The 57,671-nt window shown below is 39.2% G+C and carries 50 protein-coding genes (2 of these 50 running past the window's edge); 30 read left to right on the top strand and 20 right to left on the bottom strand.

What is annotated here, in order from left to right; genetic code table 11:
- A protein-coding gene (locus WAO84_RS00745) for a class I SAM-dependent methyltransferase (protein WP_340063102.1) crosses the window boundary here: on the top strand, positions 1-156 show its end. It extends 696 nt beyond the left edge of the window; 156 of the gene's 852 nt are visible here — the last part of the coding sequence; its start codon lies off the left edge, out of view; the stop codon is at positions 154-156.
- Between the two features lie 42 nt (positions 157-198).
- Here WAO84_RS00745 and WAO84_RS00740 read toward each other — a convergent pair whose 3' ends face one another.
- The 4 genes from WAO84_RS00740 to WAO84_RS00725 form a co-directional block, all read right to left on the bottom strand.
- Positions 199-2,835 carry a DNA gyrase/topoisomerase IV subunit A gene (locus WAO84_RS00740; protein ID WP_340063101.1) on the bottom strand — a complete coding sequence of 879 codons (2,637 nt, stop codon included), beginning with the start codon at positions 2,833-2,835 and terminating at the stop codon, positions 199-201.
- A 9-nt stretch (positions 2,836-2,844) separates the two neighbouring features.
- Positions 2,845-4,707, bottom strand: a complete 1,863-nt coding sequence (locus WAO84_RS00735) for a DNA topoisomerase IV subunit B (protein WP_340063100.1) — start codon at positions 4,705-4,707, stop codon at positions 2,845-2,847.
- 209 nt (positions 4,708-4,916) lie between these two features.
- Positions 4,917-6,008, bottom strand: a complete 1,092-nt coding sequence (ychF, locus tag WAO84_RS00730) for a redox-regulated ATPase YchF (protein WP_340063099.1) — start codon at positions 6,006-6,008, stop codon at positions 4,917-4,919.
- A gap of 123 nt (positions 6,009-6,131) precedes the next feature.
- Complete coding sequence (locus tag WAO84_RS00725) at positions 6,132-6,482, bottom strand: 4Fe-4S dicluster domain-containing protein (protein WP_340063098.1); 351 nt, start codon at positions 6,480-6,482, stop codon at positions 6,132-6,134.
- Positions 6,483-6,544: 62 nt separating this feature from the next.
- On the opposite strand from WAO84_RS00725, the gene WAO84_RS00720 reads away from it, so the two are divergent.
- The 9 genes from WAO84_RS00720 to WAO84_RS00680 all read left to right on the top strand — a co-directional run bounded on the left by WAO84_RS00720 (position 6,545) and on the right by WAO84_RS00680 (position 15,007).
- Positions 6,545-7,609 carry an acyl-CoA reductase gene (locus tag WAO84_RS00720; protein WP_340063097.1) on the top strand — a complete coding sequence of 355 codons (1,065 nt, stop codon included), beginning with the start codon at positions 6,545-6,547 and terminating at the stop codon, positions 7,607-7,609.
- Positions 7,610-7,691: 82 nt separating this feature from the next.
- Positions 7,692-8,756, top strand: a complete 1,065-nt coding sequence (serC, locus tag WAO84_RS00715) for a 3-phosphoserine/phosphohydroxythreonine transaminase (RefSeq protein ID WP_340063096.1) — start codon at positions 7,692-7,694, stop codon at positions 8,754-8,756.
- Positions 8,757-8,797: 41 nt separating this feature from the next.
- Entirely contained in the window at positions 8,798-9,760 is a 963-nt protein-coding gene (locus WAO84_RS00710) for a D-2-hydroxyacid dehydrogenase (RefSeq protein ID WP_340063095.1), read from the top strand.
- Between the two features lie 81 nt (positions 9,761-9,841).
- Positions 9,842-10,474 carry a DUF937 domain-containing protein gene (locus WAO84_RS00705; RefSeq protein ID WP_340063094.1) on the top strand — a complete coding sequence of 211 codons (633 nt, stop codon included), beginning with the start codon at positions 9,842-9,844 and terminating at the stop codon, positions 10,472-10,474.
- A 92-nt stretch (positions 10,475-10,566) separates the two neighbouring features.
- Positions 10,567-11,010: a DUF6146 family protein gene (locus WAO84_RS00700; RefSeq protein WP_340063093.1), complete on the top strand. Its 444-nt coding sequence runs from the start codon at positions 10,567-10,569 to the stop codon at positions 11,008-11,010.
- A 31-nt stretch (positions 11,011-11,041) separates the two neighbouring features.
- Positions 11,042-11,575, top strand: a complete 534-nt coding sequence (locus WAO84_RS00695; RefSeq protein WP_340063092.1) for a DUF6787 family protein — start codon at positions 11,042-11,044, stop codon at positions 11,573-11,575.
- A 65-nt stretch (positions 11,576-11,640) separates the two neighbouring features.
- The gene (locus WAO84_RS00690) at positions 11,641-11,946 is read left to right on the top strand and encodes a hypothetical protein (RefSeq protein ID WP_340063091.1); all 306 of its coding nucleotides are present in this window, start codon (positions 11,641-11,643) and stop codon (positions 11,944-11,946) included.
- A gap of 70 nt (positions 11,947-12,016) precedes the next feature.
- Positions 12,017-14,422 carry a TonB-dependent receptor gene (locus WAO84_RS00685; RefSeq protein WP_340063090.1) on the top strand — a complete coding sequence of 802 codons (2,406 nt, stop codon included), beginning with the start codon at positions 12,017-12,019 and terminating at the stop codon, positions 14,420-14,422.
- Between the two features lie 21 nt (positions 14,423-14,443).
- Positions 14,444-15,007, top strand: coding sequence for a type 1 periplasmic binding fold superfamily protein (locus WAO84_RS00680; protein ID WP_340063089.1), 564 nt, complete (start codon positions 14,444-14,446; stop codon positions 15,005-15,007).
- A gap of 175 nt (positions 15,008-15,182) precedes the next feature.
- On the opposite strand, the gene WAO84_RS00675 is transcribed toward WAO84_RS00680, so the two are convergent.
- The 3 genes from WAO84_RS00675 to msrA are packed head-to-tail and all read right to left on the bottom strand — an operon-like array spanning position 15,183 to position 16,669.
- Positions 15,183-15,470, bottom strand: a complete 288-nt coding sequence (locus tag WAO84_RS00675; protein WP_340063088.1) for a hypothetical protein — start codon at positions 15,468-15,470, stop codon at positions 15,183-15,185.
- 48 nt (positions 15,471-15,518) lie between these two features.
- Positions 15,519-16,118, bottom strand: a complete 600-nt coding sequence (gene folE, locus WAO84_RS00670) for a GTP cyclohydrolase I FolE (protein WP_340063087.1) — start codon at positions 16,116-16,118, stop codon at positions 15,519-15,521.
- Positions 16,118-16,669 carry a peptide-methionine (S)-S-oxide reductase MsrA gene (gene msrA / locus WAO84_RS00665; RefSeq protein ID WP_340063086.1) on the bottom strand — a complete coding sequence of 184 codons (552 nt, stop codon included), beginning with the start codon at positions 16,667-16,669 and terminating at the stop codon, positions 16,118-16,120. The genes folE and msrA overlap by 1 nt, the downstream gene beginning before the upstream one ends.
- 170 nt (positions 16,670-16,839) lie before the next feature.
- Between msrA and WAO84_RS00660 the strand changes: the two genes are divergently transcribed.
- The 10 genes from WAO84_RS00660 (at position 16,840) to WAO84_RS00615 (ending at position 30,017) form a co-directional block, all read left to right on the top strand.
- Positions 16,840-19,263: a DUF5916 domain-containing protein gene (locus tag WAO84_RS00660; RefSeq protein ID WP_340063085.1), complete on the top strand. Its 2,424-nt coding sequence runs from the start codon at positions 16,840-16,842 to the stop codon at positions 19,261-19,263.
- A gap of 56 nt (positions 19,264-19,319) precedes the next feature.
- Positions 19,320-20,000 (top strand): ABC transporter ATP-binding protein, encoded by a 681-nt coding sequence (locus WAO84_RS00655; protein WP_340063084.1) that lies wholly within the window; start codon positions 19,320-19,322, stop codon positions 19,998-20,000.
- Positions 20,001-20,010: 10 nt separating this feature from the next.
- Positions 20,011-20,787 carry a TIGR02757 family protein gene (locus WAO84_RS00650; RefSeq protein WP_340063083.1) on the top strand — a complete coding sequence of 259 codons (777 nt, stop codon included), beginning with the start codon at positions 20,011-20,013 and terminating at the stop codon, positions 20,785-20,787.
- Between the two features lie 142 nt (positions 20,788-20,929).
- Entirely contained in the window at positions 20,930-22,378 is a 1,449-nt protein-coding gene (locus tag WAO84_RS00645) for an alkaline phosphatase PhoX (RefSeq protein WP_340063082.1), read from the top strand.
- A gap of 3 nt (positions 22,379-22,381) precedes the next feature.
- Positions 22,382-24,190 carry a cytochrome-c peroxidase gene (locus WAO84_RS00640; protein ID WP_340063081.1) on the top strand — a complete coding sequence of 603 codons (1,809 nt, stop codon included), beginning with the start codon at positions 22,382-22,384 and terminating at the stop codon, positions 24,188-24,190.
- An 86-nt stretch (positions 24,191-24,276) separates the two neighbouring features.
- The gene (locus WAO84_RS00635; protein ID WP_340063080.1) at positions 24,277-25,761 is read left to right on the top strand and encodes a S10 family peptidase; all 1,485 of its coding nucleotides are present in this window, start codon (positions 24,277-24,279) and stop codon (positions 25,759-25,761) included.
- Between the two features lie 74 nt (positions 25,762-25,835).
- Positions 25,836-27,764, top strand: a complete 1,929-nt coding sequence (locus WAO84_RS00630) for a BatA domain-containing protein (protein ID WP_340063079.1) — start codon at positions 25,836-25,838, stop codon at positions 27,762-27,764.
- Positions 27,761-29,023, top strand: coding sequence for a dihydroorotase (locus WAO84_RS00625; protein ID WP_340063078.1), 1,263 nt, complete (start codon positions 27,761-27,763; stop codon positions 29,021-29,023). The genes WAO84_RS00630 and WAO84_RS00625 overlap by 4 nt, the downstream gene beginning before the upstream one ends.
- Positions 29,024-29,028: 5 nt before the next feature.
- Positions 29,029-29,358: a DUF4870 domain-containing protein gene (locus WAO84_RS00620; RefSeq protein WP_340063077.1), complete on the top strand. Its 330-nt coding sequence runs from the start codon at positions 29,029-29,031 to the stop codon at positions 29,356-29,358.
- Positions 29,358-30,017 (top strand): alpha/beta hydrolase, encoded by a 660-nt coding sequence (locus tag WAO84_RS00615; protein WP_340063076.1) that lies wholly within the window; start codon positions 29,358-29,360, stop codon positions 30,015-30,017. The genes WAO84_RS00620 and WAO84_RS00615 overlap by 1 nt, the downstream gene beginning before the upstream one ends.
- Positions 30,018-30,056: 39 nt before the next feature.
- Here the strand turns inward: WAO84_RS00615 and WAO84_RS00610 are convergent, their stop codons facing one another.
- Together WAO84_RS00610 and WAO84_RS00605 are read right to left on the bottom strand one after the other, a co-directional pair.
- Positions 30,057-30,554, bottom strand: a complete 498-nt coding sequence (locus tag WAO84_RS00610) for a hydrolase (protein WP_340063075.1) — start codon at positions 30,552-30,554, stop codon at positions 30,057-30,059.
- 11 nt (positions 30,555-30,565) lie between these two features.
- The gene (locus WAO84_RS00605) at positions 30,566-31,330 is read right to left on the bottom strand and encodes an MBL fold metallo-hydrolase (RefSeq protein ID WP_340063074.1); all 765 of its coding nucleotides are present in this window, start codon (positions 31,328-31,330) and stop codon (positions 30,566-30,568) included.
- Between the two features lie 88 nt (positions 31,331-31,418).
- Between WAO84_RS00605 and WAO84_RS00600 the strand changes: the two genes are divergently transcribed.
- The gene (locus WAO84_RS00600; protein ID WP_340063073.1) at positions 31,419-32,894 is read left to right on the top strand and encodes a TonB-dependent receptor; all 1,476 of its coding nucleotides are present in this window, start codon (positions 31,419-31,421) and stop codon (positions 32,892-32,894) included.
- Between the two features lie 14 nt (positions 32,895-32,908).
- Here WAO84_RS00600 and bcp read toward each other — a convergent pair whose 3' ends face one another.
- Positions 32,909-33,367 carry a thioredoxin-dependent thiol peroxidase gene (bcp, locus tag WAO84_RS00595; protein ID WP_340063072.1) on the bottom strand — a complete coding sequence of 153 codons (459 nt, stop codon included), beginning with the start codon at positions 33,365-33,367 and terminating at the stop codon, positions 32,909-32,911.
- A 44-nt stretch (positions 33,368-33,411) separates the two neighbouring features.
- Here bcp and WAO84_RS00590 point away from each other — a divergent pair, with 44 nt between their 5' ends.
- Positions 33,412-34,074: an endonuclease III domain-containing protein gene (locus tag WAO84_RS00590; RefSeq protein WP_340063071.1), complete on the top strand. Its 663-nt coding sequence runs from the start codon at positions 33,412-33,414 to the stop codon at positions 34,072-34,074.
- Between the two features lie 226 nt (positions 34,075-34,300).
- Here the strand turns inward: WAO84_RS00590 and WAO84_RS00585 are convergent, their stop codons facing one another.
- Positions 34,301-34,882, bottom strand: coding sequence for an RNA polymerase sigma factor (locus WAO84_RS00585; protein ID WP_340063070.1), 582 nt, complete (start codon positions 34,880-34,882; stop codon positions 34,301-34,303).
- Positions 34,883-35,128: 246 nt separating this feature from the next.
- Here WAO84_RS00585 and uvrA point away from each other — a divergent pair, with 246 nt between their 5' ends.
- Entirely contained in the window at positions 35,129-37,909 is a 2,781-nt protein-coding gene (gene uvrA / locus WAO84_RS00580; protein WP_340063069.1) for an excinuclease ABC subunit UvrA, read from the top strand.
- Between the two features lie 129 nt (positions 37,910-38,038).
- Positions 38,039-39,325 carry a hypothetical protein gene (locus WAO84_RS00575; protein WP_340063068.1) on the top strand — a complete coding sequence of 429 codons (1,287 nt, stop codon included), beginning with the start codon at positions 38,039-38,041 and terminating at the stop codon, positions 39,323-39,325.
- Positions 39,326-39,408: 83 nt separating this feature from the next.
- Here the strand turns inward: WAO84_RS00575 and WAO84_RS00570 are convergent, their stop codons facing one another.
- From WAO84_RS00570 to WAO84_RS00555, 4 genes are read right to left on the bottom strand one after another with little or no spacing between them, the layout of a single operon-like run.
- On the bottom strand, positions 39,409-40,860 hold the full coding sequence (locus WAO84_RS00570; protein ID WP_340063067.1) for a polysaccharide biosynthesis C-terminal domain-containing protein: 1,452 nt from the start codon (positions 40,858-40,860) through the stop codon (positions 39,409-39,411).
- Entirely contained in the window at positions 40,857-42,143 is a 1,287-nt protein-coding gene (locus tag WAO84_RS00565; RefSeq protein ID WP_340063066.1) for a glycosyltransferase family 4 protein, read from the bottom strand. Before WAO84_RS00565 ends, WAO84_RS00570 begins: the two co-directional genes overlap by 4 nt.
- An 11-nt stretch (positions 42,144-42,154) precedes the next feature.
- Positions 42,155-44,596, bottom strand: a complete 2,442-nt coding sequence (locus tag WAO84_RS00560) for a YfhO family protein (protein WP_340063065.1) — start codon at positions 44,594-44,596, stop codon at positions 42,155-42,157.
- Positions 44,593-44,871: a DUF4834 family protein gene (locus WAO84_RS00555; RefSeq protein WP_340063064.1), complete on the bottom strand. Its 279-nt coding sequence runs from the start codon at positions 44,869-44,871 to the stop codon at positions 44,593-44,595. Before WAO84_RS00555 ends, WAO84_RS00560 begins: the two co-directional genes overlap by 4 nt.
- Before the next feature lie 110 nt (positions 44,872-44,981).
- Here WAO84_RS00555 and WAO84_RS00550 point away from each other — a divergent pair, with 110 nt between their 5' ends.
- Positions 44,982-45,983 (top strand): transporter, encoded by a 1,002-nt coding sequence (locus WAO84_RS00550; protein WP_340063063.1) that lies wholly within the window; start codon positions 44,982-44,984, stop codon positions 45,981-45,983.
- Positions 45,984-45,989: 6 nt separating this feature from the next.
- Positions 45,990-47,108, top strand: coding sequence for a GNAT family protein (locus tag WAO84_RS00545; RefSeq protein WP_340063062.1), 1,119 nt, complete (start codon positions 45,990-45,992; stop codon positions 47,106-47,108).
- Positions 47,109-47,169: 61 nt separating this feature from the next.
- Here WAO84_RS00545 and capB read toward each other — a convergent pair whose 3' ends face one another.
- The 3 genes from capB to WAO84_RS00530 form a co-directional block, all read right to left on the bottom strand.
- A complete protein-coding gene (capB, locus tag WAO84_RS00540; RefSeq protein WP_340063061.1) occupies positions 47,170-48,429 on the bottom strand; it encodes a cysteate-C-fatty acyltransferase in 1,260 nt (419 codons plus the stop codon).
- A gap of 195 nt (positions 48,430-48,624) precedes the next feature.
- Positions 48,625-49,665, bottom strand: coding sequence for a cysteate synthase (gene capA / locus WAO84_RS00535; protein ID WP_340063060.1), 1,041 nt, complete (start codon positions 49,663-49,665; stop codon positions 48,625-48,627).
- Positions 49,666-49,738: 73 nt separating this feature from the next.
- Entirely contained in the window at positions 49,739-51,802 is a 2,064-nt protein-coding gene (locus WAO84_RS00530) for a S9 family peptidase (protein ID WP_340063059.1), read from the bottom strand.
- A gap of 134 nt (positions 51,803-51,936) precedes the next feature.
- Between WAO84_RS00530 and WAO84_RS00525 the strand changes: the two genes are divergently transcribed.
- A complete protein-coding gene (locus WAO84_RS00525) occupies positions 51,937-52,260 on the top strand; it encodes a YbaB/EbfC family nucleoid-associated protein (RefSeq protein ID WP_340063058.1) in 324 nt (107 codons plus the stop codon).
- A 90-nt stretch (positions 52,261-52,350) separates the two neighbouring features.
- Positions 52,351-52,677, top strand: a complete 327-nt coding sequence (locus WAO84_RS00520; RefSeq protein ID WP_340063057.1) for a YegP family protein — start codon at positions 52,351-52,353, stop codon at positions 52,675-52,677.
- A 38-nt stretch (positions 52,678-52,715) separates the two neighbouring features.
- On the opposite strand, the gene WAO84_RS00515 is transcribed toward WAO84_RS00520, so the two are convergent.
- Positions 52,716-53,756: a threonine aldolase family protein gene (locus WAO84_RS00515; RefSeq protein WP_340063056.1), complete on the bottom strand. Its 1,041-nt coding sequence runs from the start codon at positions 53,754-53,756 to the stop codon at positions 52,716-52,718.
- Between the two features lie 4 nt (positions 53,757-53,760).
- The gene (locus WAO84_RS00510) at positions 53,761-56,154 is read right to left on the bottom strand and encodes a zinc-dependent metalloprotease (protein ID WP_340063055.1); all 2,394 of its coding nucleotides are present in this window, start codon (positions 56,152-56,154) and stop codon (positions 53,761-53,763) included.
- Positions 56,155-56,246: 92 nt separating this feature from the next.
- On the opposite strand from WAO84_RS00510, the gene prfB reads away from it, so the two are divergent.
- Together prfB and arsC are read left to right on the top strand one after the other, a co-directional pair.
- A protein-coding gene (gene prfB / locus WAO84_RS00505) for a peptide chain release factor 2 (RefSeq protein ID WP_340063054.1) occupies positions 56,247-57,348 on the top strand; the annotation gives its coding sequence in 2 pieces (ribosomal slippage) (positions 56,247-56,309 and positions 56,311-57,348; 1,101 coding nt in all).
- 31 nt (positions 57,349-57,379) lie between these two features.
- Positions 57,380-57,671, top strand: partial view of an arsenate reductase (glutaredoxin) gene (gene arsC, locus WAO84_RS00500; protein ID WP_340063053.1) — the 5' portion only. Its footprint extends 50 nt past the window's final position; 292 of the gene's 342 nt are visible here — the first part of the coding sequence; its start codon is at positions 57,380-57,382; its stop codon lies beyond the right edge, outside the window.

Genomic DNA, 57,671 nt, shown 5'->3' with positions numbered 1-57,671 from the left:
GGTTCTATTGAAAGGTTTCACAGGATCCTGCCAAAAAAATACGGTAGAAAGTTTAGGCGTTTTGCTTTCAAATTGGAAAAAAAACTTCCAAGATCAGTGAATTTATCCCTTACCAGAAGTCATTTAATAGAGTACAAAAGGCCCAAAAAGAGTTAATTTCTTTATCTTATCTCTTACCCACTTTCAAAAGTATATCGCTTAATCCAGTGACATACTTATTTGCCCCTCCCCGTCTTTATCTTTGTGAGGTGAATTATCATTTTCGGAAGTCTCTTCGGTTACCCGTTCTTCATCAACTACTTCAATTTGCTCTGTAGGTAGCTTTTTGGGTTCTTCATACGGCAGCGGATCGAGTATATTGATGTGGCGTACCTTTTCTGTAGTAAGCTGGTTGCCGAGTGCTTTAATACCTTTTACAGAAATAAAATCTTCCAGATTTATGGTCATGGGTTCTTTCAACGGCTTTCCTCTTTGCTTGGCAAAAACAACTTCTACTACCGGGCGCCAGTCAGTGGTTACAAGCTCCAGTCGGGATTTGGGATGCTCTGAAATAATACACTCTTCTTTGCTTTCATTCTCAATACGAAAACGTTTTACATAATAACGCTCTTTTTCGCCGTCAAAATAAATAGCTGAAAGTGGTTTATTTGGGTGCCACTTTTCCAATACTATCATATCTTCTCCAAAATGGGAAGTAAGCTCCGGGATAATAGTTTTTACAACCCCTTTCGCAGTAACGATCAGTAACCGGTCATCTCCACTAAATGCTCCCAGCAGGTTTCCACGTTCATCAACATTTAGCCTTCTTACCGTTTCATCAAACCATATTTTACGGGGTTTTAGGGTAGATACTCCTTTTTCTTTAAGTTCTATGCGTTTTACGGCATATTTAGATACGATATTACCTTTTGAGTTTCGCCCTTTTATAAGAACATCGGCAAAGTCCACATCCCATTTTATTTTTTTTATACTTCCGGCCTGCCTTAAATGCACGGTTATGATTTCTGCTTCCCCGTTTGCATTGGCTGAGAAATACAAAACATCAGAATTTTTCTTTTCCTGAGTAAGATCATATTCACGATCACGGGTAACACCGCTTACGTAAAAACGCTTAATATAGCTGGCGCCTCCCTTACCATCTTTATAGATCATGTTATAAATGGTACGCTTGTCATTTTTCCTGAATACCGCTACATGAATGATGTCTTTCCCCACAAAGGTTTTATCTACTACCCGGGTAACCATCATTTTTCCTTGTTTGGTAAAAACAATAATATCGTCTATATCACTACAATCAGTTACGTATTCGTCTCTTTTTAAAGAGGTACCAATAAAGCCTTCTGCCCGGTTCACATATAGTTTGGTATTTCTGATAACTACCTTGGTCGCTTCAATTTCATCAAACACACGTATTTCGGTCTTACGCTCTTTCCCTGTACCATGCACTTTTCTGAGATTTGTAAAATACGCTATGGCAAAATCAATAAGATTTGCGAGATGGTGTTTTACTTTCTCTATCTCTTCTTCCAGCGCTTCAATTTTTTGAAGGGCCTTGTCAATATCAAACTTAGATATTCGCTTGATCCTTATTTCGGTAAGTTTTACGATATCTTCTTCGGTTACGGCTCTTTTCAGATGTTTGATATAGGGTTGCAACCCTTGGTCTATTGCACGTATTACTCCTTCCCAGGTCTCTTCTTCCTCTATATCGCGATAGATCCTGTTCTCAATGAATATACGTTCCAGGGAGGCAAAGTGCCACTGTTCTTCCAGTTCGTCGAGTTGGATCTCTAACTCGCTTTTTAAAAGGTTTACTGTATGATCGGTAGATCGCCTTAGCATCTCAGAAACCCCTAGAAAAAGGGGTTTATTGTTCTCAATAACACAGGTTAAGGGTGATATGGAAGTTTCACAGGCAGTAAAGGCATAGAGAGCATCAATGGTCTTATCTGGGGAAATACCGGAAGGCAGGTGTACCAGTATTTCCACATCGGCGGCTGTATTGTCTTCTATTTTTTTGATCTTGATCTTTCCTTTTTCATTGGCCTTCAGGATGGAGTCAATAAGGCTGGAAGTGTTGGTTGCATAAGGGATCTCTGTAATTACCAGTGTATTTTTGTCCAGTTGTGAGATCTTTGCCCGTACGCGTATTTTGCCGCCGCGTTCTCCATCGTTATAATTGGTTATGTCAACAACCCCTCCGGTGGGAAAATCGGGGAAGAGTGTGAATTTTTTCCCTTTCAGGTGTTTTATGGAGGCTTCTATGAGCTCTAGAAAGTTATGTGGCAGGATTTTGGTTGAGAGTCCCACGGCAATTCCTTCGGCACCCTGTGCCAGAAGTAAAGGGAATTTTACGGGAAGGTTTATCGGTTCTTTTTTACGTCCGTCATAGCTCAACTGCCACTCAGTTATTTTTGGACTGTACACTACATCCAAAGCAAATTTGGAGAGCCGGGCCTCAATATACCTAGAGGCGGCAGCCCCATCGCCGGTAAGGATATTTCCCCAGTTTCCCTGTGTATCGATTAGCAGATCTTTCTGGCCTATTTGCACCATCGCATCACCTATACTGGCATCGCCATGAGGGTGGTATTGCATGGTGTGTCCTACAACATTGGCCACCTTGTTATACCGGCCATCGTCCAGCTCTTTTAAGGCATGCATGATCCTACGCTGTACCGGTTTAAATCCGTCTTCAATAGCAGGAACTGCTCTTTCTAAAATTACATAAGAGGCATAATCCAGGAACCAGTCCTGATACATCCCGGAAACGCGTTTAAGACTATCTCCGGAAGACTCTTCCTGTTCGTTGTACAATTCTGGGGTCTCGTCCATTTATACTGATTAGATATTGTTTTCTTCTACGATATCCATTTCTACTTTTAGGTTGTTAATGATGAATTCCTGTCTGTCGGGGGTGTTTTTACCCATATAGAACCTAAGCAGGTTTTCTACAGACATGGCCCGATCCATCATAACGGGATCCAGCCTGATATCCTCTCCGATAAAATGTTTAAACTCATCGGGAGATATCTCCCCTAATCCCTTAAAACGGGTGATCTCCGGCTTTCCTTTTAGTTTTTCAATAGCTGCCTTACGCTCTTCTTCACTGTAACAATAAATAGTTTCTTTTTTATTACGTACCCTGAATAACGGGGTTTGTAAAATATACAGGTGCCCTTCTTTTATGAGCTCGGGGAAAAACTGAAGAAAGAAAGTGATAAGCAGTAAACGTATGTGCATCCCGTCAACATCAGCATCAGTGGCCAGTACTATGTTATTATAGCGAAGGTCTTCCAGAGAATCTTCAATATTAAGTGCTGCCTGAAGGAGATTAAACTCCTCATTTTCATAAACGATCTTTTTGGACATTCCATACGAATTAAGGGGTTTTCCTCTTAGGCTAAAAACAGCCTGGGTATTTACATCCCTGGATTTCGTAATAGATCCGGAGGCCGAATCTCCCTCGGTAATAAAGAGAGTACTGTTTAATCGGCGATCATCTTTAAGATTGGACAGGTGAACACGACAATCCCGTAATTTTTTGTTGTGTAAACTTGCTTTTTTAGCTCTTTCACGAGCCAGTTTCTTAATTCCCGAAAGTTCTTTTCGTTCTCTTTCGGCCTGCATAATCTTTTTAAGGAGTGCCTCTGCGGTTTCCTGATTTTTATGCAGGAAGTTATCAAGCTGAGTGCCTACAAAATCATTTACATAGGTTCGCACAGTGGGAAGGTCACCTCCCATATCGGTAGAACCCAGTTTGGTTTTGGTCTGACTTTCAAATACAGGCTCCATTACCTTAATAGATACTGCCGCTATAATAGATTTCCGCACATCAGACGCGTCAAAGCTTTTGTTGTAAAAATCACGAATGGTTTTTACTATAGCCTCTCTAAAGGCGGCCAGATGGGTTCCTCCCTGAGTAGTGTTTTGCCCATTTACAAATGAATGGTACTCTTCACTGTATTGGGTTCTACTATGCGTAAGTGCTATTTCTATATCATCTCCTTTTAAATGGATAATAGGATATAGCATATCATCTACATTGGTAGTGTCCTGAAGAAGGTCTTTTAGCCCGTTTTCGGAGTAAAAACGCTCTCCGTTAAATACAATGGTAAGTCCCGGGTTAAGATATACGTAATTACGGAGCATTTTTTCCACATACTCATTACGATATTTGTAGTTCTTAAAAATACCGTCATCCGGAACAAAAGTTACTTTGGTACCTCTTCTCTTGGAGGATGGGGTCTGTGGTTCTTCACTGGTAAGGTTCCCTTTTTCAAACTCGGCAGTTTTAGCCTGATTATCCCTAAAAGATTCTACCTTAAAAAAGTTAGATAGTGCATTTACCGCTTTGGTTCCCACACCATTAAGGCCTACTGATTTTTTAAAGGCCCTACTGTCATACTTCCCTCCGGTATTCATTTTTGAAACCACATCCACTACTTTCCCCAGAGGTATGCCCCGCCCATAGTCGCGTACGGTCACAGCATTCTCTTTTATGGAGATCTCTATGGTTTTTCCCGCCCCCATCACAAACTCATCAATACAATTATCTATTACCTCCTTAAGCAGGATATAGATCCCATCATCTGCCGAAGAACCATCTCCCAGCTTCCCGATATACATACCGGGACGCATACGTATGTGCTCCTTCCAGTCAAGTGAACGGATATTGTCTTCCGTGTATTGAGTAGTTTGTACCATGAATTTCTTAATTTTTGCGGGTATCGTGCTAATATAATAACTGTAAGCAAAAAATAAAATGAAGCTATGGTAAAGTAATTAACAATAAAAATAGCTGAGTTGTTGAGAACCTGAGTACCAGACACTCCCTGTAAAACGGAAAAATACGGTTTCCCGCTTACACTATATGATTAAGGGGTTGATTATGTATTCATTAAGTCTGTAGGAAATTATACATTAAAACGAAAATGCATCACATCCCCGTCTTTTACAATGTATTCTTTCCCTTCAACCCGCATTTTACCAGCTTCTTTTACCTTTGCTTCGCTACCGAGCGAAACATAATCGGCATACGAAATAACTTCTGCTCTGATAAATCCTTTTTCAAAATCGGTATGGATCACCCCTGCCGCCTGAGGAGCAGTAGCACCTATCTTAACCGTCCAGGCACGAACTTCTTTTTCGCCAGCGGTAAAATAGGTTTGTAAATTTAAAAGGCGGTAAGCTGCCCGAATAAGGCGTGAAACTCCCGGCTCTTTAAGACCCATATCTTCCAGAAAAAGCTGTCGTTCTTCATAACTTTCTAATTCGGCAATATCTGCTTCAGTAGCCACTGCCAAAACAATTACCTCTGCATTTTCATTTTTTATAGCCTCTTTTACCTGCTCCACATAAGCATTCCCTTCTTTGGCAGCTGCTTCGTCCACATTACAGACATAAAGAATAGGTTTAGCTGTGAGCAATTGAAAAGCCCTGATAGTCTCAGCTTCTTCTTCATCTGTAGGTACTGCTCTTGCTGAGGTACCACTTTCTAATGCTTTTTTAAACTTTTGTAAAACAGCCTGCTCTTTTAAAGCATCTTTATCACCGGTTTTAGCTGCTCTGTTTACTTTTTCTAATCGTTTTTCAATGGTTTCAAGGTCCTTAAGCTGCAATTCTATATCAATGGTTTCCTTATCCCGTAAAGGGTTTATACTGCCATCAACATGCACTATATTATCATTGTCAAAGCAACGCAATACATGAATAATAGCGTTACACTCTCTAATATTCCCCAAGAACTGATTACCCAGACCTTCACCCTTACTGGCTCCCTTTACCAGGCCCGCAATATCTACGATCTCTACAGTGGCGGGAACCACTTTTTCAGGATTTACCAGTTCTTCCAGCTTTTCCAGTCGCTTATCGGGTACATTTACTACACCCAGATTGGGCTCAATGGTACAAAAGGGAAAATTGGCACTTTGTGCTTTTGCATTAGACAGGCAGTTAAAAAGTGTTGATTTTCCAACATTGGGGAGACCTACGATTCCGGCTTTCATGCGGTTTGTTTTTTTGAGGTGCAAATGTAATGATTTGCCTTATAAAAACCTTTTAAACACCCCTCAAAAAATAGACATAAAAAAAGCCGGAAAACGATCCGGCTTTTTTATACTTTTCCTTCCCTATTCGGGATGCATGAACTGTTGTTTGCCAAGAAGTTCTTCTTCGGTTTCGACATGACTGTCATCGGGAACGCAACAATCTACCGGACAAACCGCAGCACATTGCGGTTCATCATGGAATCCCTGGCACTCGGTACATTTATCCGGAGCTATATAATAATACTCATCTGATATGGGTGTCTGTGCCTCATCAGCATTTACTGATTTTCCATTAGGCAATACCACATCGCCTTTTAATGAGGTTCCATCGCTGTACCTCCAGTCGTCTGCCCCTTCATATATGGCAGTATTCGGGCACTCTGGCTCGCAGGCCCCGCAATTAATACACTCGTCTGTTATAATGATTGCCATAGCTCATTTTTCTTTTTACTTTTGTACAAAAATAAAGCGCAACTTATTCATAAACAAATCTAATGGGTAATTTAGAGCAACGCATCGCCATTTTTGTTAGGTTGGGAGAGTTTTTTCGCCAGTTTTCAAATAAATATTCAGATACTCCACTTAAAAGTACCTTAAAGTATGAGCCGTTTGAAGAAAAACTTATGCAAACTATACAGATAGCAGAGGCACATAATGGGTGGTTCACCCGTGAAAATGTATTGCATGCGCTAAGCAACTGGGGTGCATTGCTAACTCGCGAAAAACTGGAACAATGGTTAGGCGCTTATAAAATTCCTTCTGGAGCAGGGAAAACCATTGCCATAATCACTGCAGGGAATATTCCGCTGGTTGGTTTTCATGATTTGTTGTCTGTATTGATCACAGGTCATAAAGCTATAGTGAAACAATCTTCATCAGACAGGCACCTGCTGCCCTTTATAGCTGCCTATCTGGAAAATATTTCGCCTCTCTTTAAGGATAAAGTTCTATTTACCGAAGATACACTTTCCGGTTTTGATGCCGTAATAGCTACGGGAAGCAATAATACTTCCCGGTATTTTGAATATTATTTTGGGAAAAAGCCTAATATTATACGAAAGAACCGCAACTCTGTGGCGGTTCTAACCGGTAAGGAGACACCAGAACAATTACAAGGGCTGGGAGAGGATATTTTCAGGTATTTTGGGTTGGGGTGCCGCAGTGTATCTAAAATTTTCATTCCTGAAGGATACGATTTTGATCCGTTTTTTAATGCCATGTACTCCTTTAAAGATATTCTTGATATTCAAAAATATGCGAACAACTATGACTACAACAAAGCAGTTTACCTCATGAGCCTTTTTGAGATAAAAGATAACGGCTTTCTGATCTTACGGGAAAATATGGCTTATGCGTCTCCCATAGGAACCGTTTTTTACGAGTACTATCCTTCGGAAAATATCCTTCAAAAGAAACTCACCGATGATGCACATAAATTACAATGTATTGTCTCTGAAGGGTTCATAGAAAATGAAGTTTTGTTTGGAAAAACACAAAGACCGGCTTTACACGAATATGCAGATGGTGTGGACACTGTTGATTTTTTGTTAAAAATCTGATCAAATTATTATAGTTTTCATAACAATAATTCCCTTAGAAATTAGCAACTTTGCAACTTTAAAACTACCAAATACAATACTGATGAAAAAACACAATTTCAGTGCAGGCCCCTGTATTTTACCGGAAAACGTTTTTGAGAAAGCATCACAGGCTGTTCTTAATTTTAACGGAATGGACCTCTCACTATTAGAGATCTCCCACCGGGATAAAAATTTTGTAGAAGTAATGGATAATGCCCGAAACCTGGCCCTCGAGCTCATGGGGCTAGAAGGCAAAGGGTATCAGGCCTTATTTTTACAGGGTGGCGCGAGCCTGGAGTTTGTAATGGTAGCTTATAATCTACTGGAAAAAAAAGCTTCGTATCTGGACACCGGAACATGGGCTTCCAATGCTATTAAAGAAGCTAAACTGTTTGGAGAAGTAATCGTAACAGCATCATCTAAAGATAAGAATTATAATTATATTCCTAAAGATTACAGTATTCCTGAAGACTCAGATTATTTTCATTGTACTTCCAACAATACCATATTTGGTACCCAGATGAAGTCTTTCCCCAACACACCGGCAACTCTGGTATGCGATATGAGTTCTGATATTTTTTCAAGGGAACTTGATTTTTCGAAGTTTGACCTTATTTATGCAGGGGCCCAGAAAAACATGGGGCCGGCAGGAACAACACTGGTAGTAGTTAAAGAAGATATTTTAGGAAAAGTAAGCAGGCCTATTCCTACTATGCTGGATTACCGTACGCACATAAAAAAAGACAGTATGTTTAATACCCCCGCGGTTTTTTCAGTGTACGTATGCATGCTTACCTTAGAATGGCTCAGGGACCTGGGCGGAATTAAGGCTATAGAAAAAATAAATAATGAAAAAGCATCTCTGCTGTATAACGAAATTGACAGAAACCCATTTTTTAAAGGTTTTGCAGCTGTAGAAGACCGAAGCCATATGAATGCTACTTTTAACCTGACAGATGAAAGTCATGCCGAAAGATTTAATGCCATGTGGAAAGAGGCACGTATAAACGGGCTCAATGGTCATCGCAGTGTAGGGGGCTATAGGGCTTCCATGTATAACGCTCTCCCGCTGGAAAGTGTTAAAGTACTTGTAGAAGTAATGAAAGAATTTGAAAGAAAAGCGTAAACCTACCGGGGAACACCCCCTTAAAAGAAAATTAAGACAACATGAAAGTATTAGCAAATGACGGGATCTCAAAATCCGGGATTGAAGCCCTGGAAAAAGAAGGTTTTGAAGTAATAACTACCAAAGTAGCTCAGGAGCAGCTTATAAACTACATGAATGAGCATGAAATAGATGTCTTACTGGTAAGATCTGCTACAAAAGTGCGTAAAGATACTATAGATGCCTGCCCTTCTCTTAAAGTTATTGGAAGAGGGGGAGTAGGTATGGACAATATTGATGTAGATTATGCAAAGAGCAAAGGTATTCATGTAATTAATACCCCTGCAGCATCTTCCGCATCTGTAGCTGAACTTGTATTTGCACATTTATATGGCTGTGTACGTTTTCTTCATGACGCTAACAGAAACATGCCTCTTGAAGGGGAAAGTAAGTTTGGCCAGTTAAAGAAAATGTATGCCGGCGGTACCGAACTCAGAGGAAAAACCCTTGGGATCATAGGATTTGGAAGGATTGGTCGCGAAGTTGCTAAAATTGCCCTGGGTATTGGTATGAAAGTGATCGCTTCTGATACTACCATCGGGAAAGCAGAAATAGAGCTTGAATTCTACAACGGTCAGACCATAAAAATAGATATTGAAACTGAACCTGTGGACCAGATACTTCGTCATTCCGACTTCATCACTCTGCATGTTCCCGCACAAAAAGAATATCTAATTGGCAAAAAAGAAATAGAGATCATGAAAGACGGAGCCGGTATTATAAATGCTGCGAGAGGTGGTGTCATTGATGAAGAAGCCCTTGTAGAAGCTTTAGATAGCGGAAAGTTGGGTTTTGCAGGCCTTGATACTTTTGAAAACGAGCCAACACCGGCGATCAAAGTACTCATGAACCCTAAAATATCGCTTACTCCTCACATAGGTGCTGCCACCGGTGAGGCACAAAACCGTATTGGTACAGAACTGGCAGATCAGATTATTAGCTTACTTAAAACAGCATCTGTTTAAAAAAACCTTCAAAAGCCCTTTAGTATGTTTTAAAGGGCTTTTTTGTATCTTGACAGGTATAAAAAACTAAAACCTAATACCATGTCAGGATTACTCGAACTTCTAAACAGCAGTCAGGGAAAAGAACTCATTAACGGAATAAGCCGGCAGGCAGGCGTATCGAAAAGCAATACTACCCAGGTACTCGATATGGCACTCCCCTTACTTACCGGTGCCATGAAAAAAAATATTCAAACCCCCGAAGGTGCGCAGGGACTCATGAGTGCGCTCAATTCTAAACATGACGGGAGTGTACTGGATAATCTTAGCGGATTTTTTCAGGGAGGTGTAGATGATGGTGTTATAAAAGACGGAGAAGGCATTCTGGGACACCTGCTGGGTAGCAAACAAACCAATGTTGAAAATACCTTAAGTAAGAAAACGGGTATTGACGCAGGTACCATTGCGCAAATATTAAAAGTAGCCGCACCTATTATTATGGGGTTTCTTGGCAAACAAACACGACAAAGCCAGGTTAATGACTCTCAGGGGCTTAACACATTACTCGGAAGTATGCTGGGAGGACAGCCCAAACAAAATCAAAGCCTTATAGAATCGTTGATTGATGCAGACGGTGACGGAAGCGTTTTAGACGACGTAGCCGGAATGGTTCTGGGAAACAGAAAGCAAAAAGGAGGGCTTGGTGGCCTTTTAGGTAATTTACTGGGCAAATAACCCGGTAAGCCTTTGTCAAAATTATACAAATGCGGGAATAAAAGCAGTAAGACCCCTCTGTAAAACCCCGGATTTTTTGTATCTTTAAAACTATGAGGAGTATTTTCTGGGCAATAGTTTTAATAGCAATGGTTGCAGGCTGCGCTACCGGCAAAACTTCAAGTACCATTAGTGATAAAGAACGGGATGCTTTTAATCAGAAGCAAAACGATACCATACGCATTACCAATGATAGCCTTGAATATGAAATAGTTATTATAGAACCCGGATTCTATTTTTGGTTAAATAGTATCGCTTTTCCGCGCGGGCATTATTCACAAAAGTTTTTAGAGGCCCGTAATCGTCTTTTAGTACTTGAGTGGAACAACAGAGTCATGCAACCCCAGGTTTTTGATCCTAATCTTTATTTATTACCTATTGATTATAACCCTTCTATTGATTATGGCTATGAAGTGAATTACCAGCTATATTATTATTTTATTTACTTCCAGAGAAAGTATAACCAACGGTTAACCGTATTTGTTCCCAGAATTTAAATATTTATCTTTGCACCCATTTATAAATGGCATGAAAAGGTTTAAAGAACAATGGGAAATCACGCAAAACTGGCAATTATTGTTTCCGGTTTTAGGAATACTTTCTTCCCTCGCAACCGGGTTCCTCATTGCAAAAAAAGTAATCTCTCTGTTTTCACACATAGACAATACCCTTTTAGAGTACTTCCTGCTTAGCGGCACCACCCTTTTAGTATTTTATAGTATTGTAAAAATTTCCCTCTGGTGTTTTGCAAAGCTCAAGAAAAGATGGGCTGTTCAGTATCGTTGGGAATTCATAGCTGTATTTCTGGTTTTTGCCGTTACCGGTTCCGCTTCAGCAAGAATTTCCGGACCTATATTACATGCGTTTGGGTTTGAACGTTCTATTTTTGACAGCGAATGGTATTGGTCTCTGATGTACTGGATTATAAGGCTTTTGGTGATTTTCCCGGTTTATCAGATATTACTTATTGTATTTGCATTTTTTTTCGGTCAGTTTCGGTTTTTCTGGGATTTTGAAAAAAAGATGTTATCTCGAATAGGATTTGCTTTTCTTTTCAAATAAAATCATTAACTTTAGGCTTTTATTAACAGTATCGTTACATTTTAATTGATACGTTTGTTAGCAAAATGAAGAAGCGTTTTAAACATATAGTAAGTATTTTCTTCCTCGGATTGTTTCTCTCAATCCAGGTTGCGGCTTCTCATGGTTTCTCTCATATGATTGATGACCATACTTCTCTTGAACATTGTTTCGACTGCGAGTATGCTGTTCAAAATTCACTTACCCCTGCATTAGGTTCAGAAATACCGGTAATTAAAGTACCATTCAATCTGAATGTAGCAGTTCAAAAACAAATTTTCTACCAAACACCTTTTTGTGTTTCAAATATTTCTTTTAGCTTTCTCAATAAAGCACCACCTTCTTTTACCTAATTAAGAATACTTCTTAATATCTTGAAATGGTTTCCGGACAGGTAATCATTTTTATCAGCAAATTTTTAGTATGAAGCATTTACTCGCTGTCTTTTTAATAATGACAGGTGTTATACAACTACGTTCGCAAACATGTGTAAGTACTCTTGAAGGAGAGGTAATTGATTTTCACGATGGTACTCCTCTCGCAGAAGCTACGATCTGGATCTTAAATACTAATAAAAAAGTAAAAACAGATCAAAAAGGAAAATTCAGGATCACAGGACTTTGCGATCAATATTACGAAATTGAAATATCGCATCCCGAATGCAGAACTCTAATTATGACGGTTAATATTTCCGGAAATACAAAACAAAAACTTACACTGGAACATCATCTGGAAGAACTGGATGAGGTAAAAGTAACTGGCAAGGCCGTGAAAGATAAAACCTCATCTTCTCAGGAAACTACCCTATCTCAGGAAATTCTGGAACGGTACAGTACTGCCACTCTTGGAGATGCTCTAAAGGAAATAACCGGTGTATCTTCGCTTAACACAGGAGCAGCTATTGTAAAGCCTGTTATTCAAGGACTTAACGGCAGCAGGGTGCTTATTATAAACAATGGCGTACGCATGCAGGATATGGAATGGGGAGATGAACACGCTCCCAATATGGATGTGAATGCCATAGGTTCGTTAACAGTAGTTAAGGGTGCGGCCGCTTTGCAATATGGGGGTGATGCCATTGGAGGCGTAATTATTGCAGAAACTGGAAAAACCCCTGTAAAAGATACTTTATACGGAAAAACCATTACTTCTTTAGCTTCTAATGGCCGTGGAAGTACATTCACCACTGATCTCACCAAAGCTTTTAGCAGCGGATGGTATGTAAAAGGCCAGGGAAGTATTAAACGATTTGGTGACTTTGAAGCACCGGACTACGTACTTTCCAATACCGGTGTTTCAGAAAAAGGCTTCTCTTTAAATGCTGGTATCAATAAATTCACATATGGCTGGGATCTGTATTATTCATTTTACACTGCAGAAATAGGAGTACTACGTGCTTCACACATAGGGAATGTGGACGATCTAATTCGTGCTATAAATAGTCCGCAGCCTCTTGTAGTAGATGATTTTACATATAAAATTGATGTTCCCCGTCAGGATGTGACCCATCATTTAGCGAGATTGCGATATTTTAAAAGATTTGAAGGTCTTGGAAAATGGACCACCCAATACGATTTTCAGGTAAATCAAAGGCTTGAGTTTGATATAAGAATTGGTGACGATCGAAACAAACCTGCCATAGACCTGGAACTTACTACACACACACTGAGCTCCGACTTTACGTGGGATGCCAATAGGAACTATAAAATTAATACCGGGATCATGTTGCGATATCAGAATAACTTTCCTGATCCGGCTACCGAAGTGCGCAGACTGATCCCGGATTATGACCGATTTGATGCGGGTATCTTTGTAACCGGTAACTATAACTTTTCAGATAATTTTATCGTAGATGCCGGTGTGCGTTATGACTTTAACCGCATAGACGCCAAAAAGTTTTATCTAAGCTCCCGATGGGAAGAACGCGGCTATCAGGAAGACTTTGGCGATATTGTAATTGAAGAGCGTAATGACGTTTCTCAGTTACTTACGAATCCGGTGTTTGATTATCATAATCTGTCTTTTACTACAGGATTACAATACACATCACAAAACAAAACCGAGTGGCGATTTAATTATGCCCTTTCACAAAGAGCGCCTAACCCTGCAGAACTTTTTAGTGATGGTCTTCACCATTCGGCTGCACGAATAGAGTTAGGTGACCTAAGAATACAGCAGGAAACTTCGCATAAGCTGGCAGTGGCCATTTCTAAGGAAAATACCAAATGGGGCTGGGAAATTGCTCCTTATGCTAATTTTATTTCAGATTTCGTTCTTTTAGAACCCACCGATGTAACATTCACCTTAAGAGGTGCTTTCCCGGTATGGGAATTCAGGCAAACCAATGCCCGATTGTTAGGCGTTGATGCCAGTACTTTTGTGAACTGGCACAAAAACTGGCGTACAGAGCACCGGTTCTCACTGGTAAAAGGGAATGACGTATCTATGAATATTCCTTTAATCAATATGCCTGCTCCTACTGTTAATAACAGAGTGTATTTCTCTTTGGAAAAATGGCACAACCTGCGTGTTGGTCTTGAGAGCAACTATATGTTCAGGCAAAATGAAACCCCGGATGATATTACTGTTTTTTCCCCAGTGCAAAATGAAGAGCTATTGCTGGAGATCAATACAGCACCACCCGCAGCTCATGTTCTGGGTGCAACGGTTGATATGACCTTCCCGCTTTTTGGGAACAATGAAATGGAATTGGGCCTTATTGTTAATAATATAATGAACGAAAATTATAGAAATTATCTCAACCGTCTCCGCTTTTTCGCAGATGAACTGGGGAGAAACTTTATTATTCAACTTAAATTTAATTATTAATCCTAAAAAAGTAGTAAGACTATGAAAAAAACCAGATTTTTATCCATGCTAGCCGTTACAGCACTTTTATTCACTTCGTGCTCAGACGACGACAATCCGGATCCTGTAAACGACAAAGAGGTGATAACCAATCTTAGTATCGTTTTCGAGGCAGAAGGCGTTGAAGACGTTACCCTTGAAAGTGAAGACCTTGATGGTACAGATGGTCCCGATACACCCGAAATTACCATAACCGGTGTTTTTCAGGCAAATACCACCTATACAGGAACCATCACAGTTTTGAATCAAACGGTTACCCCTACTGAAAATGTCACCCTGGAAATAAGAGAAGAAGATGATGAGCATCAGTTTTTCTTTACGACCACCGGGTCTTTAGGCGAAACAACCTATTTAGATTTTGACGATGATGATAATCCTCTTGGGCTCTCCTTCACCCTTGCTACCGGAGATGCGGGAGTGGGCACCATACTGGTAACTTTAAGGCATGACCTCAATAAAGATGCCGCAGGCGTATCTGAAGGAGATATTACCAATGCCGGGGGTGAAACAGATGTTGCACAAACCTTTAGTGTAAGTGTACAATAAAAACAGATTTTAAAAAAAACGGATAGGTTTAAAAAACAAAAGGCTTGGATACACCTTTTCCAAAATTATATCCGGTAAAAATATATACGATTTGATTGTTAATGTTAGTAAACCCCTTGAAGTGCTAAAGCTGAGAGGGGTTTTCTTTTGAATATACGTTTTATTAGTTAGCAAGCTAGGAAAGCTCTTTTTTTCCGGTAAACACATATGTATAGAGCCACATGAGTGTAAAAGACGGCACAAAATCCAACACAGGTAATATTTCCTCTGCAAAAGAAACTATAGCGGCTATACGTCCTTCCCTTCCCTTATACATTCGTGTCATTAACCAGGCTGAAACCGGAGCCCATATTATATCAGAGAACTCCCCCACACCCGGAATAAGGAACGAGACATAACCTATAGCATCAAAAAGAAGCCCCAAAAGGAGCAGAGTAAACTTGTTTCGGTGTTTTTTGGTCATTTGAATGAGAATATTGAATAATTCTCAGGTAAAAATACCAAAATTATATTAAGACAATTGTGAGCTTATAAGCTTTAAAAATTCGTTTCGCGTCTCTATTTTTTCAAATGCGCCCCTAAATCCCGAAGTTGTGGTTACCGAGTTTTGTTTTTGAACGCCCCGCATCATCATACACATGTGAGAAGCTTCAATAACCACAGCTACCCCCTTAGGTTTAAGCGTTTCATTTATACATTCCAGAATATCATGTGTAAGCCTTTCCTGTACCTGTAGCCTTCTGGCAAAAATATCTACCACTCTGGGTATTTTGCTCAATCCTACAATATATCCGTCGGGTATGTAGGCTATATGAGCTTTTCCAAAAAAGGGCAGTATGTGGTGTTCACATAATGAGTAGATCTCGATATCTTTAATAATCACCATGTCATTGTAATCCTCTTTGAACATGGCACTTTCAAGTACTTCTGAGGGTTTTGCATAGTAACCTTGTGTGAGAAACTGCATAGCCTTCGCCGCACGCTCGGGAGTTTTCGCTAATCCTTCTCGCTGAGGATCTTCTCCAAGCTCTGAAATAATAGCCCTGTAACTATCTTTAACCTCATCTGTGATCTTGATATTATATTCTTCAAATTGTTTATAAGGAGTCATTAAACCGTTTTTAATTTGTGTTCGTATTTTTTCCGCAAGCCGCTTAATTTAGGGTTTATAATAATTTGGCAATACGGTTGTAATTTGTTTTGCTCATAATAATCCTGATGGTATTCCTCTGCTTCATAAAAAACTCCCAGAGGCGATATTTCGGTGACCACGGTATTTTCAAAAACATTTTCACTTTCAAGTAAGGCAATATACTCAGTTGCTTCTTTTTTCTGCTCATCATTTACATAAAAAATGGCTGAACGGTATTGCGTACCAATATCATTACCCTGACGGTTAAGCGTAGTAGGATCATGCGTAGCAAAAAATATTTCTAACAATTCCCGGTATGTGACTTCACTACTATTAAACGTAACCTGAATACCTTCGGCATGCCCGGTACGCCCGGTACAAATTTCCCGATAGGCAGGATTTTTAATGTGACCCCCTGTGTATCCGGAAACTACATGTTCCACACCTTTAATTCTTTGGAAAATGGCTTCTGTACACCAAAAACAACCCCCGGCAAAAACTGCAACTGAGCGAGTATCTGAAATCTCCATATTGCACAATAAATTGATACGTTTCTTTTAACAATTTTGTTGAACAAATTTATAGTTTAGTTCAACAAAGATATTTTTTTTAACTTTTAATTGTGATTCTTCCTCATCTAAGTCTTTTAGTTTTGTTTCCCTAGTACATTTTTAACCATTGATTTTTAAGCGCTCATCTAATGTTCAGAAAAAACGTTTTGTTTCTTTTTGTTCTTCTTACTTTTTCGTCTTATTCACAAATAGAGCGTAAAACGCTTAAGGCAACCCGAATACAGGATTCTCCTAAAATAGACGGTGTTTTGGACGATCCCATTTGGGATTCCTTACCTGCACACGGCGATTTTTTTATGTTTGAACCCGGCAATACCGAAAAAGAACGTGACACACATCGCACAGAAGTAAAATTGGCATATGATGATAAAGCCATTTATATAGCTGCCTATCTTTTTGATAATGAACCCCAACGCATTTTAAGGCAGTTTAGTCAGAGAGATCAAGTATTTGTTCAGGCCGATTTTTTCTCTGTTAACATTAATACGTTGGACGACGGTATAAATGAAACTGTTTTTTATGTTACCAGCGCAGGCACAATTGGCGACTCCAGAAAGGAAAACAACGGAGAAGATTTTAACTTCAATGTAGTTTTTCAATGTAACACCTCTTTAGACGATAAAGGTTGGTATGCTGAATTCAAAATACCCTATAATGCCCTCAGATTCCCCGAACTGGAAGTTCAGAACTGGAGTATTAATTTCTTCAGAAGAATAAACCACCTTAATGAAACATATACCTGGAACCATATTAATCGTCAAGTAGGCTTTGCCACTCAGTATAGTGGGGAAATCACCAATCTTACCAATATAGACCCTCCACTACGCCTTATTCTCTTCCCTTTTGTACAGGGAGCAGTGTTTGCCGGAGAAGATGCTACCGAAACAGATTTCAGCGCCGGTATGGATATAAAATACGGGCTCAGCGATAATTTTACTCTGGATGCCACTTTAATACCTGATTTTGGCCAGGCCGCATTTGATAATGTAGAACTTAACCTGGGACCCTTTGAACAGGTTTTCTCCGAAAACCGCCAGTTCTTTACAGAGGGGATTGAACTATTTGAACGCGGTGGTCTTTTTTTTAGCAGACGGGTAGGTAGCAGACCCACCCGAAGAGGGCGGGCTGACGATAACCTTACAGACAGTGAAAAAGTAATAGAAAATCCTGAAAATGTAAACCTCATTAATGCCGTAAAAGTATCCGGCCGCACACAGGGCAATCTGGGTATTGGTTTTTTTAATTCGATTACCGAACCTACCAAAGCCATTATTCGAGATACCGTAACCGGAGCTACCCGGGAAGTCACCACAGAGTCTCTGGCTAATTATAACATTGTAGTACTTGATCAGCAATTTAACAGAAACTCATCCGTTTCTTTTATAAATACCAATGTTACCCGCTCGGGAGATTTCAGGGATGCCAATGTAACCGGGCTCATTTACAACATTTCAAACAGAGCCAACAGCTATAATTATGAAGGGGGTGTTCGCCTTAGTAGCGTTAAAGATGGAACTACACAAACCGGTATCAGGACCAATTTTGAGATACGAAAAACGAAAGGCAATTTAAGATGGTTCCTGGGGCACTTTATGGCCGATCAAAACTATGACCCCAACGACCTCGGGTTGTTATTTAGAAATAACTTTAACAATTTTGCCGGACGTATTTCCTATCAGATCTTTCAACCCAGAGGTATTTTCAATGAGTACAGAATAACACTAAGAGCCAATCACCGCAGACTTTTCAGGCCCTCGGTCACTACACGTAATTCACTTTCCGTCGATGCATTTTTTGTTACTCCCGAACGTTTTGCTTTTGGAGGCGATATAGGCTATAACGGGCGGGATAATGATTATTTTGAACCCAGAGTAGAAGGGCGTTTTGTTACTTTTAGTTCCAATCTCGGCGGGCGGGCCTGGGTATCTTCTGATTATAGGAAAAAATTTGCCTATGATGTCGATTTCACCTATAGGAACTGGTTTGAAGACCCGCAAACACGCTATTCATTTTCGCTGTCTCCAAGATATAGGTTCTCTGATAAATTCCTATTGATCTGGAACTCTGAATTCTCCAGGAGCGACCGTGAATTTGGGTATATAGATGATGATGATACAGATGTTTTTCTGGGAGAACGGGATGTTATCAGCCTGGAGAATTCTCTGAGGGCCAGTTTTAATTTTGATTCGTACAAAGCACTTAATCTCAGATTTCGTAATTTCTGGAGTACCGCCAATTACGAAGATGATGCGTATTTTGTTCTTAATGATGATGGTAGCAGGTCTCCTACCAATTTTGATATTAGCGAAAACAATCCCAATACAAATTTCAATATCTGGAATATTGATCTAAGTTTTAACTGGCGTTTTTCACCTGGAAGTGAAGCCATACTGCTCTATCGAAATTCCATTTTCAATGAAGATGATAGCTCAGACCTCAATTATTTGGATAGTCTGGGTAATCTTTTTCAACAGAATATAAACCACACCCTTTCTTTACGAATTGTGTATTTTCTTGATATTAATAATATAGGTGCTTCTTTTAAAGGATGATTTTCTTGGAACATAACTATCGAATTTTTACTTTCACATTCTTATAATGGCGGTATATGATAGAAGCGAAAAACATTCATAAATATTATGGTTCTGTAGAAGTACTCAAAGGAGTTGATCTGCATATTAAAAAGGGAGAGATCGTATCTATTGTAGGAGCTTCCGGAGCAGGGAAAACCACTCTTTTACAAATCCTGGGTACTTTAGATAAAATGAATACAAATGTTAACAGTTCCCTGATTATCAATAACCAGGATGTAACCCGCTTAAAGGACAAAGCCCTGGCTCGCTTTCGTAATGAGCAAATTGGTTTTATTTTCCAGTTTCATCAGCTTTTACCAGAATTTACTGCTTTGGAAAATGTTTGCATAGCTGCTTATATAAAAAAAACACCCCGAGCAGAAGCAGAAAAACGTGGAAAAGAATTATTAGATTTTCTGGGTTTGACCCACCGTTATCACCATAAACCCTCCGAGCTTTCAGGCGGAGAACAACAACGCGTTGCGGTGGCAAGAGCACTTATCAATAAGCCATCGGTAGTATTTGCAGACGAACCCAGCGGTAACCTCGATTCCAAAGCCGCTCAAAATCTTCATAAGCTTTTTTTCAGCCTAAGAGATACTTTCAACCAAACCTTCGTGATCGTAACCCATAACAAAGAACTGGCCAATATGGCCGATAGGAAACTGGTTATGAAAGACGGCCGTATCATAGAAGAAGATAGCATTCTTGCCTAAACCCCTGTATATGTCTGCCAAACTTCGCAGAGAAGAACTCAAAGCATTTCTGGATGAAAAGGCAGCTCAATACAATCACCCCGATTTTATTGCATCCGATCCCATTCAGGTACCTCATTTATTTTCTGCAAAAGAAGACATAGAAATTGCCGGTTTCCTCACTGCCACCATTGCCTGGGGCAATAGAAAAAGCATTATTACCAACGCCACCCAACTCATGAACTTAATGGGAAACACCCCTTATGATTTTGTGATGGAATATCCCGGAACCACTACTTTTAACAGGGAAAGTTTTGTACACCGTACTTTTAACGGTACAGACCTTGATGTTTTTATACGTGGTTTACAACACCTTTATAAAAATTACGGCGGACTCGAAACTACCTTTCAGGAATTTGCAGAACCCCAATCATTACAAACTGCTATACATGCGTTTAAGAAACGCTTTTTTGAGATCCCACATCCCCCGCGTACCCTAAAACACGTTTCTGATCCATTAAAAGGAAGTGCAGCCAAAAGGATACACATGTTTTTAAGATGGATGGTAAGAAAAGACCGCAACGGAGTTGACCTTGGAATATGGACCTCCCTCTCCCCTTCACAGCTCTCCTGTCCGCTGGACGTACATTCCGGGAACGTAGCAAGAAAACTGGGTCTGTTGAAAAGAAAGCAAAACGATGCAAAAGCAGTAGAGGAATTAGATAAAAGTTTACAAAAAATGGATCCGGATGACCCCGTTAAATATGACTTTGCATTATTTGGATTAGGGGTTTTTGAAAAATTTTAAATTTCTCCAACCAAAAAATAACTTTGCCTTTACAAGGTAACCTTCCCTTAATAAACCCTTCATATTAAAACAATCTTCAACTAAAGATCAGGTAACACTTCAAACTTAGCTTTGGGGTTCTAAGTTAAATCTCAAAAAACTAATGAAAGCATTTACAAAACTAGCATTGGCAGGAAGCCTTGCCTTTTTAATTTCGTGTAACGATGATGACAACAGCGTTACAGAGCCCCGGGAAGAAGCAACCAAAATTGTTTTTCAAAACCATTCAAAAACCCCCAATTTATTTGACACCAAACCCGGTTTCGAAAACGTAGAGATCTACACTATGTTGAGTTCTGAAGACCGTTTACCTGAGAGTCCAGATTTTCTTTATGGAAGTATGGCCGATGGTGCAGGACTATTAAAGAACGAAGACGGCACCTATATCCTTATTAATAATATAGAAGCCGATTATTCTGTTTCCCGCATAACTTTTGACGAAACATTTAAGCCCGTAAAAGGTGAATATATTCTCAATGCAAATGCTACTGCTGCCACAGCACAATGTTCCGGCAGCCTTATTACTCCCGAAGAACACGGGTTTGGCCCATTGTATCTTTCCGGTGGAGAATGGGGAGGTAGCTCCAAAGGTGTTTTTGTAACAGATCCTTATAAAAATGCAGACGATGCCGGCTTTGCCAGTACCATTCCTGCTATGGGACAATGGTCTACCGAAAATGCCGTAGCTATAGGCAAAGACGCATATCCTGGTAAAACAGTAGTTATCATAGGAGATGATACTTCCAATAACTCCATACCATCAGGACAATTAGCTATGTATGTAGGGAACCAGGGAGACCTGTCAGGTGGAGATCTATACGGACTTAAAGTGATTACCGAAGGTATTGTTCATGAAATGGATATGCAGGAAGGTATAAGTTATGACATTGTTTTTGAAGAATACAGCGAGAGAACACTCATTGAACTGGAAGAAGAGTCCAGAGCTAAAGGCATTATGGGCTTTTCCAGGGTAGAAGATATCGACTGGAGAAGAGGCAGTGCCGAAAACAATCGTGAGATCTACTTCGCAGTAACCGGACGGAAAAGAGATGCCCTTTTAGGAAAAGGTACTTTCTATGGTCGTGTTTACAAAGTAACCTTAGACCCTAATGACCCTTTAAAAGGAACTATAACCTGCGTATTAGACGGAGATAAACTGGACGGTAAAGCCAAGCAGTTCCACAGCCCTGACAATATTTTAGTTACTGAAAACTATGTGTACATACAGGAAGACCCTAATGGCTACCCTGACACAGCAGACAAAGACCACTTTGCATACCTGTACCAGTACAACATCAACAACGGAGAGTTAAAAGTAGTTATGGAATGTGATCAAGTACGCGGTGAATCTCTTGGGTACGGTACCGCTTCCAGAACCTGGGAGATCTCTGGTATGATAGACGTTTCAGACATTTTAGGTATAGACAATACTTTTGTAATGGTAACTCAAAACCACGGATGGGAAAATAACTTCACCGACCCCAAAGCAAACGCTAACCCTACACATGACGAAGGTAGTGTAATGTATGTGGTTAAAGGTTTAGGCAGATAGTTTATGACAACACACTTTTTAGAGAAAAAAAGTATAAAAACGGGGGCTTATTTTTTAATAAGCCTCCTTTTAGTACTTAGCGCTTGTAACAAAAAGCCCGAAGAGAAAGAAGAAACCGCATTAATTACTCTCGAAAAACAATACAAAACATATCTGGAAACAGCTGCCACCTATCTGGATAGTATTCAAAACGCTGCCAATGCTCAAGAGGCTGCTCCCTTTTTATTGGCTTCAAGGCGCTATTTCAAAAAAAATGAGCCGTTGCTGTCTTTTGTAGATAATGACAATTACAAATATCTCAACCAACCCAATATCTTAAAAGTAGAAGAAGAAGATCTTACTGATATTAAAATTAAAGAACCCACCGGATACCAGGTACTGGAAGAAGAGATATTTGCCGAAGAGCCAGACATCACGGTTATTCAAAAACATGCTAAACTCGTATCCAACCGGCTTCGCCTGTTGCATCAAAACACATCATTTCTATATCTTAAAGACCATCATATTCTATGGGTAATTCGCGATGCTATTATGAGTGTGGCGCTAACCGGCATCACAGGTTTTGACTCTCCGGTTCTCGAAAACTCACTTGAGGAAGCCAAAATTGTATATGAAAGTCTGGGAGATTACCTCGATATATATCAAAAGCGTTTTCAGGACACTACCCTTTATAACCAGTGGAAAAACGAAGTTAACGCATCTATAAATGTATTGAAGGGAGATTTCAATACATTTAATCGCTATGCTTTTATAAAAGAGCACACCCATAAAGCTATGCAGATATGGCAGGAAACTGTAACCGACTGGGGGGTGGAATTTCCATTTCATCGTGCAATAAAAAATGATGCCGTTTCACTCTTCACTGAATCTACTTTTAACCCTGCTTTCTTTTCACATATTAAACCCGACTCTCTCGAAAAACAAAAAGCAGCACTGGGAAAGTTGTTATTTCATGAAAAAGGGTTGTCAACAGACAATGTAATGAGTTGTGCTACCTGCCACCAGCCGGAACTCGCGTTTACCGACGGAAAAAAAATAGCCATTGGAAACACACGAAACACTCCTACCCTTACCTATGCGGCATTACAACGCGGTTTTTTCTATGACATGCGTTCAGGAAGCCTTGAAGGACAGATCATCTCAGTAGTAGAAAATGAGAACGAATTTCATTCAGATCTGGGTTTTATTCAAAAAGCAGTAAATAAAAACCAGGAGTATGTAACCGCCTTTAAAGAACTCTACCCTTCCGGGGCTACCCATGATAATATAAGAAATGCCATTGCCACCTATATTCGCGCCCTTTCACCTTTTAATTCACGTTTTGACAAAGGTATTAACGGTACATTAGAACTCACTGAACGGGAAATAAACGGATTTAATCTGTTTATGGGAAAAGCCAAGTGTGCCACTTGCCACTTCCCTCCTCTGTTTAATGGTACCGTTCCCGTAGCATACCGAGAATCTGAAATGGAGGCAATTGGAGTTCCTTCTAAAAATGACACCCTAAATGCCGTAATTGATGCTGACAAGGGTCGCTATAATTTGTTTAAAACACCTGAACGTGAGTTCTTCTTTAAAACTTCCACCGTTCGCAATGTTGCTTTAACCGCTCCTTATATGCATAATGGTGTATATACCACCCTGGAGGAAGTAATAGATTTTTACAATCGAGGCGGAGGTCAGGGAATAGGTATTCCTCTGGAGGGCCAGACACTACCTCCAGACCCGCTGGGACTGGATACCGAAGAAGTAAATGATCTGATTGCTTTTATGGAAGCACTGAATGATGAGAATACGGCAAAGAACCCCTGAAAAGAGAAAGCAGTTTTAAAGGGATGTTAAAAAGCATCCTTTTTTTTCATTTTGTTGTATTTTAGGCAGGCTAATTTAACTACAAAATGATTCGAAAAAGTCTTTTATCCATTTTCTTTGCCCTTTCTTTAAGTTTAGTATATAGCCAGGATCGAAAAATTCCTGCAGACACTACCGTGGTAACTACCCATGAAGTTACGGTTAAGGGAAAAAAATTTCCATATACCGCTACTTCAGGAACGCAACCGGTATGGGATAAGGACGGAGAAACCATTGCTACCCTTTTTTATACGTATTATCAGCGTTCGGATATAAAAGACCGGGCCTCCAGACCTTTAGTAATTTCCTTTAACGGCGGGCCCGGCTCTGCTTCCGTATGGATGCATCTTGCCTATACGGGGCCCCGTATTCTTAACATTGACCAAGAAGGGTATCCCATACAGCCTTATGGAGTAAAAGAGAACCCGCACTCCATTCTCGATATCGCGGATATTGTGTATGTAAATCCGGTGAATACTGCCTATTCCAGAATTATTCATAAAGGAGATCAAAAACCGGATCGCAAAACCTTTTTTGGAGTTAATGCAGACATTGAATACCTGGCCGAATGGCTCAATACTTTTGTTTCCCGAAATAACCGTTGGCGCTCTCCCAAATATCTTATTGGAGAAAGTTATGGTACCACCCGTGTGTCAGGATTAGCACTGGAACTGCAAAACGCCCAGTGGATGTATCTTAACGGTGTCATTCTGGTATCTCCTACCGGGCTGGGCATAGAACGAGGAGGCCCTGTAGAAGTGGCTAACCGATTACCCTATTTTGCAGCGGCAGCATGGTATCAAAAGGCACTTGCTCCCGAATTACAGACAAAAGACCTGGACGAATTGCTTCCAGAAGTAGAAAACTATGCCATAAACGAATTGTTGCCTTCACTAGTGATGGGCGGATTTCTGGAACCCGAAAAAAAACAGGAAATAGCCATGCAAATGGCAAAGTATTCAGGTATCGATGCAAATGTGATCATGCAGCATAATCTGGAAGTACCTTTCAGATATTTCTGGAAAGAACTCTTAAGAGACCGTGGCTATACCGTGGGCAGGCTGGACAGCCGGTATCTGGGTATCGATGCAAAAGAGGCCGGAGACCGTCCGGACTACAATTCAGAACTTACCTCATGGCTACATTCCTTTACGCCGGCTATTAACTATTACATTAGTGAACACCTTAATTTTAAGACCGATATCAAATACAATATGTTTGGCCCGGTAAGGCCCTGGGATCAAAGCAATGATAATACTGGAGAAAACCTGAGGCAGGCTATGGCTCAAAACCCCTATCTAAAAGTAATGGTACAGGCCGGCTATTTTGACGGAGCCACCACCTATTTCAATGCCAAATATACCCTTTGGCAACTGGATAAAAGCGGTAAAATGAAAGACCGATTAAGTTTTAAAGGGTACCGAAGTGGCCATATGATGTATCTGCGTTACGAAGATCTAATAAAAGCAAACGATGATATCAGAGAGTTTATAAACAATTCTTTACCCGGAGATATTCCCGCAAAATACTGATGTGCCTTTTAAAAAGAAAAAGAATATATTAAAAAACGGGCTAATGGTTTATATTTGAAAAACTTTTAATGCACATGCAATTCAAACATCCGGAAATTCTTTGGGCACTTTTTTTACTCATTATTCCGGTGATTGTACATCTTTTTCAGCTCAGAAGGTTTCAAAAAGTAACTTTTACCAATGTACGTTTACTAAAAACCGTTACCCGTCAAACCCGAAAAAGTGCTACTTTAAAAAAATGGCTGGTATTATTATCACGCCTTTTAGCTCTTGCAGGATTGATCTTTGCATTTGCACAACCCTTTAAAGCTGAGCAAACACAGGCTTCTACTAATGTTCAAAATATAATTTACCTGGATAACTCCTTCAGCATGGAATCGCGTGATGAAAAAGGAGCCCTGCTTTTTTCAGCTGTTCAGGGGTTACTTGAACATATTCCGGAAAACGAAGAATTGCATTTGTTTACCAACAACGAAGATTTTTTTAATACCCGCATAGGCGCTGTTAAAAATGAACTTTTACAACTATCATATACCAACAGGCAATTACTTCCGGAAGAAATTATGCTTAAAGCGCGTAATCACTTTTCCAGTGATACTGCTGTCACAAAAAACCTGATTTGGATTTCCGATTTTCAACAAAAAGCTTCTTCCCTAAACGATCTCACCAATACTACTGTTAGAGTATGGCCCGTAAAAATGACCCCGCAGCAAACCAGTAATATTAGTATTGACAGTGTATATATTTCTGCAGTAACAGCCAACACTCTTGAAATTGACGTTTTACTCCAAAAAAGTGAGACAGATAACAATTCACAACCTGTATCACTTTATCTGGATGATCGATTATTAGCCAAAGCAAGTGCCGAATTTAACAATGAACAGAAGGCCAGGGTTACTTTTACCATCCCCTCCAACAAAGCTTTTACCGCTTCACTTACCGTGGATGACTCCGGACTTTCTTACGACAATCAATTATTTTTTAATCTTAACTTACCTGAAAAGATATATGTTCTTTCGGTAAATGCAACAAATGCCAATTTTCTTGAAAGAATATATACCGATGATGAGTTCTCATACAGCAGTGCCAATTACAATCAGCTAAACTTCAGCCTCATTGAACAACAAAATCTTATTATTCTCAATCAGCTACCAGATATTCGTGAAAGCCTGTTTACGGCCCTTATCAATTTTGTTGAAAAAGGCGGGTATCTTATCATAATACCTCCGGAACAGCAGGAAATAGGCAGCTATAATCGCTTTTTGAACCGTTTTGGCATCCGGGACTTTAAAAAGATGGATAGTGTACCTAAAAAGGTTACCGGTATTAATTTTGATCACCCTGTTTTTAAAAATGTTTTTGAAGAAAGGGTCACTAATTTTCAGTATCCGGAAACCCGGTTCAGTTTTCATACAAACCAAAGCGTTGTACCCATTTTAAGATATCAGGATGGCAGTCCCTTTCTGTTTAATACATCAGGAGTTTACGTATTTACATCGCCTTTGGAAGCCACCGTATCTGATTTTATTAATTCACCCCTGGTCGTGCCGGTATTCTATAATATTGCACGTAACAGCATGCCCCTTCCCCGTTTGTATTATGACATAGGCACATCCTCAAGGATTGCCGTAAAAACCAAATTGGTAAAAGATGACGTTTTGTATCTGGAAAATGATGAAATGCGCCTCATCCCCATGCAACAATCATTCAGTAACCGGGTAGAACTTATTACGGGTGAAGGCCCGGATACCCCAGGCATTTACAATGTAAAGAACGGAGATGAACTTTTGCAAAAGCTCAGCTTTAATTACCCGAGAGATGAAAGCACACTGGTATATGATCCTGAAAGCGTTTTAAAAGGAGAATCAGTTACCACAGAACTCGGAGAACTTTATGAAAAATTTAAAAAAGAGAATGAGGTGAAAGCCTTTTGGAAATGGTTTGTTATTTTTGCATTGGTCTTTTTGGCTATTGAAATGCTCCTTATAAAATATTTTAAATGAATATTCTCCTTACGTCTGTACGCATAATTGACCCGGGATCTAAACATCATCAAACTGAAAAGGATATTTTTATTGAAAACGGTTTCATTACCCGTATCACAGAACCTAATAGTATAGCTTCTAACGATAACTATACCATACTCACCATACCAAACCTGCATGTATCACGCGGCTGGTTTGATAGTGGTGTGAGTTTTGGAGAGCCGGGTTATGAAAGCAGAGAGAATATCGCCAACGGTTTACGTACTGCTGCAGCCAGTGGTTTTACCAATGTAGCTGTAAATCCTAATACCTTACCGGTAATAGATACCAAAGCAGATGTGTTGTTTATTAAAACCAGAAGCTTACAAAATGCAGTTACAGTTCATCCAATAGGAGCGCTCACCCAGGGTGGTAAAGGTACTCATCTTGCAGAGCTTTACGATATGTATAATGCAGGAGCCGTTGCCTTTTACGATTACCAAAAGCCCGTTAAAAATCCAAATTTGCTTAAAATTGCTTTTCAATACGCAAGAGGGTTTGACGGATTGGTGTATTCATTTCCTCAGGATCATAATATTGCAGGTAAAGGATTAGTGAACGAAGAAGTTGCCGCTACCAGTTTAGGGCTTAAAGGTATCCCTTCAATAGCAGAGGAACTACAGATTGTTCGTGATCTTTTTATTTTAGAATATACACATGGCAAATTACATATCCCAACCATATCTACCGCACGATCTGTTGATCTGATCAGGAATGCAAAAAAGAAAGGACTTAATGTGAGTTGCAGCGTAAGTGTTCACCATTTGTGTTTTACAGATGAGGTACTCGCTTCTTTTGATACACATTTCAAGGTGCTACCTCCTTTAAGAACACAAAATGATATTGAAGCGCTCAAGAAAGGGATTAAAGACGGGACCATTGATATGGTGACTACCGACCATAACCCTTTGGATGTAGAACATAAAAAAGTAGAGTTTGATTATGCTCTTTACGGTACTATTGGCCTGGAAAGCGCCTTTGGTATGCTAAATAAGGTATTGGGTACAGAAACCGCCATTCGCCTGCTCACTTCGGGTAAAAAACGTTTCAATATACCTTCACCTCCCATAGCCATAAATACAGAAGCGTGTTTAACTCTTTTCGATCCAAATCCAGAATATACCTTTTCTGAAAGTATGATTCAATCATCTTCTCATAACAGTGCCTTTTTAGGACAACTCTGTAAAGGAAAAGCACTGGGTATTATTGCAGGGAAAGAACTGGTCTTAAACTCTTGAAAACAATGGAAAATGTAACCTATAAAGAAGGAAGGACTACTGCTATTATAAGCTATATAACAATTATAGGCTGTTTAATCGCATTGTTCATGAACCTGGAACCTAAAAACCCCTTTGCCCGTTTTCATATTCGGCAGGCATTGGGCATACATATTTTATTTTATGCCCTGGGTTTTTTAATCAGTCAGTTTGACAGTTGGTTAATATCCTCAGCTTTCTATGTTTTTATAATTGTTTTATGGGGATATGGTTTTATTGGTGCCCTTCAATGCAAAAAAACACAGATCCCCTTTCTTGGGGAAAAATTTCAACAATGGTTTAAATTCGTTAACTAATGCAAGCAAAAGACCTTTCTCTTACTCATACTATTCGCTCTCCAAAAACTGCCAGTGAAAATGCTCCGGCACTCATATTGCTTCACGGATACGGGAGCAATGAGGAAGACCTTTTTTCTTTTGCTTCCTACCTGCCCGATAAACTTTTTATTATTTCTGTGCGTGCTCCTTATGAACTGATGCCTTCTGGGTATGCATGGTATGCCATTCACTTCGATGCTCACGATGGGAAGTGGAGTGATGATAAGCAGGCACTGGTATCTCGTGATGCAATTGTACAGTTTATTGATGAAGCTGTAGAAGCCTATGATCTTGATGCAAACAATATCTCTCTTTTAGGGTTTAGCCAGGGAACGGTTTTAAGCTTTTCAGTCGCTTTGTCATTTCCTGAAAAAGTAAAACAGGTAATTGCTTTGAGCGGATATATAAATGAAAAACTCATTGCGTTTCCTTCACAAAACGATGCTTATGCGCATTTATCGATCTACGTTTCTCACGGCTCTGTTGATCAGGTAATCCCGGTAGAATGGGCCAGAAAAACAGCTCCGTTTCTGGAAAAACACGGTATTGATCATGTATATGAAGAGTTTCCCGTAGGGCACGGTGTAGCTCCAGATAATTTTAATTCGTTCCTGAAATGGCTTTTGAGTAAGTTGTAATCATCGTTTTCATTAGAGCCGGCGGGGTTCTGGTTTTTATTACATCCCTATACCCGTATATAGCAAATGTGCTATTAGGGTAAAAGAAACTGAACCATCGTCTGCCATTTCATAACTTAACAATAGCTCTCCCCAATAGGAACCATCACTAAAATCGGCAATGATCCACTTATGGTTTAGTATTTTTATTTTGTTGATCTTCATATCCCCGTTCATCCCTGCATAAGGAACCAAAGGGTTATCGCCTTTTTTTTCATTGGTTTCCAAAAGTCGGTCTGCAATATACCCGGGCAGGTCTGTTATCTGTAAATGGTCATAATAAGAAAGTGCATCATCATTGTTTTCCAGATCAAAATAATGCAGATCCAGATTTTCCATAAGCAATTGCTCTGTAGAATCCTGAAGCTTTGTTACTTTATTTTCCAGTCTTTCTATTTTTTCATCTGTGGCCTCCACATATTTTTTAGTGTTTACATATTGAAAAAGAGCAATAAGCATTGTAAAAATAAAGAGGTATAAAAAAATGCGGCTTTTCATAGAAATGGTACTTATTTTAAATGAATACTCAGATTATCATACGCAAGAAATACATTGGGCGGCAACGTACGCTGTACTTCTTCGTGAAAACCCAGTAAGTGGCTTATATGGGTAAAGTAAGCTCTTTCCGGGCTTACGGCTGTTACAAAATTCAGAGCCTCTTCCAGATTAAAATGAGAATGATGAGGATCTACGCGTAATGCATTTACTACCAGAACATCCAGCCCCCGCAGTTTACTCATTTCTTTTTCAGGAACTGTTTTAACATCAGTAAGATATGCAAAATCACCAAAGCGATAGCCAAATACCTGTAAGCGATTATGCATAACATCAATAGGTATTACGCTGAGGTTCCCGAGAAGAAAAGGTTCATTACGCACTTCATTCTCTACTACGGCCGGTGCTCCAGGATAACGGTTTTCATTAGCAAATATATAATCAAAACGTCGTTTCAATTCCCCCAACACTCGTTTATGGGCATATACTGGAATATCTCCCTGCCGAAAGAAAAAAGGTCTTATATCATCAAGACCCGCAGTGTGGTCTGCATGTTCATGTGTAAAAACAACACCGTCTATACGGGTAACCTTATTAGTAAGCATCTGATGTCTGAAATCAGGGCCGCAGTCAATTACATATACATACTCGTCCCATTCTATCAATACAGAAACCCTGAGGCGTTTATCGCGGGGGTCATCACTTAAACAAACCGGATGATTGCTGCCAATAACCGGGATTCCCTGTGAAGTTCCTGTACCTAAAAACGTTACTTTCAAAAGTGTATTTTTCTTCAAATTTATAATTAATTTAGGGATTTCATGACCGATTCTTAGTAACTTTGTCATAAACAAATCACAAATATTTATGGCTACTGTTTTAACGGGCGACAAGGAGTTTGAGAACATTCCATCCACACAAGCTAAAGCGCTCAGAATCAACCTAAATGATAACATTTATGGTACCTTTGCAGAAATTGGTGCAGGCCAGGAAGTGGCCAGGCATTTTTTCCGTTCCGGTGGAGCTTCCGGAACAGTAGCCAAAACCATGAGTGCATACGATAAAGACTTTAGCGATGCTATTTATGGTATAGAAGATGATAAAAGATATGTTACTGAGGCACGCCTGAAAAAAATGCTCTCATATGAAATGAACCTTATTGAAGAACGTATCTCCAGAGAAAAGAACCCGAACAAATTATATTTCAGCTATGCCAATACAGTAGCCACTATTGATTTTGCAAAAAAATTCAAAGGCCATGGCTGGATGGGCATACGCTTTCAGGTAGCCCCAGATGAGGGTTATAATGAAATTTTATTACATGTGCGATTTCATCAAAACGAAGCCCGGTTACAACAGGAAACCCTGGGTATTATGGGAGTGAATCTCATTTATGGGGCGTTTTATAAATTTGAGCACCCGCGCAAGTTACTGCGCTATCTGTATGACCATATTGACAAAGACACTATAGAAATTGATACCATTAATTTTTCCGGGCCCCGGTTTAAAAATATAGACAATCGTTTAATGAGCCTCCAGCTTATTAAAAATGGTATGACTGAAGCAGTAATGTTTGGCCCCGATGGAAATAATATACTACCTGCACGTATTCTTTACAAAAAAAATATCCTTGCATTGAGAGGCAGCTTTCGCCCTGTAACCAAAGTAAATATGGATATGTATAAAAAATCATATGACATATTCATTAAAGAAAACAAGGTTAATGTAGATAAAACGGTAGTTATTTTTGAAATTACACTTTCCAACTTAAAAGCAGAAGGTGAAATTGATGAGCAGGATTTTATGGATCGTGCCGAATTGTTATGCTCACTTGGACAAACAGTAATGATCTCTAATTTTAAAGAGTATTATAAAGTAGTAGAATACTTTTCACATTATACCAAAGAACGATTAGGGCTTACCATGGGAGTAAATAATCTCATAGAGATTTTTGACGAGAAATACTATCGCCATTTAAGCGGTGGTATTCTGGAAGCCTTTGGAAAACTATTTTATAAGGACCTGAAGGTATATCTGTACCCCATGATGAATCAGGAAACAGGACAACTTATTACCAGCAATAACCTTAAGGTACACCCACGTATGAAAGAATTGTACAAATTCTTCAAGTATAATGGACGCCTTGTTGATATTTTTGACTACGAACCGGATATTCTGGACATCTTTTCTCGTGAAGTGCTGCGGAAAATAGCAAATGCCGAAGATGGCTGGGAAACCATGCTGCCGGAAGGAATAGCAGAGCTCATAAAAGAAAAAGGATTGTTTGGATATGATGCAGAAAGTAACAAAACAGACAATACCAAAAAAATAAAAGCCTCTTAAAAGAGGCTTTTATTTTAAGAGGCCGTTAGTATCTGCGCCGCATGATCTTTGGTTTTTACTTTTTCAATAACTCGTTCTACAACTCCCTCCTCATCAATAATGAATGTAGTTCTGTGAATACCATCATATTCCTTTCCCATAAACTTTTTAGGGCCCCATACGCCAAAGGTATTGATTACTGTTTTATCCTCATCAGCAAGTAAAGGAAAGGGAAATTCAAACTTATTTTTAAAATTAGCCTGTTTCTTTTGAGAATCGGCGCTTACTCCCAACAGCTCAAATCCCTGAGACTGCAGCTCTGAATAATGATCTCTTAAATTACATGCTTCTGCTGTGCACCCTGGAGTATTTGCTTTAGGGTAGAAAAAAACAATAAGCTTTTTTCCTTTATAATCAGATAATGAAATAGTATTACCGTCTTGATCTAACGCTGTAAAATCTGGTACTTTCTCACCTGCTGTAAGTGTTTTCATAGTCAACTTTTAATTTGATTATTTTTGTTTAAAAATAACTAAAAATGACCAAAGCAGAAAAAGTAACGTTTGTTATTGAAAAGTTAAATGAAACATACCCTACAGTTCCCATTCCGTTAGATCATACCGATCCTTATACCCTTCTTATTGCCGTGCTGCTTTCTGCGCAAAGCACAGATGCACGTGTAAACCAGATTACCCCTCTTCTTTTTGAAAGAGCTGATAATCCTTATGCCATGATAAAGCTTTCACAGGAAGAAATACGGGAAATTATTAAACCCGTAGGTCTTTCTCCAATGAAATCAAAAGGTATTTATGAACTTTCCCATATTCTTATTGATAAATACAAAGGTGAGGTTCCTGCAGACTTTGAAGCGTTAGAATCCTTACCGGCCGTAGGGCACAAAACCGCCAGCGTAGTAATGTCACAGGCATTTGGTATTCCTGCGTTTCCTGTTGACACCCATATTCATCGCCTTATGCATCGCTGGGGTTTTTCAAACGGCAAAAACGTAATACAAACTGAAAAAGACGCAAAAAGACTGTTCCCTAAAGAAAAATGGAACAAACTACATTTGCAGATCATATATTATGCAAGAGAATACAGTCCCGCAAGAGGCTGGGATCTTGAAAAGGATATCATAACCCGCACCATCGGTAGAAAATCTGTAATTAACCAATATTATAAAACGAAAAAACCCGTATGAAACGGGTTTTAACAAAGTTTAGTTCAGAAGTGTGTCAAACTTCAACGTTTTGTAATTAATAACACTTAAAGCCTTTGAATAATTTAACAAGAATTCAATGGTTTCTTTCTTAGGTTTCAAATTTTTCATCTCAGATGAAGAAAGTTCAGAGTAAAGTTTTGCCATATCTATGCTTTTTGTTCATAGATAATAACGTACTCTTATACAATTTATTGTATCAACCTATTTAATTAGTTAAAACGATGTTGTGCTTGTTTATGATCTTCCTGAGATTAATAATAGCATAACGCATTCTTCCCAATGCTGTATTAATGCTAACACCTGTTACTTCTGATATTTCTTTAAAACTCATATCCTTATACATTCTCATCATTAGTACTTCCTTTTGGTCATAAGGGAGTTCATCAATAAGCTTACGCAGGTCATCGATTACCTGATCTTTAATAATTTGCTTTTCGGCATTTAAAGAAGGATCTCCGATTACACTAAAAATATTGAAGTCATCATTGCCTTCAAACTTGGGCATACGGGTGTTCTTTCTGAAATAATCAATCACCAGGTTATGCGCAATACGCATTACCCACGGTAAAAATTTACCTTCTTCGTTATAAGAACCTCTTTTAAGCGTTTTTATAACTTTGATAAAGGTATCTTGAAAAATGTCTTCAGCGACATCTTTATCATACACTTTAGAAAAAATAAAACTATAAATACGCTGGGAATGGCGATTAATAAGTATTTCCAGAGATGTTTCGTTACCGGCAAGATAACTCTCGAGTAGAACTGAGTCGTTGCGAATTTCGTCCATAATACAAAATTACTTTTAGGTTAAATTTGGTGCGCCTGTTTTTATAAAAAACTGACTAAGGGCTGATTAATTTAGTTAAAAGTAATTTTGTGGAATAGGCTATTTATTTACTCAATCGGCTCAAATATACTATTATTCCTTAAAAAAATGCAAATTTTTAAAAGAATTTTTCTAATGATTTCTTTTCATTAGATCATTTTATACACAAACAGGATATTAGTATCTTTGTCACTTTCATAAAACATTATGACAGATATCGAGTTGCTAGACCCCAAAAAAAACATTCTTATCAAAGGGGCGAAACTGCATAATTTAAAAAATATAGACGTTGCCATTTCCCGTAATAAACTGGTAGTTATTACGGGTTTATCAGGTTCGGGCAAATCCAGCCTTGCTTTTGATACCCTCTATGCTGAGGGTCAAAGACGTTATGTGGAAAGCCTTTCATCTTATGCACGTCAGTTTCTGGGCAGACTGGATAAACCCAAAGTAGATTATATAAAAGGAATTGCTCCTGCCATTGCTATTGAACAAAAAGTAAACTCTACCAATCCCAGATCTACTGTAGGTACTACTACCGAGATCTATGATTACCTAAAGTTATTGTACGCCCGTATTGGTAAAACCTATTCTCCCGTATCTGGAGGTCTTGTAAAAAAACATACGGTAACCGATGTAATTAACTACGTAAAAACACTTCCCGAAAGAAATAAACTACTGTTACTCGCACCTGTACATATTCCTAAAGATCGCGATATATTAAAAGCACTTAAAATACTGCTGCAACAAGGATACGCACGTATTAAATACAGGGATAAAGTAATACGGATTGATGAAATTACTGAGAATATAGAACACAATTTCTACCTGGTAGTAGATAGGGTGATCGTACAACATGGTGAAGATTTTGAAAACCGGCTGGCCGATGCGGTGGATACGGCTTTTTTTGAAGGAAAAGGGGTATGCATCTTAGAAGACCTGAGAACGGGGCAACAAACAACTTTTAGCAATAAATTTGAACTTGACGGTATTTCATTTCCAGAACCCAATGTACATCTTTTCAGCTTTAATAACCCTTACGGAGCGTGTCCTAAATGTGAAGGATATGGCGATGTGATAGGTATAGATGAAGATCTGGTAATTCCCAATACCGGTCTGTCTGTTTATGAAAATGCGGTTTTTCCGTGGCGTGGTGACAGCATGAGCTGGTACCGTGACCAATTGGTAAACAATGCCTATAAATTTGATTTTCCCATTCACAAGCCCTGGTTCCAACTCTCAGAAGAGCAAAAACAACTTGTCTGGAACGGAAACGAATATTTTGAAGGCCTCAACGATTTTTTCATATTTCTGGAAGAAAAAAGTTATAAGATACAAAACCGCGTAATGCTGTCCAGGTATCGCGGTAAAACACGTTGTAACCTTTGTAAAGGCAAGCGCCTGAGGCCGGAAGCCAATAACATAAAAATAGGTGGCAAAACCATTACAGATCTGGTAGAGATGCCTCTTAACGAGGTAGCTGCTTTTTTCAAGACATTGACTCTTGAAAAACATGAAATGAAAATAGCCCAAAGGCTACTCAAAGAAATTAACAGCCGCTTACAGTTTCTCTCTAATGTGGGGTTGGAATACCTTACCTTAAACAGGAGGTCTAATACACTTTCTGGAGGTGAATCGCAACGTATTAATCTGGCCACATCACTGGGCAGTAGCCTTGTAGGCTCTATGTACATACTAGATGAGCCAAGTATCGGTTTACACCCTAAAGACACTGAAAAACTCATTTCTGTTTTAAGATCACTCCGGGATCTTGGAAATACCGTGATCGTAGTAGAGCACGATGAAGATATTATGAAAGCCGCTGATGAGATTATAGATATAGGCCCTGAAGCAGGAACCCACGGTGGTAATGTAGTAGCATCTGGCAGCTACGGGCATTTATTACAACAAAATACCCTTACTGCGGGGTACCTCAATGGTTCTATGGAGATCTCTGTTCCCAAAAAAAGACGTACCTCCCGGAACTATATAAAAATTGTGGGAGCCCGGGAAAACAATCTTAAAAATATTACTGCTGTTTTTCCCTTAAACCGGCTCACCGTAGTAACCGGCGTTTCCGGCAGTGGTAAAAGCACCCTGGTTAAGAAAATCTTATATCCTGCTATTCTTAAAAGTATTGGTGGTTACGGTATGAAAGCCGGCCAGTTTACCAAAATTGAGGGCGAGTACTCTGAAATTACAGGGGTAGAGTTTGTTGATCAAAATCCTATAGGCCGCTCTTCACGCTCCAATCCGGTAACCTACATTAAGGCCTATGACGATATAAGAAGCCTTTTTGCTGCCCAAAAGCTGGCTAAAATACGAGGGTACCAGCCCAAACACTTTTCTTTTAATGTAGATGGGGGGCGTTGTGAAACCTGTAAAGGTGAAGGAGAGGTTACCATAGAAATGCAATTTATGGCCGATGTACATCTGGAATGCGAAACATGTGCCGGAAAAAGGTTTAAAAAAGAAGTGCTTGAAGTAACCTTCGAAAACAGGAACATTGATGATGTATTAAATATGACCATTGATGATGCGGTTGAATTTTTTACGCAGCACAAACAAAAAAAGATAGCTTCCAAACTTACCTCCCTCCAAAATGTAGGGCTGGGGTACGTAACACTGGGGCAATCCTCTTCTACCCTTTCGGGAGGAGAAGCACAGAGAATTAAACTGGCTTCATTCTTAATGAAAGGGGTAACCCGCGAAAAAAACCTGTTTATTTTTGATGAGCCTACTACCGGACTTCATTTTCATGATATTAAAAAACTACTCAAATCTTTTGATGCCTTAATTGAGAAAGGACATTCTGTAATAGTCATAGAGCATAATCTGGACCTTATTAAATGTGCCGACTATATTCTGGATCTGGGGCCAAAAGGCGGCATTAACGGTGGAGAGATCGTTGCAGAAGGCACTCCCGAAGAGATGGCAGAAAATAAAAACTCCTACACCGCTCAATACCTTAAACTTAAACTTACATAAGTATCTTATTTATCTGAAAAATAAACTACTGATTATCAGAGATATATAATGCATCCTGGTTTTTTGGCACGCTGTTTGATTCTATTGAAGTATCAACCAAAAGTTATGTTTAATTTAAAACTTAGTGTCATGAAAAATCTGGTCATCTTTTTTATTGCAGCAGTTACCGGTGTTTATGCATTGAATGCCAATAGCACCGAACACGTATTTGACAACAGGTCTTTTGGTTATCAAAATTCCATTATTTTCATGGAAGGGGGAATTACCTTTTCAGTTTTTCCTGATGGCCAGTTTGACTTCTATGCAGATCAGGGTCCGTTTGTAGGAGCCAACGTAAATCTTGGAAATGTAAACTTAAGTTTCAACTCCGGATTCAATTATGATCCTTTTATTCAATACGATGATTTCGGAGCCGTTATACAGATAGAGAACATACCTATATTCTATGATTTTTACGGCCGTGTAAACCGTATTGGTTCTGTAGATCTGTTTTATGACAGAGGAAGGTTGTTTAGAGTGGGTGGTCTGTTCATTAACTATAATCATCTGGGAAGGTTTAACCGGTTTAATGGTTTTATCAATATACACAACCGTGTATATGTTTACAGACCTTTTCACAGGTTTTTCAGATTACCGCCCCAAATGTTTTGCATCGTAGATTACAGGCCTTACCGAAGATTTTACAACCCTGCGAGATTTACATTTCACAGGCCCTATAGAAATAATGTGAGGTTTCGTCATGCAACTGTTGGTAGAACTTACCATTATAAACGAAATAACAGAAGGCATGCCATTTACCAGAATGACAGACGAGTTACCCGTGCCAATTATAGTCAAAGAGACCGGGTAGCTACCAGAAGAGGATATAACCGTTCATCAGGTCAGGTAAGCCGAAATCAAAATTCAGTAAGATCAGACGTTCGTTCAAACAGAAGGTCACAAGTAGTTAATAGAAATACTGATGAAAGGAGATCACGCAATACCCCTGCGGTACAACGTACACAAAGAAACAGAGATGCTAATGCCGTTAACAGGAACCAGCGTGTTGCCAACAGAAATACTGATGAAAGAAGATCACGCAATACCCCTGCGGTACAACACACACAAAGAAACAGAGATGCTAATGCCGTTAACAGGAATCAGCGTATTGCCAATAAAAATACAGTAGATAGAAAACGAAATACCTATCGGAATGAAGTAAATAAAAATAGTAGAGCCAGGGAAAAGAGCCAGAGAGCGGTGTCTGCCCATGACAGAAGAAAAGACAATTCTGTTGGAAGAAACCCATCCTCACGCCGTAATTCCGTAAAAACGGCCTCTACAAACCATTCAGGGAAAAGCTATAGTTCTTCCAAAAAAAACAGAAGCTCCAGGGCAGTAAAAGCTTCAGGAGAACGAAGAGGAAGAAGAAATTAGTAAACTACGTTGTTTTATAGATTTGGTTGGTTAGTTTAGTGAGAATCCGCAGGATCGTTAATCGGGAATGCGGATTCTTCTTATCATAGATATTTACGTAGCAACCTGGAGATATCATCAGAAACATTAAATACTTTTATAAGTATTACGTATCCCCCTCCTATTAAAAGCGATTTTAAGGCTATATTGAGAATAGGATGAAAAGTGAAATTCCAGAAATAGAATACCAGAGACAACAGTATCAATATTCCACCCAATATCACAGTTCCTTTTGAAAAAGGATGTATCCGGAACCGTTTATATACAAAGCTTATTTTAATAGTGTTATATATTAGAAAAGCCAGTAGTGTGGCAAAAGCAGAACCGTGAATACCCCAAACAGGAATGAATATCATATTGAGAATGATGGTAAGAACAGCCAGAAAAACACCAAAATACAGCATTACCCGGTAATAATCGGAGTTAAAAATTATAGAGTTATTGTTTCCCAGTATATTATCAGTAAGCTTAGCCAGAGAAATACACAAAACTACCCATATCCCCTCACTGTATTGCTCAGGCAGCAACCTGTACAACTCATTTATATTCATAGTTATAAGTAAAAACAATAGCCCGCTCACAACAAAAAGAGTAAGTGAGCTTCTTTTATAAAGGCTTTCAAGCTTTTTTGTATCTCCTTTGTTCATAAGACTGGCCGTTATAGGGTATGTGATCTGATGCATGGCTCGCCCAGGCACTATGATCACCATAGATATAAATACGGCTACATTATAAAAAGCTATATTTTCAATAGCAATATACTGCCCCAGCATAAACTTATCAATATCCAGTAAAATAACTGCTACAGAAGCTGCTACTATAATAAGTGAAGAATACTTCAAAACAGCACTACTGTTTTTAGGCAACTTAAACTCCCATACCGGCTTACGAATTCCAAAGGCACTTACCATCATGAGTAAACTGCGTATAAGATAAACTCCCACTACAGCATAAATAAAATGATCTGGGGTAAGCCAGCTAAAAGACACCATTAACAAAAGTACCATAATGGCTACCCTGTGAAAAACCTCCTTTAAAAAATTACCATATACCGTTTTCATATGGATCTTTGACCAAGCATAAAAAACCTCAAAATAGGCCATAGCCGCTGCTACTACAAAAATGGTCCAGACATAAGGTTCTGTGATCGTGTTAACAGAGGTAAGTATGTCGGTAATCTGTTGGTACGCCAATATGCCTATAAGACCTACGGGCAGGATAATGAATAACGGCAAAAAGAACATGGTTGTGGTAAAACGCCTCTGTTCAACATCTGTCTTGTACGATGTATAGAATTTAACAAAAGTATTGGGTACTCCAAAGGCAAGGAGAGGCATCATTATGTTGGCCGTAGATAACAGATATCCTATAAGGCCAAAATAATCATCTTTAAGAAAAAAGGGATATAAAAAAAGGATATTGAGTGCACCAAAAAGAAAGCCCAGATATGTGCTAACCATATTTTTAAAAGACTGACTGGCAATGGTACCCATCATATATTCTTGATCACGTTAGCGAGTTTCGCAGTTAAATACTTTCTATTGTACTTTTCTATATCGGGATAAGAAGTAGTTTTTACCCCTTCTTTAAAATTTTGATAATAAGATACTATGTTTTCTTTTAATTTTTGCTTTTGAGTATATGTATAGCCTGAACCTATTCCTGTTTTCTGAAGGATCTGAAACACATCCCATTCATTAGGGCCTATGGCAATAACCGGAGTTTGGGATGCCATATACTCAAAAAGTTTCCCGGGTATGATGCTTCTGGTTTCTTCCCTGTTTATTTCAATAAGTATGAGCACTGATGACGAAGACTGTAACCTGAGTACTTCTTCATGAGAAATATACCCCATTACCCTGGTATTATTTTGTAAACCTGCACTGTAAACTTCTCCCAATACCTCTTTACTAACAACCCCGGCAAGGGCCAGCTCAAGATCTTCTGCAAACCCTTCAACCTCCTTTTGAAGTTCAGCAAGCACTTCCCATAGTATTTTCGGATTACGACCTGTTAATAAAGACCCTATATGAGCCAAAACAAACTTATCTGATCTTTTCTGTGGCGTATCTGGCCTTTTGTCAAAACCGTTGGTAATAACCGATATGGGGCGTGAGGTATGTGCTTTAAAAAGGGTCGCTGTAGAAGGACTGGTCACTACAATATGATCTGCCGTGGTAAGCACTTTTTTTTCCAGCTTTTCATGTATCCTTTTCGCGTAATTGGTCAGTTTTAGATCTTTGTGGTACCCTATAGTGGTCCAGGGGTCTCGAAAATCGGCTATCCATCGTACGTTGGGAAAATGTTTTTTTAAGCCTTCTCCTATGAGATGTAAACTATGCGGAGGCCCCGTTGTTATAATGGTTTCAATATTTTCGTGTGCTAACTTTTTTTTAAGGAACTTTACAGAAGGACGCACCCAAAATCTGCGAGCATCCGGAATAAACAAATTTCCTCTTAGCCACAAAAGACATCGTTGTATTAAGGTTTGTTTTTTCTCGGGGATGATGCCTTTACTTATAGTATGCACTTCTTTACCGGCAAAGGCAGAGGCCAGCCCATAAGGTTCAAAAATAGGCTTTTTCCATACCGTTATCCCTTCCGGAATCTCTTCCGACAATGTCGGGTCTTTAAATGGGTAGTGAGGGTCTTGCGGTACATATACTACCGGTTCTATGGTAAACTCTCTCAGGTATTTTACAAACTTAAGCCATCGTTGCACCCCCGGCCCTCCCGCTGGTGGCCAGTAGTACGTAATAATAAGTACTTTTTCCGCCATATTGGAAATCGTTATTCCGAAGATATCGTATTTCTACGAACTTTAAACTCATAGTATAATGCTCCCAGTGTGAGGAGGACAAAAAGTACGGAGCCTGCCAGACTTATTCTGCTGCCGGTTATCACCACCTGAGGTTCAAAACGAAACTCAATAGTGTGCTGCCCCTTCGGTACTTCCATAGCCCTTAAAACGTAATTTGCCCTTACGTGAGGTACCTTTTCTCCGTTAAGGTAAGCATTCCAGCCTTTAGGATAATATATTTCCGAAAATACCGCAAAGGCATTTTGAGCAGTATGGGCTTTATATACCAGATGATTGGGTTTATATGAAGTTAATTTTATAGAAGCAGTGCTGTCTTTGACCAACGGGGTTGAAAAAAGTGTCTCAGGTACGGTTCCCGCACGTAAAACCGCCTGGTTCTTTTCGTCAAAATCAGTGAGTGCATTTATTTCTTCATCTGCGTTCTCTGCTCTGATAAGGGACGATACAAACCATGCATTACCATTGGTATAGGGATTTACTGCTGGATATGTATTTCCTTTTTCATCTTGTTGAAACACATACTTTACATTAAGCATGTTTAAGACCGAAACGTTATTTCGGGCAATCTGGTAATCGTAAAGTTCCTGAAAACGCCCCGGTTTGGCAGCATGGTACCCTCCTATGGAATTGTGAAAGAATGCTGCCCGGGCTCCGGACATACCATCTGAGGGATCATATACTCTGAATACGGTAGTATCACGAAGTATTTCTTTGTCGGCTGTATTCATGGAAAAGGGACGCTCCAAGATACGGGCCTGTACAAAATCATCATCATTTACATAACGCCTTGCCACGCCTACAAGATCAAACAATACTACTACGGTTAATACCAATAATAAAGTATTCTTACGCAGTTTTTCTCTGAGAAATGCAAAAAGCAAACCTGCCGTTACTAACACTAGAATAAAAGAACGTAGTAAATCCCTGGTATAAAGGGCTTTTCTGTCCTCTACAATAGCATCCATGATAGCATCTCCAAAAATATTTTTCCGGTAATACAGGTCATTAACTCCTTCAAAACTGAAGCTACCCTTAAAAACGAATAATAAGGCACATACTGCGGTTATTATACCAACTGTGGTTTTAAGTGCTTTTTCTTTTTGTTCCCGTCCGGTATCCGTCATAAGTCGATACAGACCTGCCATGGCCAGTGCGGGCACGCAGAGCTCCAGGATCACCTGTATGGAAGATACGGCTCTGAACTTGTTATACATAGGAAAATATGCTATCAGGAAATCGGTTACGATACTGAAGTTCTTACCCCATGATAACACCAGAGAGAGAATAGCTCCACCTAAGAGCCACCACTTTAAACGCCCTTTTACTAAAAACACCCCTAAGAGGAACATGAAAATGACGGTCGCTCCCACATAGGCAGGCGCTGCTACAATGGGTTGATCTCCCCAATAGGCCGGTAATCCTTCGGAAAGTTGTTTAGCCTGTGCCCTGGAAAAACCTTCCCGAACCATAAACCGGTAGGTTTCTGAGTTCTCTCCCAGATTTTCACTATTACTGCCTCCAAATAACCCCGGAATGAATAAATTAAGAGATTCTGCTAGTCCGTAACTATACTCGGTGATGTATTCTTTTGAGAGTCCGTTATCATCTCCTCGTGGTGACCCATCTGGTAACAAGGTAAGTTCTGTTTCACCGCGGGTACTCCAGGCTGCATATTCCTTAGTTGCCATGAGACCGGTTGCATTTAAAACAAGCGATAGAACTATTGCTATTGCCAATATGCCCGTAGTTTTTGCAAAATGTAGCACTTCTCCTTTTCTAATGGAGTCTATAAGATATGCCACACCTAAAACCAATACCAATAAGAGAAGATAATAGGTCATCTGGAAGTGATTGGCACTAATTTGCAATGCCATAGCGAGAGTGGTGAGTAAAAACCCCCATATATATTTTTGTCGAAAAGCCAGTACAATACCCGCAAGTACCAAAGGAAAATAGCCAATAGCATGGGCTTTGGCATTATGCCCTACCCCAAGTATAATGATAAGATACGTAGAAAAGCCAAAGGCCAAAGCACCTAACGCGGCCAGACGGTAATCATTTTTTAAAACCAGGAAAAAAATATAGAAGCCCAAAAAATACAAAAAAAGATAATCTGCCGGACGTGGTAAAAAACGTATGAGTTTATCCAGCTTTTTTATATAATTGTGCGGATAATTGGCTCCTAACTGAAAGGTTGGCATACCTCCAAAGGCATTATTGACCCAATAAGGTTCTTCTCCGGTTTCATTTTTAAAATCAGTTTGTTCCCGGGCCATTCCCAAATATTGTACAATGTCACTTTGGTAAATACGTTTTCCCTGCAATACGGGGGAGAAATAAACCAGTGAAGTCACAACAAAAACAAGTACCATACCTACATGCGGAAGTACTTTTTTTAACGAAAAGCTCATTTACTCTTTTTTGGTTCGTTTATTTCTTCAAAATCTATATACTCGCCTACTTTACGATTACCCGAAGTTTTTGGTGCAGACTGCGTATCTATAGTTACTTCTCCTTCTTTTTGTTTTTGATAAGGCTCTTTTCTCTGCTGCCTAAAACCTCGATTATACCGCTGTGCGGCCTTTTTGGAAGCATACCTGAAAAGTGAAGGGCCAAAAATTCTTGCCAGTATTTTGAGGCCGTAATATACTAAAACAATAATTAAAAGAGTTCTTAATAATTGCATGAAAACGTAGATTTTACAAAAATCAAAAATACAACACTACCCGCTTAAAATTGGGGTATTTCTCTTAAAAAAATAATAAAATCAAGTATATTTGACCAAAACCTGATCTTATGAAAAAACTTCCCATTGTGCTGTTACTAGCGCTGTTTACTATATATCACACCTCCAATGCCCAATATACAGATGTAATTAATTCTAACCGTCCCGGTGCTTCGATGAGTGCTTATGCAGTAGGTGAAAATGTAATTCAGGGTGAATTCGGGTTATTTACAGAACGACAAAAACACACAGGGCTAAGAACCGAGTCAGGATTTTTCGGGATCGATTTTGCATTCAGATACGGCCTTCTATTTGAACAGCTTGAACTTATCTGGGATGGCTCGTATGCCTTCGAGAATATTACATTTAATGCTTTTAATCCCGCTTTAGAAGAAAACCGCAGTGATTTTCTGAGAAACACAGTAGGTTTAAAATATCTTATTTTTGATCCGTTTAAAAACCAGGAAGCTTCGAAACCCAATCTGTATAGCTGGAAAGCCAATAATTCTTTTAAATGGAAAGACCTTATTCCCGCGGTATCCATCTATGCAGGTGCCAATATTATTTTTTCAGACAATCCTTTTTTACCGAATGATCCCTCTATAAGCCCGATAGTGGGAGTTATGACCCAAAGCCATTTTGCCGGCAGGTGGGTGCTCGTCTCAAATATATACTACAATAAGTTTACTACCGATGATCCGTCGCTTAGTTACATAATTACACTCACCCATACACTTAAAAATCCAAAATGGTCAATTTTTGCAGAGAATCAGGGAATTAATAGTGATATATACTCAGATCTGCTTTTTAGAGGAGGTGCTGCCAGGTTGCTCAACAAAAGTTTTCAGGTAGATGCTTCTTTCGGTTTTAGTGTGAAAGATACGCCCTCGAGGCTCTTTGGTAATATTGGTATTTCTTACCGTCTGGATTATCACAAAGATGAAATAAAGCGAATTGATACGGGGATAAAAAAGGTAAAGACCGGAAAACGAAAAAAAGCTAAAAAAAACAAAAAGAAAAGAAAAAATACAGAAGAGAATACCCTTGAAGATTCTTCGGAAGACAATAATTAAATTGCTATGATCCAGGTAAAAAAAGTAACTAACCAGGCACTTTTAAAAAAATTTGTAACCTTTCCTTTTCAACTTTACAAAGGCTCTAAATATTGGGTGCCTCCGCTTATCGCGGAAGAGATGCGAATTTTTGACGAAAAAACTAACCCGGTATTTAAAAATGCCGAAGCACAGCTCTTCCTGGCATTCAAAAATGATGAAATTGTGGGTCGAATTGCGGCTATCATCAACTGGATTGAGGTAAAAGAACAGGAAAAGCCAAAAGTGCGCTTCGGGTGGTTTGATACTATAGATGATCTGGAGGTAAGCACTGCTCTTTTTCAAAAAGTAGCAGAAGTGGGTAAAAATGCTGAACTTACTTTCATAGAGGGCCCGGTAGGCTTTTCAAATATGGATAAGGCAGGGATGCTTGTTGACGGATTTGAACGCGTAAACAACATGACTACCATCTATAACTACGCCTATTATCCCGAGCACATGAAAGCCCTCGGTTTTACTACAGGACTATCATGGGTAGAGTATGAAATATCGGTCCCCACGGGAGTTCCCGAAAAAATTAAGAAGTTCTCAAACCTCGTCTTAAAACGGTACCACTTAAAACTGTTGGGTTTCAGATCTTCTAAAGAACTTATTCATTATGCAGATGGTATGTTTGATCTTATGAACCGTTCTTTTAAAGATTTAGACTCTTTTGTCCCTATACAACCCTACCAGGTAGAGCTTTACAAAAAAAAATATCTTAAATTCATTCATCCTGATTTTATAACTTTAATAGCCGATAAGAATGATAACCTGGTAGCATTTTCTATTACCATGCCTTCATTTGCCAATGCTATGCAGAAAGCAAAAGGTAAATTGTTTCCCTTTGGTTTTTTACACTTGCTTAGGGCCAAAAACAGAAATGACAAAGCCAATCTTTTTTTAATAGGAGTAGATCCTAACTATCAAAGTAAAGGACTCACAGCCGTTATTTTTCAAAAAACTATTGAAAATTTCATAAAACGAAATATAAAAACGGTAGAAACAAATCCTGAATTAGAAGACAATACTGCGGTACAGGCTTTATGGAAAAATTACAATCCGCAACTTATAAAAAAATGGCAGACTTTTAAGAGAGAGCTATAAAAAAACCGCAGCTCAAAAGTTGCGGCTTTTTATTTATTTAGTGTCTTTAATAAAGCTTTTTCTACTCTCCCATGGCAGCAGCAACAGCAGCAGCCATTCGCTTGTAGGTGCCGTTTTCAAGTCGCTCTCTTATTGCAGAGAATGCCTCAAGTGTTTCATTTATATCATCTATTGTATGAGTTGCCGTCGGAATCATACGTAACAGAATGAGGCCTTTGGGAATAACAGGGTAAACTACTATGGAACAGAATATACCGTAATTTTCTCTAAGGTCTTTTACCAAAGCCATAGCTTCGGGTATACTACCGTTAAGATATACAGGTGTTACACAACTTGTGGTGGTACCAATATCAAAGCCTCGTTTTTTGAGTCCGTTTTGCAGTTCGTTTACGTTTTCCCAAAGCTTGGCTTTCAATTCTGGCATGGTGCGAAGCATATCCAGACGTTTCAGAGCCCCCTTTACAAACACCATGGGGAGTGATTTGGCAAACATCTGGGAACGAAGATTGTATTTAAGATAGTCCATGACTTCTTTATCGCCGGCTAAAAATGCGCCTATACTTGCCATAGATTTGGCAAAGGTGGCAAAATAAACATCTATACCATGCATAATGCCCTGCTCTTCACCGGCACCGGCTCCGGTTTTACCAAGTGTACCAAAACCATGGGCATCATCTACTAAGAAACGGAACTTGTACTTGTCTTTAAGAGCAACCATTTCTTTAAGTTTGCCCTGTTCGCCACGCATCCCAAAAACTCCTTCGGAAATAACCAAAATACCACCTCCTGTTTGTTCGGCCATTTTGGTAGCTCTTTCAAGATTTTTTTCCAGGCTGTCTATATCATTATGCTTGAAAGTAAAACGTTTTCCCATGTGAAGCCTTACCCCATCTATTATACAGGCGTGACAATCTACATCATAAACAATAATATCGTCTTTGGTTACCAGTGCATCAATAGCAGACATAATTCCCTGATATCCAAAATTTAAAAGATAGGCTGCCTCCTTTCCTACAAATGCGGCAAGTTCTTCCTGGAGCTGTTCATGAATATCAGTATGTCCGCTCATCATGCGCGCTCCCATTGGATAGGCACATCCGTGTTCTGAGGCTGCTTCTGCATCGACTTTTCGAACTTCAGGATGATTCGCCAGGCCCAGATAATCGTTAATGCTCCAAGTTATTACCTCTTTTCCGTTAAATCGCATTCTGTTTGAGATAGGCCCTTCAAGCTTTGGAAATACAAAATACCCTTCGGCATGTGATGCCCATTTTCCCAATGGTCCTTTATTCTCAATAATTCTTGCAAATAAATCTTTCATTATCGGTTTGAGGAGTTAAATGTTAAAATTTCCCAAGTGGCAAAAATAACTATTTTTATACTTTCGTCATAATAAATCACTTATTTCATAAAAACACCTTTTTGCCTTCTTTGTTTTACTATACTTTCTAAGGTGTAAAAAAGGGAGCAACGCTGTCACGAAACTCCCTTTTCCAAAAACGGATTACCCGTTTATTTATTTAATATATTCAATGCTTTGTGTTTCTTTAATATTCTTACTATCAAAAAAGCCTTGTTCTCCCATCCATTTATCACAATAGATCTTACTCATATATCTGGAACCATGATCAGGGAAAACTACTACCACATTACTTTGCTCGTCAAACTCACCTTGTATGGCCAGTTGTTTTACGCCCTGCATGGCAGCACCACTGGTGTATCCCACAAACAGACCTTCGGTTTTGGATATTTCCCGGGCAGTATGGGCACTTTCTTCATCAGTAACTTTTACAAACTCATCGATCACTTCAAAATCTGTAGCCGTAGGAATAAGGTTTTTACCTAAACCTTCTATACGATACGGGTAGATCTCTCCTGAATCAAACTCGCGGGTTTCATGGTATTTTTTTAGTACCGAGCCATAGGCATCTACTCCCAGAATACGTATATCTGGATTTTGCTCTTTTAAAAATCGAGCCGTACCGGATATAGTTCCTCCCGTGCCACTACAGGCTACAAGATGAGTGATTTTACCGTTGGTTTGTTCCCAGATTTCGGGGCCTGTTGTTTTGTAATGAGCATCTATATTGAGCTCATTAAAATATTGATTAATATATACAGAGCCTTTGATCTCTTCATGCATGCGTTTTGCTACCTGATAATAGGAACGGGAATCGTCTGCACTTACATGGGCAGGGCAAACATATACTTTAGCGCCCATAGATCGCAACATGTCAATCTTATCTTTAGAAGATTTGGATGTTACTGCCAACACACAGTCATATCCTTTAATAATACTCACCATAGCAATACTAAAACCTGTATTTCCTGAGGTGGTTTCAATAATGGTATCCCCCGGTTTTAAGATCCCTCTGCGCTCGGCTTCCTCAAGTATATATAATGCAATTCTGTCTTTTGTAGAGTGACCCGGATTAAAAGCTTCTACTTTTGCGTAAAAATGACCTTTTAATTGCGCTGTAATGTTATTGAGTTTAATAAGGGGAGTGTTACCTATGAGTTCTAAGACATTATTGTAAGCTTTGATATTTTCTTCCATAAAGTGTTAGCTTAGGTGTAGGTTTGGTTTTGAAAAACTTCCAAAACCCTGCAAATTTAATTATTTTTTTTTATTACTGTTTAATACCTTCCAAATCTAACAAAAATGTATATTCCCTGGAAACTTCTTTGAGGGTTTCAAAACGGCCTGAAGCCCCGCCATGACCGGCATCCATATTGGTATGCAATACTAAGAGACTATTGTTTGTTTGGGCAATTCTTAACTTGGCCATCCATTTGGCAGGTTCCCAGTATTGTACCTGAGAATCATGGTATCCGGTGGTTATCAAAAGGTTGGGATACGGTTGTGGTTTTACATTATCATATGGAGAATATGATTTCATATAATCGTAAAACTCTTTTTCATTTGGGTTTCCCCATTCATCATATTCTCCTGTAGTTAACGGGATGGATTCATCCAACATGGTGGTAAGCACATCTACAAAGGGTACGGAAGCTACTACTCCATTGTACAATTCGGGTGCCATGTTAATAATAGCCCCCATTAACAATCCGCCTGCCGAGCCTCCCATGGCATACAAATGTTCGGGAGAGGTATATCCTTCTTCTACAAGGAACCGCGAGCAATCAATAAAATCAGTAAATGTGTTTTGCTTGTGTAGCAATTTGCCATTTTCATACCATTTTCGCCCCAGGTACTCTCCTCCTCTTACGTGTGCTATGGCATATATAAATCCGCGGTCCAGTAAACTTAAACGCGATGACGAAAAATAGGGGTCTATAGTAGCCCCGTATGAACCATATCCATATATTAGAACAGGGTTGCTACTATCTTTTCTAATTCCTTTTTTATATACTAAAGAGACGGGTATTTTAGTACCATCGGCTGCCGTGGCCCAAACCCTTTCAGACATATAATTTTCTTTTTTAAAGTTCCCTCCCAGTATCTCTTGTTCTTTTTTTACTGTTTTTTCCCGGGTTACCATATCAAAATCGATGGTAGAGGTAGGTGTTACCATAGAATTATAGGTGTACCTGAGTACTGTGGTATCAAAATCGGGATTAGTAGATGTATATGCGGTATATGTCTCATTGTCGAAAGGTAAATAATAGTCCTCTTTTCCATCCCATCTTCGTATCCTGATCTGGTTAAGACCATTGGAACGCTCACTGATCACTAAAAAATCTTTAAAAATCTCTATATCTTCCAGTAATACATCTTCTCTGTGAGGGATGAGGTCTTCCCAGTGTTCTCTCTCTGTGGTTTCACAGGGCGTAGCCATTAGTTTAAAATTAGTAGCCCCATTTATATTTGTGAGTATATAGAAATGCTCTCCGTAATGATAAATACTGTACTCATGCCCTCGTTTTCTTGGCTCAAATATGCTGAACTCGTTTTTAGGAGTATCGGCTTCCAGAATACGATACTCAGAAGTAAGTGTGCTTGTCGAACCTATAACGATAAACTTTTTGGATTTGGTTTTATAAACAAAAGCGTGAAAAGTATCATCTTTCTCGTGATAAACCAGTTCATTATGGGCTGAGGGTGTATGAAGTGTATGGCGGTATATTTTATCTGACCGTAAGGTCTGCTCATCACGGGAAGAATAAAAAAGAGTCTGGTTATCATTCGCCCAGGCACTGTTTCCTGCAGTATTTTGGGCCACTTCAGTAATTATTCCGGTTTCCAGATTTTTCACATAAATGGTATATAGGCGCCGGCTTACTGTATCAACACCGTATGCAGCCAATTTATTATCAGGGCTTATGTTAATACCAGTAATATCAAAAAATGACTGCCCTTTTGCCATCTCATTTCCGTCAAAAAGGATCTCTTCAGGTGCATCCAGTACTTCTTTTTTCCTCGTATATATCGGGTAATCCTGCCCTTCTTCAAATCGTATTATATACCAGTATCCATTAAATTTGTAGGGAACTGAAGAATCATCTTCTTTGATACGGGATTTCATTTCCTGAAAAATTGATCTCTGAAAGTTTTCAGTATGCCCCGTCATCTCTTCATAATATGCATTCTCTTCTCGTAAATAGCCCAATACTTCTTCAGAGTCTCTCTGATTGAGCCAGAAATATGGATCTATTCGTACATCGCCGTGTTTTTCAAGTTTTTGCGGAATCTTTTTTGCCAAAGGAGGCGTAACACTTTTAGTCGTAGTCATGTGATACAATAAATTATGTAGCAAAAATAGCACAAATAATAAAGATGTTCTATGCTTATACAAGGAAAGCATAAATATACAGCCGGCAATAGGTTATTTTAATATTTTTGTATGATAACCTTAAAAAGAAATACATGTTTGGAGATCTTATGGGCATGATGGGAAAACTTAAAGAAACCCAGGCCAAAATTGAGGAGACTAAAAAGCGGTTGAATTCTGTTTACATTGAAGAAACCTCACCCGGTGAAAAAGTTAAAGTAGTAATGACAGCCAACAGAGAGGTCAAATCCATTACATTATCAGAGCCTTTACCGGAAGATAAAGAGGAACTGGAAGACTATCTGGTGGTAACTTTAAATAAAGCTATACAAAAAGCTTCGTCAATACATGAAACGGAGCTGGGTGCCATTGCTAAAGAAGGTATGCCCGATATCCCGGGATTAAATCTTTTCAAATAACTTTTTTAAACAGGAAACCACCTGAAAAAAATATAAGTTAAAAATATATTTTTTAACTTAGAACCATATCAACCTTCAAATTTTAAAAATATGTTTGAAATCTTTCAGAGCGAAAACAATGAAAAGTTTTATTTCAATTTAAAAGCCAAAAACGGACAGATCATTTTATCAAGTCAGGGATATACTGATAAAAATGGTGCAAAGAATGGGATTGACTCCATTAAGAATAACTGTCATGACGACAGTAAATATGAGCGTAAAACTGCTTCAAACGGTAAGTTTCACTTTAACCTAAAGGCCGGGAACGGGCAAGTTATTGGAAGTAGCCAGATGTATGCTTCGGAAGCAGGAATGGAAAACGGAATTGAGTCTGTAAAAAACAATGCTCCGGATGCCAATGTTAAGGATCTTGCATAGTAAAACCACAACTTATTAAGTAACAAAAAACACCGGTGCTACACCGGTGTTTTTTTTATAGATAAACTTTGTAAAGTCTCTAAAAGAACTTCATGCATGTAATCAGTATAATCAAGATGGGTAACCATTCTTAGTTTTCCCTGGCCCATGGAAATTATTTTTATATTTTTCTCCCGTAATGTTGCCTGAAAACCGGTTTCATTTACTTCTGGTTGAAGATTAAAAATAATGATATTAGTTTCTACAGGCTCTACATTTTTTATAAAAGGAAGGGTTTGTAATACACTTGCTATCTCAAGAGCTTTGTTATGATCTTCACGCAGGCGTGTTATATGATTATCGAGAGCATATATACCGGCTGCTGCCAAATATCCGGCCTGTCGCATTCCTCCTCCAAACACTTTTCGTATGCGTAGTGCTTCATTTATGGCATCTTTACTTCCTAATAAAACAGAGCCTACGGGACACCCCAGACCCTTTGACAAACAAACGGAAATAGTATCAAACAAAGCGCCATATAGTAACGGATTTTCTTCTTTTGCTACTAGTGCGTTCCACAATCTGGCACCATCTAAATGATAGGCTAAATGATGTTCTTCACAAACTTTCTTAATACGCTTCAGTTCTGAAAAATCCCAACAGGCCCCTCCTCCTTTATTGGTGGTGTTTTCAATGCACACTAAAGTGGTTCTGGGGCTGTGATAAAAGTCTGGCGGGTTAATACTTTCTGCAACCTGCTCTGCAGTCATCATACCCCTGCTTCCATCTACCAGTTTACAGGATACACCACTGTTAAAACTTACCCCTCCACCTTCATAATTATAGACATGCGCATATTTATCGCAAATAAGCTGCTCACCGGGTTGGGTATGCAGTTTTATCGCTGTTTGGTTGGCCATCGTACCGCTCGGGAAAAAAAGTGCTGCTTCCATACCAAACATAGCGGCTAATTTTGCCTCGAGTTCATTTACGGTTTCGTCTTCCTTGAACACATCATCTCCTACCCTGGCATGTAACATGGCCTGCAACATTTCAGCGGTTGGTTTCGTTACCGTATCACTTATTAAATTGATCTCCATATTTTTATTCATAACAATACATTCCTATAGGAGAGCCATCCGGAATTTTAGGGGCAGGTTCTGCTTTAAAATCTTTGGGCTTATCAAGAAAACTTTTTATTTGTTTTGACATATAAATTGCGTTAGGGTCTATTGAACTGGCATCGAGCCAGGTTTTTAATTTCATCATTTCAAAAATAATAATCGCTTCGACCTGAGGATACATGTTTTTTTGTGCTCCTAATTTCATAATATGTTGTAATACACTGTAGTTTATTATTTTTTGTACTTCACCGACATACCCTTTTTCAGGTTTTGCTTTAATGGTTTTTTCAATAAGCTGATTTAATACTTCCTGCAATGTTAGCTGGTTCTTGTCAAGTGAAACCTGTTGCACGAGTCTGGAAGCCCTATGCGGATGTAACAACAGCCTCAGTGTCATTTCACTAGCTGTTTCTGCCGCACTTAATGCGTCAAAAGCAACACCGGTTTTCCCTTTAAATGATTCTCTTGTGCGCCCATATCCCATAGCTCTGGGAGGAAAAAGGCTTAATTTATCTTCTGGAATAGCCAATACTTTCGGGTCCAGTGTTTTCAAAAGTGACTGCAATGCCTGTTCCTGTATTTTTCTGTCAACTGCTTTTACCCGTAACTGGTTATCTCCCTTCACTGTGTAATTGTAATCCTGTCCTGCTACGAGTTTAGCTACAGCCTCTGTTTGATAACGATGAAAAAAATAAAGAGGTACAAACACATCTTCCAGTACGGAATATGGTTCATTGGACCTGATATTATGTTCAGAAAAATTATTGATAGCTACTTCACGTATGCGTAATACATTAAACAGTTCTTCGGTTACATCTTTCCCATTGTCCCATAAGTGAGCGTATGCATGCGAGCTCCCCTGAGGACGCGCATCCTGATCTGAAATATAGCGAAGCCCTTTTTCATATGCATCAGATAATATTTTGTTAAGCTCTTTACGCTCGTCTTTGTTTTTGGGAAAAGACTGATATGCATACGCCACGGTTACTTTATCCCACTCACCAATACCGGTATCATACGCCTCACTAAAATTGATCGTATTTCCGGTTACCGAAAATTTTGGATGCGGATAATCCATAACCGAAGCCCTATTATTGGTACTGGCTGCAAAATTATGTGCAAACCCCAGTGTATGTCCTATTTCATGGGCCGATAATTGCCTGATACGGGCAATTGCCAGTTCAAGCATGGCCTCATGACGGTCATCACCCTCTTTAAACGGCGCATTCATAAGTGCCTGAGCAATTAAAAAATCCTGTCGTATTCTCAAACTACCCAGACTTACATGTCCTTTAATGATCTCTCCCGTTCTGGGGTCAGTAACAGAGGCTCCATAGCTCCACCCTCTTGTTGAACGGTGTACCCATTGTATCACATTGTAACGCACATCCAGCGGGTCGGCATCATCTGGTAATATTTTAACCTGAAAAGCATTTTTATACCCTATAGCCTCAAAAGCCTGGTCCCACCAGCGTCCTCCTTCAAGCAATGCCGAACGCACAGGTTCGGGGGTTCCATTATCCAGATAATAAATTATAGGTTCTACTGCCTCACTTACTTCGGCATTCGGATCTTTTTTCTCCAATCGGTGTCGGGGAATAAACTTTTTCACAATAGGTTCATGAACGGGAGACGCATAATCATAATAACTAAACGGATATGAACCACACCGGGGATCATATTCTCTGGGAGTGAACCCTGCATCAGGCAATTCTATAAAAGAATGGTGCATTACTACAGATATGAAGTCAGCATTAGGCACTACAGACCTTATCTGGCTTCCTTTTGCTTGCCCCTTGAAAGTAACCAGTGCTTCAAACTCTACATTTTTTGGAAATGCGCGGGTTCGCTCCAGAGCAAGTGCACTGCGATTCTTATCTATCGCATACGTTCCCTGATCACTCGAAGCCAGTTTTTTAGAAACACCATGATAATCCTCCATTAAAAAATCGGTAATATCAATGAAAAGCTTTTCTCCCTTTTCTTCCTTTATTGTAAAACCGTATAAAACCGACCTTGCAAATGCCTGCTCTACTGATTTCTTTTCCAGTTCATTATCAGTTATGGCCCGATATTGAAGATTGGGCTGAATTAGCAATAGTTTATTACCTGACCTTTTGAATTTAACAACCTGCTCGTTTCCCAACTGACCACGGTCAAGGCCTATATCGTTACTCCCTATGCCATTGCTAAGAGAATATACGTACAGGAATTCTTTATCGGTATCGGTAACCTCAAGATATATCCTGTCCTGATCGGGATCATAATGAAAATTAAAAAACCCCGTATATGTTTTCAGGTTCTTTTTACCGGTTATCTGGGCGTTTGTAACAAAAAAAGTGAGTACTAGTAAAAAGGTAAGTACTTTTTTCATAGATGATAGTATTTTTTGAAATGCGTATAAATTTATGCAAAATTGTTTTTCTCCCCTTCCCGTTATATTATTTTTGTACAAAAATCAGGAATATGGTAACAACAGATCAGGTAAAAGATCTTTTGGAACGCCTTGGCGCGTTGAGGAGGTATCTTTGACATAGATGCCAAGCTCATTGAAATAAGTAATGAAGAAGAGAAAACACTTGCTCCCGACTTCTGGAACCAACCCAAAGAGGCTGAAAAGATCATGCAGTCTTTACGTGGCAAAAAACGCTGGATAGAGGACTTTGAAAAAGCCAAAACCCTGGTAGAAGATCTGGAAGTACTCTTTCAATTTTTTAAAGAAGGAGATGCTAGTGAGCAGGAAGTGAAGACTCAATTTATTGCTGCACAACAACATATAGAAAACATTGAGTTCAGGAACATGCTTTCTGATGAAGGTGATAGCATGAGTGCCGTATTACAAATTACTGCCGGTGCCGGAGGTACCGAAAGTTGTGACTGGGCCTCTATGCTTATGCGTATGTATATAATGTGGTGTGAAAACCAAAAGTTCAAAATTAAAGAACTGAATTATCAGGAGGGAGATGTGGCAGGTATAAAAACAGTAACGCTTGAGATCGAAGGCGATTATGCATTTGGATACCTCAAAGGTGAAAACGGGGTACACAGGCTCGTAAGAATATCACCTTTTGACAGTAATGCCAAGAGGCATACTTCATTTGCTTCTGTATATGTATATCCTTTGGCCGATGACAGCATTGAAGTCGATATCAATCCGGCCGATATTACTTTTGAGACCATGAGGGCAAGCGGTGCAGGCGGTCAAAACGTAAATAAAGTAGAAACCGCAGTACGTTTGCGCCACCATCCCACAGGAATTATCATTGAGAATTCAGAAACCCGCTCACAACTGGATAATAAAACCAAAGCCATGCAACTCTTAAAATCGCAATTATATGAGATAGAGCTTAAGAAAAGACAGGCGAAAAGAGAGGAGATCGAAGCCGGTAAAATGAAAATTGAATGGGGATCGCAAATACGTAATTACGTGATGCACCCCTATAAATTGGTGAAAGATGTACGTACCGGCTTTGAAAGTACGAATGTGGAAGGAGTAATGAATGGAGATCTCGATGAGTTTCTAAAAGCATATCTCATGATGATGGGACAAAAAGTAGAAGAAGATTAACGATACATCGTATTTTAAACACACACTAAAAATGATCAAAATATATCACAACCCGAGATGCCGGAAATCAAGAGAAGGACTTGATATTCTGGAAAAATCAGGAAAAAAGTTTGAAGTAATCAAATACCTTGAAGATACCCCCTCAGAAAAAGAATTGAGAGAAGTATTGCGGTGTTTGGACCTAAAGCCAGAACACCTTATCAGAAAAAATGAAGTTATTTGGAAAGAGCAGTTTAAAGGGAAACTTCTCAACGATGAAGAGCTTATTTCTATCATGCTTGAACACCCAAAACTTATTGAGCGGCCTATTGTAGTAAATGGCC

The organism is Ascidiimonas aurantiaca (assembly GCF_037646345.1).
GTDB classification, from domain to species: Bacteria; Bacteroidota; Bacteroidia; order Flavobacteriales; family Flavobacteriaceae; genus Ascidiimonas; species Ascidiimonas aurantiaca.
This window is presented reverse-complemented; position numbering and strand designations above follow the sequence as displayed.

Bases quoted from the DNA above. Each gene is read 5' to 3' on its own strand.
- WAO84_RS00740 (WP_340063101.1), bottom strand. From the start codon at position 2,835: ATGGACGAGACCCCAGAATTGTACAACGAACAGGAAGAGTCTTCCGGA.
- WAO84_RS00735 (WP_340063100.1), bottom strand. From the start codon at position 4,707: ATGGTACAAACTACTCAATACACGGAAGACAATATCCGTTCACTTGAC.
- ychF (WP_340063099.1), bottom strand. From the start codon at position 6,008: ATGAAAGCCGGAATCGTAGGTCTCCCCAATGTTGGAAAATCAACACTT.
- WAO84_RS00725 (WP_340063098.1), bottom strand. From the start codon at position 6,482: ATGGCAATCATTATAACAGACGAGTGTATTAATTGCGGGGCCTGCGAG.
- WAO84_RS00720 (WP_340063097.1), top strand. From the start codon at position 6,545: ATGGGTAATTTAGAGCAACGCATCGCCATTTTTGTTAGGTTGGGAGAG.
- serC (WP_340063096.1), top strand. From the start codon at position 7,692: ATGAAAAAACACAATTTCAGTGCAGGCCCCTGTATTTTACCGGAAAAC.
- WAO84_RS00710 (WP_340063095.1), top strand. From the start codon at position 8,798: ATGAAAGTATTAGCAAATGACGGGATCTCAAAATCCGGGATTGAAGCC.
- WAO84_RS00705 (WP_340063094.1), top strand. From the start codon at position 9,842: ATGTCAGGATTACTCGAACTTCTAAACAGCAGTCAGGGAAAAGAACTC.
- WAO84_RS00700 (WP_340063093.1), top strand. From the start codon at position 10,567: ATGAGGAGTATTTTCTGGGCAATAGTTTTAATAGCAATGGTTGCAGGC.
- WAO84_RS00695 (WP_340063092.1), top strand. From the start codon at position 11,042: ATGAAAAGGTTTAAAGAACAATGGGAAATCACGCAAAACTGGCAATTA.
- WAO84_RS00690 (WP_340063091.1), top strand. From the start codon at position 11,641: ATGAAGAAGCGTTTTAAACATATAGTAAGTATTTTCTTCCTCGGATTG.
- WAO84_RS00685 (WP_340063090.1), top strand. From the start codon at position 12,017: ATGAAGCATTTACTCGCTGTCTTTTTAATAATGACAGGTGTTATACAA.
- WAO84_RS00680 (WP_340063089.1), top strand. From the start codon at position 14,444: ATGAAAAAAACCAGATTTTTATCCATGCTAGCCGTTACAGCACTTTTA.
- WAO84_RS00675 (WP_340063088.1), bottom strand. From the start codon at position 15,470: ATGACCAAAAAACACCGAAACAAGTTTACTCTGCTCCTTTTGGGGCTT.
- folE (WP_340063087.1), bottom strand. From the start codon at position 16,118: ATGACTCCTTATAAACAATTTGAAGAATATAATATCAAGATCACAGAT.
- msrA (WP_340063086.1), bottom strand. From the start codon at position 16,669: ATGGAGATTTCAGATACTCGCTCAGTTGCAGTTTTTGCCGGGGGTTGT.
- WAO84_RS00660 (WP_340063085.1), top strand. From the start codon at position 16,840: ATGTTCAGAAAAAACGTTTTGTTTCTTTTTGTTCTTCTTACTTTTTCG.
- WAO84_RS00655 (WP_340063084.1), top strand. From the start codon at position 19,320: ATGATAGAAGCGAAAAACATTCATAAATATTATGGTTCTGTAGAAGTA.
- WAO84_RS00650 (WP_340063083.1), top strand. From the start codon at position 20,011: ATGTCTGCCAAACTTCGCAGAGAAGAACTCAAAGCATTTCTGGATGAA.
- WAO84_RS00645 (WP_340063082.1), top strand. From the start codon at position 20,930: ATGAAAGCATTTACAAAACTAGCATTGGCAGGAAGCCTTGCCTTTTTA.
- WAO84_RS00640 (WP_340063081.1), top strand. From the start codon at position 22,382: ATGACAACACACTTTTTAGAGAAAAAAAGTATAAAAACGGGGGCTTAT.
- WAO84_RS00635 (WP_340063080.1), top strand. From the start codon at position 24,277: ATGATTCGAAAAAGTCTTTTATCCATTTTCTTTGCCCTTTCTTTAAGT.
- WAO84_RS00630 (WP_340063079.1), top strand. From the start codon at position 25,836: ATGCAATTCAAACATCCGGAAATTCTTTGGGCACTTTTTTTACTCATT.
- WAO84_RS00625 (WP_340063078.1), top strand. From the start codon at position 27,761: ATGAATATTCTCCTTACGTCTGTACGCATAATTGACCCGGGATCTAAA.
- WAO84_RS00620 (WP_340063077.1), top strand. From the start codon at position 29,029: ATGGAAAATGTAACCTATAAAGAAGGAAGGACTACTGCTATTATAAGC.
- WAO84_RS00615 (WP_340063076.1), top strand. From the start codon at position 29,358: ATGCAAGCAAAAGACCTTTCTCTTACTCATACTATTCGCTCTCCAAAA.
- WAO84_RS00610 (WP_340063075.1), bottom strand. From the start codon at position 30,554: ATGAAAAGCCGCATTTTTTTATACCTCTTTATTTTTACAATGCTTATT.
- WAO84_RS00600 (WP_340063073.1), top strand. From the start codon at position 31,419: ATGGCTACTGTTTTAACGGGCGACAAGGAGTTTGAGAACATTCCATCC.
- bcp (WP_340063072.1), bottom strand. From the start codon at position 33,367: ATGAAAACACTTACAGCAGGTGAGAAAGTACCAGATTTTACAGCGTTA.
- WAO84_RS00590 (WP_340063071.1), top strand. From the start codon at position 33,412: ATGACCAAAGCAGAAAAAGTAACGTTTGTTATTGAAAAGTTAAATGAA.
- WAO84_RS00585 (WP_340063070.1), bottom strand. From the start codon at position 34,882: ATGGACGAAATTCGCAACGACTCAGTTCTACTCGAGAGTTATCTTGCC.
- uvrA (WP_340063069.1), top strand. From the start codon at position 35,129: ATGACAGATATCGAGTTGCTAGACCCCAAAAAAAACATTCTTATCAAA.
- WAO84_RS00575 (WP_340063068.1), top strand. From the start codon at position 38,039: ATGAAAAATCTGGTCATCTTTTTTATTGCAGCAGTTACCGGTGTTTAT.
- WAO84_RS00570 (WP_340063067.1), bottom strand. From the start codon at position 40,860: ATGATGGGTACCATTGCCAGTCAGTCTTTTAAAAATATGGTTAGCACA.
- WAO84_RS00565 (WP_340063066.1), bottom strand. From the start codon at position 42,143: ATGGCGGAAAAAGTACTTATTATTACGTACTACTGGCCACCAGCGGGA.
- WAO84_RS00560 (WP_340063065.1), bottom strand. From the start codon at position 44,596: ATGAGCTTTTCGTTAAAAAAAGTACTTCCGCATGTAGGTATGGTACTT.
- WAO84_RS00555 (WP_340063064.1), bottom strand. From the start codon at position 44,871: ATGCAATTATTAAGAACTCTTTTAATTATTGTTTTAGTATATTACGGC.
- WAO84_RS00550 (WP_340063063.1), top strand. From the start codon at position 44,982: ATGAAAAAACTTCCCATTGTGCTGTTACTAGCGCTGTTTACTATATAT.
- WAO84_RS00545 (WP_340063062.1), top strand. From the start codon at position 45,990: ATGATCCAGGTAAAAAAAGTAACTAACCAGGCACTTTTAAAAAAATTT.
- capB (WP_340063061.1), bottom strand. From the start codon at position 48,429: ATGAAAGATTTATTTGCAAGAATTATTGAGAATAAAGGACCATTGGGA.
- capA (WP_340063060.1), bottom strand. From the start codon at position 49,665: ATGGAAGAAAATATCAAAGCTTACAATAATGTCTTAGAACTCATAGGT.
- WAO84_RS00530 (WP_340063059.1), bottom strand. From the start codon at position 51,802: ATGACTACGACTAAAAGTGTTACGCCTCCTTTGGCAAAAAAGATTCCG.
- WAO84_RS00525 (WP_340063058.1), top strand. From the start codon at position 51,937: ATGTTTGGAGATCTTATGGGCATGATGGGAAAACTTAAAGAAACCCAG.
- WAO84_RS00520 (WP_340063057.1), top strand. From the start codon at position 52,351: ATGTTTGAAATCTTTCAGAGCGAAAACAATGAAAAGTTTTATTTCAAT.
- WAO84_RS00515 (WP_340063056.1), bottom strand. From the start codon at position 53,756: ATGGAGATCAATTTAATAAGTGATACGGTAACGAAACCAACCGCTGAA.
- WAO84_RS00510 (WP_340063055.1), bottom strand. From the start codon at position 56,154: ATGAAAAAAGTACTTACCTTTTTACTAGTACTCACTTTTTTTGTTACA.